This is a genomic window from Neisseria viridiae, assembly GCF_962747995.1.
GTDB classification, from domain to species: domain Bacteria; phylum Pseudomonadota; class Gammaproteobacteria; order Burkholderiales; family Neisseriaceae; genus Neisseria; species Neisseria viridiae.
Map to the genome: position 1 here is coordinate 113,365 of NZ_CAUJAJ010000004.1, position 50,819 is coordinate 164,183.

General features: G+C 53.6%; 51 protein-coding genes and 2 pseudogenes (1 of these 53 running past the window's edge). 13 read left to right on the forward strand and 40 right to left on the reverse strand.

Annotation, left to right across the window (positions count from 1 at the left end; all coding sequences use genetic code 11):
• The 3 genes from gpM to Q9J79_RS04165 all read right to left on the reverse strand — a co-directional run.
• Positions 1-326 carry the 5' portion of a phage terminase small subunit gene (gene gpM, locus Q9J79_RS04155; RefSeq protein WP_301911859.1) on the reverse strand. The gene continues 334 nt to the left of window position 1, outside the view, so 326 of the gene's 660 nt are visible here — the first part of the coding sequence; its start codon is at positions 324-326; its stop codon lies beyond the left edge, outside the window.
• Between the two features lie 67 nt (positions 327-393).
• Complete coding sequence (locus tag Q9J79_RS04160) at positions 394-1,401, reverse strand: phage major capsid protein, P2 family (protein WP_301911858.1); 1,008 nt, start codon at positions 1,399-1,401, stop codon at positions 394-396.
• A gap of 19 nt (positions 1,402-1,420) precedes the next feature.
• The gene (locus Q9J79_RS04165; RefSeq protein WP_301911857.1) at positions 1,421-2,239 is read right to left on the reverse strand and encodes a GPO family capsid scaffolding protein; all 819 of its coding nucleotides are present in this window, start codon (positions 2,237-2,239) and stop codon (positions 1,421-1,423) included.
• A gap of 143 nt (positions 2,240-2,382) precedes the next feature.
• On the opposite strand from Q9J79_RS04165, the gene Q9J79_RS04170 reads away from it, so the two are divergent.
• Together Q9J79_RS04170 and Q9J79_RS04175 are read left to right on the forward strand one after the other, a co-directional pair.
• Positions 2,383-4,215, forward strand: a complete 1,833-nt coding sequence (locus Q9J79_RS04170; protein ID WP_304717628.1) for a terminase large subunit domain-containing protein — start codon at positions 2,383-2,385, stop codon at positions 4,213-4,215.
• Between the two features lie 30 nt (positions 4,216-4,245).
• Positions 4,246-5,253, forward strand: a complete 1,008-nt coding sequence (locus Q9J79_RS04175) for a phage portal protein (protein WP_304717629.1) — start codon at positions 4,246-4,248, stop codon at positions 5,251-5,253.
• Between the two features lie 72 nt (positions 5,254-5,325).
• Here the strand turns inward: Q9J79_RS04175 and Q9J79_RS04180 are convergent, their stop codons facing one another.
• From Q9J79_RS04180 to Q9J79_RS04230, 11 genes are all read right to left on the reverse strand, one after another.
• Positions 5,326-5,592 (reverse strand): hypothetical protein, encoded by a 267-nt coding sequence (locus Q9J79_RS04180; RefSeq protein WP_301911854.1) that lies wholly within the window; start codon positions 5,590-5,592, stop codon positions 5,326-5,328.
• A gap of 21 nt (positions 5,593-5,613) precedes the next feature.
• The gene (locus Q9J79_RS04185) at positions 5,614-5,763 is read right to left on the reverse strand and encodes a hypothetical protein (protein ID WP_301911853.1); all 150 of its coding nucleotides are present in this window, start codon (positions 5,761-5,763) and stop codon (positions 5,614-5,616) included.
• A gap of 4 nt (positions 5,764-5,767) precedes the next feature.
• Positions 5,768-6,196: a DUF3310 domain-containing protein gene (locus tag Q9J79_RS04190; protein ID WP_301911852.1), complete on the reverse strand. Its 429-nt coding sequence runs from the start codon at positions 6,194-6,196 to the stop codon at positions 5,768-5,770.
• Between the two features lie 19 nt (positions 6,197-6,215).
• Positions 6,216-6,425, reverse strand: a complete 210-nt coding sequence (locus Q9J79_RS04195; RefSeq protein ID WP_061371026.1) for a helix-turn-helix transcriptional regulator — start codon at positions 6,423-6,425, stop codon at positions 6,216-6,218.
• On the reverse strand, positions 6,422-6,994 hold the full coding sequence (locus Q9J79_RS04200) for a hypothetical protein (protein WP_301911851.1): 573 nt from the start codon (positions 6,992-6,994) through the stop codon (positions 6,422-6,424). Before Q9J79_RS04200 ends, Q9J79_RS04195 begins: the two co-directional genes overlap by 4 nt.
• A 60-nt stretch (positions 6,995-7,054) precedes the next feature.
• Positions 7,055-9,418 carry a replication endonuclease gene (locus tag Q9J79_RS04205; RefSeq protein WP_301911850.1) on the reverse strand — a complete coding sequence of 788 codons (2,364 nt, stop codon included), beginning with the start codon at positions 9,416-9,418 and terminating at the stop codon, positions 7,055-7,057.
• 18 nt (positions 9,419-9,436) lie between these two features.
• Entirely contained in the window at positions 9,437-9,661 is a 225-nt protein-coding gene (locus tag Q9J79_RS04210) for a hypothetical protein (RefSeq protein WP_301911849.1), read from the reverse strand.
• A gap of 42 nt (positions 9,662-9,703) precedes the next feature.
• Positions 9,704-10,123: a hypothetical protein gene (locus Q9J79_RS04215; protein WP_101133113.1), complete on the reverse strand. Its 420-nt coding sequence runs from the start codon at positions 10,121-10,123 to the stop codon at positions 9,704-9,706.
• Between the two features lie 25 nt (positions 10,124-10,148).
• Complete coding sequence (locus Q9J79_RS04220) at positions 10,149-10,451, reverse strand: ogr/Delta-like zinc finger family protein (protein ID WP_301911848.1); 303 nt, start codon at positions 10,449-10,451, stop codon at positions 10,149-10,151.
• The gene (locus Q9J79_RS04225; protein WP_301911847.1) at positions 10,448-10,639 is read right to left on the reverse strand and encodes a hypothetical protein; all 192 of its coding nucleotides are present in this window, start codon (positions 10,637-10,639) and stop codon (positions 10,448-10,450) included. Before Q9J79_RS04225 ends, Q9J79_RS04220 begins: the two co-directional genes overlap by 4 nt.
• Positions 10,640-10,765: 126 nt before the next feature.
• Positions 10,766-11,191 carry a hypothetical protein gene (locus Q9J79_RS04230; RefSeq protein ID WP_301911846.1) on the reverse strand — a complete coding sequence of 142 codons (426 nt, stop codon included), beginning with the start codon at positions 11,189-11,191 and terminating at the stop codon, positions 10,766-10,768.
• 86 nt (positions 11,192-11,277) lie between these two features.
• Between Q9J79_RS04230 and Q9J79_RS04235 the strand changes: the two genes are divergently transcribed.
• Together Q9J79_RS04235 and Q9J79_RS04240 are read left to right on the forward strand one after the other, a co-directional pair.
• Positions 11,278-11,520, forward strand: a complete 243-nt coding sequence (locus Q9J79_RS04235; RefSeq protein WP_061376024.1) for a hypothetical protein — start codon at positions 11,278-11,280, stop codon at positions 11,518-11,520.
• A gap of 205 nt (positions 11,521-11,725) precedes the next feature.
• Positions 11,726-12,052: a hypothetical protein gene (locus Q9J79_RS04240; RefSeq protein ID WP_301911845.1), complete on the forward strand. Its 327-nt coding sequence runs from the start codon at positions 11,726-11,728 to the stop codon at positions 12,050-12,052.
• Positions 12,053-12,173: 121 nt separating this feature from the next.
• On the opposite strand, the gene Q9J79_RS04245 is transcribed toward Q9J79_RS04240, so the two are convergent.
• Positions 12,174-12,365: a Cro/CI family transcriptional regulator gene (locus Q9J79_RS04245; RefSeq protein ID WP_301911844.1), complete on the reverse strand. Its 192-nt coding sequence runs from the start codon at positions 12,363-12,365 to the stop codon at positions 12,174-12,176.
• Between the two features lie 133 nt (positions 12,366-12,498).
• Between Q9J79_RS04245 and Q9J79_RS04250 the strand changes: the two genes are divergently transcribed.
• The 6 genes from Q9J79_RS04250 to Q9J79_RS04275 all read left to right on the forward strand — a co-directional run bounded on the left by Q9J79_RS04250 (position 12,499) and on the right by Q9J79_RS04275 (position 15,699).
• On the forward strand, positions 12,499-13,176 hold the full coding sequence (locus Q9J79_RS04250; RefSeq protein WP_041266413.1) for a LexA family transcriptional regulator: 678 nt from the start codon (positions 12,499-12,501) through the stop codon (positions 13,174-13,176).
• 59 nt (positions 13,177-13,235) lie between these two features.
• Entirely contained in the window at positions 13,236-14,033 is a 798-nt protein-coding gene (locus tag Q9J79_RS04255) for a hypothetical protein (RefSeq protein WP_301911843.1), read from the forward strand.
• A gap of 189 nt (positions 14,034-14,222) precedes the next feature.
• A complete protein-coding gene (gene acrIIC3 / locus Q9J79_RS04260; RefSeq protein WP_301911842.1) occupies positions 14,223-14,573 on the forward strand; it encodes an anti-CRISPR protein AcrIIC3 in 351 nt (116 codons plus the stop codon).
• Positions 14,574-14,618: 45 nt separating this feature from the next.
• Positions 14,619-14,990: an anti-CRISPR protein AcrIIC2 gene (acrIIC2, locus tag Q9J79_RS04265; protein ID WP_301911841.1), complete on the forward strand. Its 372-nt coding sequence runs from the start codon at positions 14,619-14,621 to the stop codon at positions 14,988-14,990.
• On the forward strand, positions 14,983-15,192 hold the full coding sequence (locus Q9J79_RS04270; protein ID WP_301911840.1) for a helix-turn-helix domain-containing protein: 210 nt from the start codon (positions 14,983-14,985) through the stop codon (positions 15,190-15,192). Before acrIIC2 ends, Q9J79_RS04270 begins: the two co-directional genes overlap by 8 nt.
• Before the next feature lie 336 nt (positions 15,193-15,528).
• Positions 15,529-15,699, forward strand: a complete 171-nt coding sequence (locus Q9J79_RS04275) for a hypothetical protein (RefSeq protein ID WP_021439734.1) — start codon at positions 15,529-15,531, stop codon at positions 15,697-15,699.
• A 111-nt stretch (positions 15,700-15,810) separates the two neighbouring features.
• On the opposite strand, the gene Q9J79_RS04280 is transcribed toward Q9J79_RS04275, so the two are convergent.
• The 21 genes and pseudogenes from Q9J79_RS04280 to Q9J79_RS04375 all read right to left on the reverse strand — a co-directional run bounded on the left by Q9J79_RS04280 (position 15,811) and on the right by Q9J79_RS04375 (position 32,324).
• Positions 15,811-17,106 carry a contractile injection system protein, VgrG/Pvc8 family gene (locus Q9J79_RS04280; protein WP_304717631.1) on the reverse strand — a complete coding sequence of 432 codons (1,296 nt, stop codon included), beginning with the start codon at positions 17,104-17,106 and terminating at the stop codon, positions 15,811-15,813.
• Positions 17,066-17,512 (reverse strand): phage tail protein, encoded by a 447-nt coding sequence (locus tag Q9J79_RS04285; RefSeq protein ID WP_301911838.1) that lies wholly within the window; start codon positions 17,510-17,512, stop codon positions 17,066-17,068. Before Q9J79_RS04285 ends, Q9J79_RS04280 begins: the two co-directional genes overlap by 41 nt.
• A 39-nt stretch (positions 17,513-17,551) precedes the next feature.
• Positions 17,552-20,281 carry a phage tail tape measure protein gene (locus tag Q9J79_RS04290; protein WP_304717632.1) on the reverse strand — a complete coding sequence of 910 codons (2,730 nt, stop codon included), beginning with the start codon at positions 20,279-20,281 and terminating at the stop codon, positions 17,552-17,554.
• Positions 20,282-20,547: 266 nt separating this feature from the next.
• Positions 20,548-20,907 (reverse strand): hypothetical protein, encoded by a 360-nt coding sequence (locus Q9J79_RS04295; RefSeq protein ID WP_061371010.1) that lies wholly within the window; start codon positions 20,905-20,907, stop codon positions 20,548-20,550.
• 47 nt (positions 20,908-20,954) lie between these two features.
• Complete coding sequence (locus Q9J79_RS04300) at positions 20,955-21,461, reverse strand: phage major tail tube protein (RefSeq protein WP_101133129.1); 507 nt, start codon at positions 21,459-21,461, stop codon at positions 20,955-20,957.
• Between the two features lie 42 nt (positions 21,462-21,503).
• Complete coding sequence (locus Q9J79_RS04305; protein ID WP_301911836.1) at positions 21,504-22,673, reverse strand: phage tail sheath subtilisin-like domain-containing protein; 1,170 nt, start codon at positions 22,671-22,673, stop codon at positions 21,504-21,506.
• Between the two features lie 62 nt (positions 22,674-22,735).
• Positions 22,736-22,903 (reverse strand): hypothetical protein, encoded by a 168-nt coding sequence (locus tag Q9J79_RS04310; RefSeq protein WP_301911835.1) that lies wholly within the window; start codon positions 22,901-22,903, stop codon positions 22,736-22,738.
• Positions 22,900-23,196 carry a DNA helicase UvrD gene (locus Q9J79_RS04315; protein ID WP_301911834.1) on the reverse strand — a complete coding sequence of 99 codons (297 nt, stop codon included), beginning with the start codon at positions 23,194-23,196 and terminating at the stop codon, positions 22,900-22,902. The genes Q9J79_RS04310 and Q9J79_RS04315 overlap by 4 nt, the downstream gene beginning before the upstream one ends.
• Entirely contained in the window at positions 23,175-23,774 is a 600-nt protein-coding gene (locus Q9J79_RS04320; RefSeq protein ID WP_304717633.1) for an HI_1402-related protein, read from the reverse strand. The genes Q9J79_RS04315 and Q9J79_RS04320 overlap by 22 nt, the downstream gene beginning before the upstream one ends.
• A gap of 35 nt (positions 23,775-23,809) precedes the next feature.
• A pseudogene (locus Q9J79_RS04325) lies at positions 23,810-25,447 on the reverse strand (pyocin knob domain-containing protein); the annotation flags it as partial.
• An 84-nt stretch (positions 25,448-25,531) separates the two neighbouring features.
• Positions 25,532-25,933, reverse strand: a pseudogene (locus tag Q9J79_RS10435) (tail fiber protein); the annotation flags it as partial.
• A gap of 40 nt (positions 25,934-25,973) precedes the next feature.
• The gene (locus Q9J79_RS04330; protein ID WP_304704075.1) at positions 25,974-26,552 is read right to left on the reverse strand and encodes a phage tail protein I; all 579 of its coding nucleotides are present in this window, start codon (positions 26,550-26,552) and stop codon (positions 25,974-25,976) included.
• Positions 26,552-27,439, reverse strand: coding sequence for a baseplate assembly protein (locus Q9J79_RS04335; RefSeq protein ID WP_301911830.1), 888 nt, complete (start codon positions 27,437-27,439; stop codon positions 26,552-26,554). The genes Q9J79_RS04330 and Q9J79_RS04335 overlap by 1 nt, the downstream gene beginning before the upstream one ends.
• A 20-nt stretch (positions 27,440-27,459) precedes the next feature.
• The gene (locus Q9J79_RS04340; protein WP_107863601.1) at positions 27,460-27,786 is read right to left on the reverse strand and encodes a GPW/gp25 family protein; all 327 of its coding nucleotides are present in this window, start codon (positions 27,784-27,786) and stop codon (positions 27,460-27,462) included.
• Entirely contained in the window at positions 27,783-28,391 is a 609-nt protein-coding gene (locus Q9J79_RS04345; protein ID WP_301911999.1) for a phage baseplate assembly protein V, read from the reverse strand. The genes Q9J79_RS04340 and Q9J79_RS04345 overlap by 4 nt, the downstream gene beginning before the upstream one ends.
• Positions 28,392-28,574: 183 nt before the next feature.
• Positions 28,575-28,787, reverse strand: a complete 213-nt coding sequence (locus Q9J79_RS04350; RefSeq protein WP_002243493.1) for a helix-turn-helix domain-containing protein — start codon at positions 28,785-28,787, stop codon at positions 28,575-28,577.
• 11 nt (positions 28,788-28,798) lie between these two features.
• A complete protein-coding gene (locus Q9J79_RS04355; RefSeq protein WP_101133144.1) occupies positions 28,799-29,080 on the reverse strand; it encodes a hypothetical protein in 282 nt (93 codons plus the stop codon).
• A 37-nt stretch (positions 29,081-29,117) separates the two neighbouring features.
• The gene (locus Q9J79_RS04360) at positions 29,118-29,321 is read right to left on the reverse strand and encodes a hypothetical protein (protein ID WP_021438033.1); all 204 of its coding nucleotides are present in this window, start codon (positions 29,319-29,321) and stop codon (positions 29,118-29,120) included.
• A 127-nt stretch (positions 29,322-29,448) separates the two neighbouring features.
• A complete protein-coding gene (locus Q9J79_RS04365) occupies positions 29,449-30,735 on the reverse strand; it encodes a tyrosine-type recombinase/integrase (protein WP_301911827.1) in 1,287 nt (428 codons plus the stop codon).
• A gap of 220 nt (positions 30,736-30,955) precedes the next feature.
• The gene (locus Q9J79_RS04370) at positions 30,956-31,735 is read right to left on the reverse strand and encodes a ferredoxin--NADP reductase (protein ID WP_301911826.1); all 780 of its coding nucleotides are present in this window, start codon (positions 31,733-31,735) and stop codon (positions 30,956-30,958) included.
• Positions 31,736-31,907: 172 nt separating this feature from the next.
• Complete coding sequence (locus Q9J79_RS04375) at positions 31,908-32,324, reverse strand: hypothetical protein (protein WP_301911825.1); 417 nt, start codon at positions 32,322-32,324, stop codon at positions 31,908-31,910.
• Positions 32,325-32,636: 312 nt separating this feature from the next.
• Between Q9J79_RS04375 and dinB the strand changes: the two genes are divergently transcribed.
• Positions 32,637-33,695 (forward strand): DNA polymerase IV, encoded by a 1,059-nt coding sequence (dinB, locus tag Q9J79_RS04380; protein ID WP_301911824.1) that lies wholly within the window; start codon positions 32,637-32,639, stop codon positions 33,693-33,695.
• A 68-nt stretch (positions 33,696-33,763) separates the two neighbouring features.
• Here the strand turns inward: dinB and rep are convergent, their stop codons facing one another.
• Together rep and aroD are read right to left on the reverse strand one after the other, a co-directional pair.
• Positions 33,764-35,779, reverse strand: coding sequence for a DNA helicase Rep (rep, locus tag Q9J79_RS04385; RefSeq protein ID WP_301911823.1), 2,016 nt, complete (start codon positions 35,777-35,779; stop codon positions 33,764-33,766).
• A 19-nt stretch (positions 35,780-35,798) separates the two neighbouring features.
• Positions 35,799-36,563 carry a type I 3-dehydroquinate dehydratase gene (gene aroD, locus Q9J79_RS04390; protein WP_301911822.1) on the reverse strand — a complete coding sequence of 255 codons (765 nt, stop codon included), beginning with the start codon at positions 36,561-36,563 and terminating at the stop codon, positions 35,799-35,801.
• 262 nt (positions 36,564-36,825) lie between these two features.
• Here aroD and Q9J79_RS04395 point away from each other — a divergent pair, with 262 nt between their 5' ends.
• Positions 36,826-38,736, forward strand: coding sequence for an alpha-amylase family protein (locus tag Q9J79_RS04395; RefSeq protein ID WP_301911821.1), 1,911 nt, complete (start codon positions 36,826-36,828; stop codon positions 38,734-38,736).
• A 165-nt stretch (positions 38,737-38,901) separates the two neighbouring features.
• Entirely contained in the window at positions 38,902-39,948 is a 1,047-nt protein-coding gene (gene recA, locus Q9J79_RS04400; protein WP_002213013.1) for a recombinase RecA, read from the forward strand.
• Positions 39,949-40,217: 269 nt separating this feature from the next.
• On the opposite strand, the gene Q9J79_RS04405 is transcribed toward recA, so the two are convergent.
• Together Q9J79_RS04405 and Q9J79_RS04410 are read right to left on the reverse strand one after the other, a co-directional pair.
• Positions 40,218-50,144: a Hia/Hsf adhesin N-terminal domain-containing protein gene (locus Q9J79_RS04405; RefSeq protein ID WP_304685247.1), complete on the reverse strand. Its 9,927-nt coding sequence runs from the start codon at positions 50,142-50,144 to the stop codon at positions 40,218-40,220.
• Between the two features lie 173 nt (positions 50,145-50,317).
• Positions 50,318-50,668, reverse strand: coding sequence for a hypothetical protein (locus Q9J79_RS04410; protein ID WP_301911817.1), 351 nt, complete (start codon positions 50,666-50,668; stop codon positions 50,318-50,320).
• Between the last annotated feature and the right edge of the window lie 151 nt (positions 50,669-50,819).

A 50,819-nucleotide genomic window follows, 5' to 3' on the forward strand; every position in this document is an offset into this window, starting at 1 on the left:
TGGCGGATGGCAAACAGCGCGTAGGGGACGGCGGTATCCAGTTCGCCGATGTCGATCAGCCACAGGACGGCGGTCGAAAAAACCGGGTCATAGGCTTGCGGCCTGCCCGACTTCGCCACGTCTTCGAGCCAAGGCAGGTACTTTTGCACCATCCCTTTCTTGGCTTGCACCTTGTCGGCGAACGACTTGATTTGTTCCAAGACGCGGCGGTCGTCGGCAAGGGCGGCGGCAAGGCGACGGTAAGGCTCGGCGGCCTGCACGTCTTCGCCGCTTTCCGCAGCGTGTTGCGCCAATATCCGTTGTTTGTGTGCTTGTGCGGGGGTCATATGCTGTCCTTTTATGATGCCGTCTGAAACGGCGGGCTGTCCCGCGCTGTTTCAGACGGCATTTGCCTTACTTGGCGATTTTGATGTTTTCAACCAAAGCCGCCGCGCCGTACTCTTCCACGACGTAGCAGATGTTTTCGCTTTGGTAGTCGGCGATACGGTCGAATTCCGGCTCGTCCGCCAGCTTGCGGCGGTGTCCGCCTTTGTGGAAATAGATGGACAGGTTTTTAAGCGGCGTTACCAAAATGGTGTTTTTCGGGAAATACGGCGCGGTTACCACGGGCAGGCCGCCCAAGCGTTTCTCCGACATGATGATGTCGGCTGGGCGCAGCTCGCTCGCCTTGCTGCCCGCTTCTTTGATGACGGCAAAATATTTCTCGGACAACAGCGATTGGTGGCAGATAACCGCCATACCCGGCAGGTCGTGGAACTCTTCGTCAATGAGGCTTTCGGCAACGTCTGTTACCAAGTGGTCCAAAGAGGTGTAGGTCTTGCCCTCGCCAACTTCCACGGCGGCGGATGCGCTGCCCATGACGTTGGCGGCGGCGTTTTCGCGCAGGTGTTGCAGCCAGCCCTTTTGCACGTCCTGCAAAAGCGGATTGGCGGAAATGTCGGAATTGGCGGCGGCGGACGTACCGTTGAAGCCGATGGCAATCAGGCTTAAGGCTTTAGACTTAACCAACTGATTATTAATCAATTTGATATAGTCAGGATGAGCCGACCAGCTATCCATGTCGTCATAGCCCACCATGGTGTCGAAATTGACTTTTTGGCAAAGGTACTGGCGGCCGGTGAGGCTGTGGTAGGGTTTCGGGTTGCGGCGTACCGTGCCGTCGCCCTTTTTGGTGTCGGTGCGCGAAGCGTTCAGGCCGGTAGCCAGCCCGATAATCGCGCCGGCGATTTCCTGCTTGCTGACGATGTTGATTTTTTGAAGGAATGTAGATTCAAGGCGGACGGCTTCGCGCATTTTTTGCGAAACGGCGGGCGTTACGTTGAAATGGGCCGCCAAGCCTTGGGCTGTCGTGCCGTTGGCTTGGGCAACGGCGTTGATGTATTGCTGAATGTGCGGGTGCATATGCTTGCCTTCTCGTTAATCAAAAATCGGAAACGGCGGCGGTATTCGCGCCGGTGTGCGGTGCGGCGGCATTGACGGGCGCGGATTCCACGGCGCGCTTGAACGCGTCGAACTCTTGGCGCAATGCCGCGTAGTCGTCGGCCAGCTTGGCGGCAACCTTGGCCGCGTTTTCAATTTCGCCTTCCGCCGCGTCCAGCCGGGCGGCGTAGCCTTCGGTTTCGGGCGCGGTTGCGGGCGCGCCTTCTTCTTCTTTTTTGGCGGTCATTTTTTCAAACAGTGCCGCAAAAAAGCCTTTTTTCTCGTTTTCCGGCGCGGTTTGTGCGGTTTTGTCGGTTTGCATAGCGTTTTCCGTCTCCATGGCTTGGTATTTCGAGGTGTAGTTCGGGTCGTCGGGGTGCAGCTGTCGGAATTTGAGCATCGTCGTTCCCAAAGACGCGGGCGAGTCGGTCATCGCCAAGCCGACAAGGTAGGCTTTGCCCGTGCCGGCAAACGGCTTCATCAGTTCCATCGATGTGTAAACCTTTTCGCGGTCTTTGATGTATTGCGCCATTTTTTCGGTCGGGTCGATGCGGGCAAACAGGCGCGTGATGCCGCCTTTTGTTTCCGCCTTCAGCTCCAACACGTCGCCCAGCCCCGAATAATCGTTTTTCGGGGAATAGGGGCGATAGTGCTCGAGGTTGATGCGCGCGCCGTAGATTTTGGGGTCGTAGCTTTCGGCGGCGGCAATCAGGTCTTCCGCATTGATGTTGCGGCCGTCGGCGGTCGGACCCGATGTGCCGATGCAAAACCATCGGCCGCTGAAGTTTTGGGATGCGTTTTTGTCCATTTTTTTAGCCATTTGGTGTTTTGTCGGCTTATTTTTGCACTTTGCCCCGATACGGCAAGCGCGGGCGGCTTTGGCTGTTGTTTTTAAGTCGGTAAAAGGGGACGGCGCGGCGGATTTGCCCGAAAATCGGGTAATCGCCTTTTGATTTTTGAGATATGAACGCCCGCCAAGATGTAGAAATTGCCCAGAATATCGATCCGCGCCTTTCGGCGCGCGCGCTTTACTGGCAAGGTTGGAAAATTACCGCAATCGCCCGCCATTTGGGCATCAAGCCCGCCACTGTCCATTCGTGGAAGCAGCGGGGGAATTGGGACGGCGGCTCGCCGATGCAGCGCGTCGCCGCGTCGGTTGAGGCACGGCTTATCCAGTTGGTCAACCTGCCCGCCAAGTCGGACGGCGTTTACAAAGAAATGCGGCAGCTCTCCGCGCTGATTGCGGCAACGGACAAAATGCCGTCTGAAGCCGCGCGCGCACCGAAACCCGACAACCGTTTTGCAGGCGCGGACAAGCCGCCGTTTGACAGTGTGCCGACGATAGACAGCCCGTCGCGCGAACGCAAAGGACGGACGGAGCGCACCGGACGCGCCCGCGCCGTCGAAAAGCCGCCCAAGAACTACATCGCGCCCGAGCAGCAGCAGCGGATGATTGAGATTTTCAACGAGCAGAGCTTTGATTATCAAAAGTATTGGGGCGAGGCTTACCGACAGCAGCGTTTCCGCAATATTTTAAAAAGCCGGCAAATCGGGGCGACTTTTTATTTTGCGCGGGAAGCGTTTTTAAACAGCCTGAAAACCGGCATCAATTCGATATTCTTATCCGCCTCCCGCGCCCAGGCGTACCAGTTCCGCCAATACATCCTCAACCTTTGCCGTATGGTCGATGTAGAGTTAAAAGGCGGCGATGTGATCAGTTTGCACAACGGCGCGGAATTGCATTTTTTGGGGACAAATTCGCGTACGGCGCAAGGCCGCAACGGCAATTTGTATGTGGATGAGTATTTTTGGATTCCCGATTTTGAACGCTTGCAGGCTTTGGCCGAACCGATGGCGAGCCAGAAGCATTTGAAAACCACCTATTTTTCCACGCCCTCGAGTGAAGGGCATCCCGCTTACGGCTTTTGGTCGGGCGCGATGTTCAACGAAGGGCGGCCGCCGAAAGAACACATTACGCTTGATTTGAGCCACGCCGCGCTGAAAAGGGGGCGTTTGGACGCAGACGCGCAATGGCGGCAAATCGTAACGATACACGACGCGCAGGCGGCGGGTTGCGATTTGTTCGACATTGACTATTTGCGGCAGCGCAATTCGCCCGACAAATTCGCCCAGCTATTTGAGTGCCAGTTTATGCCGGACGGCGAAGGCGTGTTCGGCTTTGCGGAATTGCAGGCGTGCGGCGAAGAGTCGTGGGATTGGGCTTGGTACAAGCCGGAACGGGCGCGGCCGGCGGGCAATCTGCCCGTTTGGGTCGGATACGACCCGAGCTACACGGCGGACGCGTCGGGCCTGGTGGTCGCCGTGCCGCCGCAAAACAACGGCGAGCCGTTTTATATTTTGGAAACCGCGCTGATTCCGGGGACGGATTTTGAATCGCAAGCCGCCAATATCCGGAAAATCACGGAACGCTACAATGTTTCTAAAATCGTGATTGACGCAAACGGCATCGGCGCGGCGGTTTTTGATTTGGTGCGGAAATTCTACCCGCCCGTTATCGGGATGACGTACACGCCCGACATTAAGGGGATGATGGTTTTGAAAACGCAAAACCTGCTGAAAAACAAGCGCATCAAATGGGACGCGGGCAATATTGATTTGCAAATGGCGTTTTTGTCGGTGCGCCGTTCGGTAACGGCCAGCGGCCGCAATATCACTTATGAATCCGTGCGGTCGAAAACGGCCAGCCACGGCGATTTGGCGTGGGCGGCAATGATGTTGTTTTACCAAGAACCTTTGGACAACATCGTCGGCGGGCAGTTTGAAATTGATTCCTAAATATATTTTTGTTTTTAAAGGATTTTTACAATGAAGCGGAAAAATGCAGCCAATTCCGGCGCGACGGATGTGGAAGTTTTCGGATGGGGCGGCGACGAGCCGCTGACTTGGTTGGGGACGGCGTGGGAATGCGCCGACAACGGCCGCTATTACGAGCCGCCCGTGAATCAGGAAGATTTAATCGGGCTGTTGCGCGTGGGTATCCACCACGCCTCGGCATTGCATTGCAAACTCAATGTCTTGAGTTCCACGTTCGAGCCTACCGCGCTGCTTTCGCGGGCGGAATTTAAAAAACTGGCGTTTAATTACCTGGTAACGGGCAACGGCTACCTTGCCGCCGAGCGCAACCGCCTGGGCGGGATTACCGCGTTTAAAAACCGCCTTGCCGCCTATATGCGCCGCGCGTCGCCGGGGGCGGGCAAAGACGGTTATTTTTACCTTCGTTCGCGCGTTTTTGAAACCGCCGACTTTATCCCCGCCGCCGATGTCGTCCATTTGATGCAGCCCGATTTGGTGCAGGAAGTGTACGGCATTCCCGACTATTTGGCGGGTTTGGGCAGCGCGCAACTCAACCGGTCGGCAACGACGTTCCGGCGGCGTTATTACGACAACGGCTCCCACGCGGGATTTATCATTTACGCAACGGACAACAACATCAACCAGCCCGATTGGGACAACCTCAAAAGCCAGTTTAAAAAGGCGCAGCGAGAGGGCAATTTTAAAAATGTTTTCTTGCGCTCCCCCAACGGCGACAAGGACGGCATCAAGTTAATCCCGATTTCAGAAGTCGCCGCCAAAGACGAGTTTTTGAACATTAAAAACGTTACCGCCCAAGATATGCTGACGGTGCACCGCGTACCGCCCTCCCTAATGGGGGTTGTACCCACGGCGGCGGGCGGTTTGGGCGATGCGCGGACGGCGGCGGAAGTATTCGCCGCAAACGAAATAGGCCCGATACAGGCGGCGTTTTTGGAAGCCAACGACGCGGCGGGCGCGGAAGTGTTCAGGTTCAAACCCTATGCCTTGGCGGCGGTGTAAACGCCTGAAAAAATGCCGCCTGAAGGCTTCACACTCTGAAGCCTTCAGACGGCATTTTTAACGCGGCGGCGGTTATGCCGATTGCGTCCACAAGCCCGTGCCCAATATCGGGCAGGCGGCGTGTGCGGAGCGGATGTTCGCCGATCGGGACGCACGTTCGATGATTTCCGCCGCCGCGCGTTTTTCCATACGCTTTTGTTTGACTTCCCTGTTGCGGCAGGTTTTGCACAAGCTGTAATAATAGGTTTTCACGCCCTTGTTCCGGACGGCGTTAAACCCCTCCAACGGCTTGGTTTCGCCGCAGGTTTTGCAGATACGCGTTTCGATTTTTTCCGCCATTTTAGTCTGCCTTTCGTTTTTTCAAATGCCGAATCCCAAGTCGCCGTCGTCGTCTTTGCCGTCGCGCTTGCGGCGCAAAACCGCATCGGCAGCTTCTACCAACAGCCATATCGCCAAAGTCGCCGCACCTCCGAACGACAGCGCGATGATGATGCTTAACAGGGTATCCATTGTTTTATTTCCTTTCGGGGTTTGGGGTGTTTTCAGACGGCATCGGGTTTTCAGACGGCATTTTGTTCAGCAAGGTTTTGACGCGGGTGATTACCCCCGCGAAATAGTCTTCACTGTCGCGGTTATTGCCGTACAATCCGATAAATAAAACGCCTACCAGCGCGACCCGTATCTCGTTGTCAAACTCGCAATCATACAAATCATCAATTATTTTGAGATAGCGGCGGTATCTGATTTTCTTGAACTTCGGCGCATCATCGCGCTGCCGCTCCAAGTACCAAACCGCCTTTTCCAAGTCTTCGCGGCCGCCTTTTTCCTTGTGCCGCCAGATGTATTTGAAGGCGTTGCCGAGGTTGAAATTGAGGTACTGCGTAAATTCGATGCACTCGAAGGCGCGGTTTTTGTAATGTTTCGGGTTGATGTTTTCGGTCATTTTTTTATTTCCTTTCGGTTTAAAGCCTGACGCGGCTTTTTTCTAATATCCACGTGTCGATTTCCGACTCCAGCCACGCCGTGGCGTTGCCGCTTAATTTAAACGGCCGGGGGAATGTCGGGTCGTGGCGGACGTTGCCCCGGTCGGTTTTTGCCCACACGAAGTTCTCGCTCACGCCCAATTTTTCGGCTACCTCTTTAACCCTTAACGCGCGTTCCGTGTAACTCATGCCGCCTCCTTTTGTTTTGCGTAAAAAATACGGTTTTGCTTATGTATTTCGGCATTTAAAACCGGCTCGGTCTCTTTAAAGGCTTGGATGTAGTGCTGCCAGCTCGCAATGCCCAACACGGCGCGGAAATTCTCCAAAGTGTCGTCCAAGTGTTTCAGCTCGTCGCCCGTCGCTACCCAGCGGCCGCGCGATTCGGCGCGCATCTTCATGCCGCCCAAAATGTCGGGCGTTTTGCCGGCGGCTATTTCGTACAAAATATCAAACTCCAACCTAGCCTTGAGTTCGGTTTCCGCATCTGCCTTAATCGGTGTTTTCTTCAGCACGGCCAGCAATCCGGCGTAAAGGTAATGCGCCGCGCATGAGGAATAAAAATCCGTATGCTCCGCCTCCCCAGCTTTGAGTTTGACGATAAAGCGCACTATCGGCCGCGTGATTGCCGCAATATCGGCCGCGCCCAGCGGTTCGTTGCTCGCCGCCTTGGCCGCGAACTCGACCGCCCTGTCCCCGTAGCCGGACAGTAAAAGCCGACGCGGGCGGTATTTTTTCCGGGGTTTTTTGTTTGTTGCCATTTTCGCTCCTTGGAATTTGCTTCTTTTGGGTAAACTGTTAATAACTTGTGTATAACTTGCTTACGATTGGGCAGCATACAGCCGCGCCATCTGTTTTGCGGCTTCCCGACGCGCCCGGCGCGCGCTTTTCAGCAGGCTCTCGGCGGTGTCGTATTGCGGCGGGGTGTAGCGTACGGTCAGCGAGCGGCGGACGGCTTCGTCGCGCGCCCTGATTGCCTTCGCGTCAAATTTCGGCGCGGGCGGGGTCAGGGCGGAACGCAAACCGATGCGCATCGCGTCCAGTTTTGATAAATATTCGCGGGTTTTGCGGTCTTTCTGCCGTTTTTCTTCTTCGATCCGCGCGGTTTTTGCCGCCGCCGCTTCAAATTTCCGCCGCGTTTCGTCCGACATATAGGCCAACTCTTCGATGGTTCGGATGTCGGCCATATCCTTCTCGTACTCCTGCCGCATTTCCGCGCTGATGCCGTCTAAAACCGCATAGACCGCCGATTGCACGCGCACGCCGATGCCGCGTTTCCACATCAACCATTCAGAAACTTCAGCTTTTTCAATGTCTTGTACTGTTTTAGCAGGGGGTTGACTGCCTAAAAATTGAGCAGGCTTGGCGGGAAATTCCGATTTTCTACAGTTATTGACACAAGTCCGAGCGGCGGCGTTGCCGCCGTTTTTCAGTTTGAGCGTCCACGAATGCACGCGTGAAATACCGACGCGGCCGGTTTCTTTTTCGTAAACGCCCATAATGTGCGGCTGCTTCGTCTCACCGTACCGGTTGGGCAGTGCGCCTTCTTCTTTGTACAAGCCTAGGCGGCAGTCTTCGCGCGAAGCGGCTTCCCCGCCCAAAAGGATGGTAAAGCGCGCCCAGTCGCCCATGTCGGCGGCGTGTTGCGCCAGCATTAAAAGGTCGTCGGACGCATCCGGCGCGATGCGGCGCAATTCCCGCCACAAGGTTACGGGTACGCCGCCGATTTGTTGGAACTGGCGGATGCCGTGGTGCGATGCCCACGCGTCCACGCGCTCCGAGGTTTCGGTCATGCCCATCAATGCGTCCGATTCATAGTCCGCGCCCAGGCTTTGCCCGAATTGGTCGCGGCCGTCGATGTTTTTTGCGATATATTTCGCGATGTAGCCCGCCGCCGTGCCGCGCGCCCAGTTGATGGCTTCAAAGTCCACACGGGCGCGGGCGGGCGATTGCCGCCAAAATTTAAAATGCTTGTTTTCCCAAAACCGCGCCTCGGTTTTCAGGGTTGCGGCGATGGCCGCCAGCGTCTGGGCTTTGCCCTTTTCCGCGCGGATTCGCGCCTGTACGCGCCTGGCTTCGCCCATTGCCTCTTTTTTTGTAGCAAAATATTTAAGCCCCAATTCTTCGCGGTCTTCGCGGCAGGCGTGTTTGGCAACGGTGCGGCGGAATGCCAGCCGGTGCCGCTCTTCCATAAACAGCAGCCCGTGCCAGTGCGGCGTGCCGTCGTGGTGCGGCTCGGCGACGCGGAATCCGTAAACTCGGATGCCCGCCTTTTTCAATTCGGCGCGGATGCGCGCCCATACCTTATTCATATACGCCTGCGCTTCAGACGGCGTTTCGCCGCTAAATTTTTCGTTCGGCTTGCCGTAATGGTGCATTTTGTGCATACGCGACGGGCAGGTCATCGTGAAAAACTCGCCGCCGTGTCCTTTCAGCCGCGCGATTTCTTCAAAACCGCGTATCCGCACCATCAATTCGGCGCGTTTCAGCGCGGGGTTTGACACGCTCTTCGCGCCCAATTCTTCCAGTGTGAACTCTTGCCCCAATTCGTTTATTGCCGTCATGGTTTGCAGCATTGCCGCGTTGCGCCGTTTTTGACGGCGGCGGCGTTTTACCGCGTCGTCGGATGCGTAAAGCCCCGATTGGCGGGACACGAAGCCCGCCTCGCGGCGGTAGCGTTCGGCGGCGCGGGCGAATATGCGGCGAAGCTGTCCGCGCCAAAATTTTTCATCTTTCAGGCGGTATCCGATGCCTTCTTCTTCGATGCCTTTAAATATTTTTTCGGCATTGATGCCGTATTCTTCCGCCGCATACCCCGCTAAAGATTCCACGTTCCAGCCGATGCGGTTTTTAAAGCGCATCTCTTCGGCGGCGGCGGCCGCAAGGGCGCGGATGTCCTCTTCCGTCGCATTGATGCCCGTGTCGCGGACGGCGGCGGGCAGGCTTTGCAATACGCCGAGCAAAACCGACAGGTTCGCCTCGGCGGCTTCGCGGGCTTTGGCGGCGGCGCGGCGGGCGCAATAACGCACCACGTCGCCCTCGAACATCGCGCGGGCGTGCGCCATTGCGCTGCCGCCCAATCCGGCGGCTTTGGCTTGCAAGTCGAGCGGAACGAGCAGCCACGCGCCCGCCGCGTATTCGCGCGCCGTTGCCGTGTCTGTCAGGTTTGATGCCGTTGCCGCCATTTCACGCCGCCTTGTCCGTTATCTCAAAGATTCGCAAACGGAAACATCGGGGATTTCCGCGTCGCCGCGCGTGTAGTCGAAGCCCGGCTCGCCCCATTTGGCGTCCACTTCGTTGACGATTTCGGTCAGCGTCTGCGGCTCGCGGTTTTGCGCCTGCGCCTGCGCCTCCGTCGCGTCGGTCATCAACCAATGCGCGGCGAGTACGAGTGCGACGAGAATGAAATAACGAAGTCGGATATACATTTTTTAAACCTCTGTCGGTTGGTTTTTTGTCGGTTGGTTTGCTTAGATTGACGGGTTGATTTTTTCAATAACCGGCGTTGTGCCGTTTCGGCGGGCGGCGGATTGCGCGGCGCGGATGAGGTCGTCGATGCGCGCCACCTGCGCGTCTGCCTCGTAAAGCAAAACGGGCGGCAACCCAAGATCGAACACCACGTTTTGCCGGTTTAATTCCGTTTTGATTTTGCGGATTTCAGCCAGCAAAGCCTGCCGTTTTAAAAGCGCGTCGGCTTGGTGCGCGTCCAACAGGCGCGGCGCGGCTGCGGCTTCTTCAGAATCGGGCGCGGCGGCAAGCGGCTTTTTGCGCCGTTTCGCATCCATCGCGCGGGCAAGGCTTTTGCCTATGCCCCACATCGCCTTCGCCTGCGCCTTGGTCTTGTAAAACCTGACGGTCTGCGGACAAACCTTCCAGCTTGGTATATTCATCGCCATTCCTTCAGAAAAAATCTTTTTAAATCAGTTCTTTTTGCTCCGACCCGCCTTCGTGGGCGGTGATTTCCTCCGCCGACATGGCCGGCGGAATCAGCGCGGGGTCTTGATACATCGGCGATGGCGGCGACACGGTGCGGATGACTTCCGTTGCCGCTATGCCCGTCCAGCCACACGCCGAATTGAGACACTGGACGGAACTGTGTCGGCTGCGGTCGGTCATTCTGCGGCTTGCCGTAACCTTGCATCTGCTGCCGCAACAGGGGCAGTTGATTTGCACGCGCATATTGCCGCGCTCCGCCTTGGTGATACTCCTGCGGTTCATCGATTCCCCTTTAGTGCCGTGCGGCTGGCGTAAATACTCATCCCGCCGTCTTGGCGGCGGTAGGTCGCCGTTACCTTGATGTCGGCATACCGCCTCAAGGGGCGGCCGCTGCGGAATGCCTCGGCTTCGCCGTCGGTCAGGCGGACGCGCTCGCCCGTTTTTTCGATAATCAATTCATTCACAACCATTTTTATTGCTCCTTGCTTTTGTGTTTGCCGTCTGTCCGGCGGGTCAAGCGTCTTTCCGCTTTGCCATTGCCGATGCCGTAAAGCGCGGACTTGAAGCGCGGCAACAAAAAGGTAAATTTGAAATTTCTAGCGATTAATTGTTTTCGATACGACGGCATAACCCGCCCTGGTTGCCACTTCGCCGGCGATGGTGCGAAGGTTTTTGCCGTATTTGAGGCGGTTGATATAGCGCAACTGCCTTTCCAATGCCTGAACGCGGACGGCGATTTCTTCAACGGGGCGGTCGGGCATTTTTGCCAATTCGGCGGCAAGGTCTTTCAGCTCTTGGAGGTCGTCATTGAACAGGCAGCCGTATTTGCGGTCTTTCTTGGTGCGGACATAGGCGCGGCGCGCGGCTTTTTCCAAGTCCCGGGCGGCTTTTTCCACGTCCGTGTCGGGCTTCGCCCCCGCCGCCGCAAGCTCTTCAATAGTCAGCGGTTCGGCGGTTTCGGCAAACGCCTTTAACGCCTTTTCCATCTGCCCGCTTCGTGCGGTTTTTTTCATTTCTTTCATTTTTCTGCTCCTTATTTAGGATTAGTTGGTTTAAATTTTCCCCGTTATAATTTGATTTGCATTAATCACTTAACGAAAGGAAAAATATGGAAGAGGTTAAACAAACTATTCGGCTACCCGTTGATTCGCCGCTGAATGTCCGTTATGACGAGGAGTCAAAAACAATATCTTTAACCTGCTATCAATTTGTTGCGGGCGGTGGGGGCTTGGCGATGGAGATTCAACTTTCTCAGCAGGCGACACAACAAATGCTTCGGGCTGTTGAGCATCTGCAAAGTAAGTTCGGTGTAAGATCAGAAGCAGCCGATATGCCGCCCAATTTGCAATAGCCGTTTTCCATTTTTTCAACCGTCCGCCTTGTGCGGGCGGTTTTTTATTGACTGCTGTCATCTTTTGCTCCTTGTTCGGGTTTAACGGCGGATGCCGTCTGAAATTTGTCTTATGCCGACTGTCCGGCGGGTCAAGCGTCTATCCGCTTTGTCGGAGTTCCGTTAAAATAAAAGTTCCTACACAACTATTTAACGGAAAGCCAATATGGAAACTTCGTTATTAAAAAACATTCAAACCGACCGTCTTCCCGAATGGGACGAAACCGTTTTAAAAATCATTGCCCTTATCCAAAGCCCGTTCGGTGGCGGCGGCAACATCATGACGGCGGCGGTGCTGCACAACGGCGAGCCCTACCGCGTTATCCGCTGCGAAGGTTTGCGCGAATACATGAGCCTGATTTCCGACATGGTGGAAGCCGGTTTCGAAGAACTTATCGGCGACGGACAACCCCGCGACGGCTACGACCTGATGTTTCAGGCAGGCGCGGCAGGGATTGCCCCCATTCCCGAATCTCCTGAAGAAGAGTGTTAAATCGCGCGCCCCGTTTGGTTGCGGCGGCAACATATTTCGCGACATAAACAAACTCTTTCACACTGACGGCGACGACTTCGCCGTCTTTTTTCATTGCTGTCATTGTCCTGCTCCGTTTGGTTTAACGGCGGATGCCGTCTGAAATTTGTTTATATTGATTAGGAAACTTGACTTTTAAAAAGTTCATTTGCGCTTTAGGTATCCCGTTTTTTTGCCATTGGGAAACCGCCCCACGCGTTATTCCACATACATCTGCCACGGCAGAAACTCCGCCTAGCAATTGGATAAATTTTATTTGCTCTTCCTTTTTCATCTGTCTCTCTTTTCCAAAGTTTAGAATACTATACCGATTTAGTTTAGTATCTGTCAAGTAAACTATACTATTTTTAGTTTAGAATCTTAAACAGACACTGTTTTTATTAAATATTTTTATTTGGAATATAAAAATGGCGTTAAAAGAGAGGCTTCAGGCGTTGATGTCTGAATACAACTTGAGCACCCAACAAGAACTGGCAGACTTCGCCGGTGTCTCTAAAGGGTTGGTCGGGCAGTGGTTTAACGGTCAAACCGGACTAGGACGGAAACCCCTTGTTGCATTTGAAAAAAAAACGAATTTTTCCCCTCGTTGGTTGGCTGACGGGTACGGTGAAAAATACAAAAATCAAACCGTACTTGATAGGCTTTCAGACGGCATTGCCGACGGTATCGCGTTCGAGCTTTTAAACGTCCAAGCGGCGGCGGGCGTGGGTTACTTTAACGACGACTTCCCCGAGCCGCTTTCCCGCCTTGTGTTTTCCGAACACTGGGTGCGCGAGCATTTGGGCGGCACGGGCAAGGCGGTCAAGCTGATTTCGGTAAAGGGCGATTCGATGTCGCCCACGTTCAACCACGGCGATTTTTTATTTGTCGATACCGCCGCCGACTTCTACAACGGCGAGGGTGTGTACGTCTTCGCCGCCGCCGGGGAGCTGCGCGTGAAGCGGCTGCAATCGTCGGTGCGCGGCGGCATGAACGTGATCAGCGACAACCGCAATTACAACGCGGAATACCTGCCGCCCGACGATTGGGCGGCGGTCAAGGTGTGCGGCAGGGTCGTGTACCGTTTGGCGGGCGAGAGGGTGTGAGATTGGAACTTATGGCCGCCGCCCGGCGGCGTGATTCAGATTAATTAACAGGATTTAATATGGTTATGCTTTTTGCCGGTGTTTTGGTTTTGTTAGGCTGTTTGGCATCATTCGGCGGATTTTTCGGCGTTATCTCGCCAAAATTGATGCGCGATAGGAAAACCGGAAAAATCAAAACGCGCCGCCACTTCGCGGCAGCAATGGTTGTCGGGATGTTTTTATTTATGTTGGGCGTCGGAATAATCGCCGCCGACAATCCCGGAAGCGGACAGGCTGAAACTGTTTCAGCCAAGCCCGAGTCGGCGGCTTCCCAACCTGAAAACGTTCAGGCGGCGGCGAAGGCGAAAACGGCTCAAGACGAAACCCGTAAAGACATGCCCATCAGCTTTGAAGAACTGCGTCAGCGGATCAACCGGCAGATGGCACTATTGGACAAACCTGAAACCAAGCCTATCCCTAAAACCGCCAAGCCTTGGGGAGATAAGGACTCCGTTAATTTCACTTACCAATTTGACGCTTCTAAAAATATCAGCATTCTGATTTCGGCGAATCCTGAAAACAACAACCCGCGCGGAATAATTGTGCTTGCCACGCCTGCCGAAGGCAGCGAAGCCATCGATTTGCTGGCATTGTTTGCCAAATCTATCGCCATTCAGACGGCACCTATTGCCGACGGCAGCAGGGAAAGTAAGGAAACCGGCGCGAAGATTTTAAAAATGGCCACAAAATTGGTAGAAGAATTTTCGAAGAACCCTGAAGAACAAGCCAAAGATTCTTTTGTGAAAGACGGCTTCGAGTATGGTGTTGCCCTCACGCCGGGAATGCCTTTTATGTTTACCGTTGACGTGAAAGAATAGATTTAATCCTATTAAATAAACGGTAAATTAATTACCTTTGGTTTCAAATGGTTATTAAATTTGCCGTTTTTTTTGTTTGAAAAAGTGTTTGCATTACATCATTTGTTGATGTAATATACACACATCGGCAGACAACAAGCCTGCCACCGATACCTTGACGGATTCAGGGATAAACGAAAGGATTTCAAAATGTTCAAACGCGCCATCATCTTCACTTCTTTCAACGGCTTGGAAACAGTTTCTCAAACTGAAAAATGCCGATTAGCCAAAATTATTAATTCTGAAGTTTCTATCATCAACGAACACTTGAAAGCCAAAGCCACCAACGCATCGCTTGACGGCCAATACCGCGCTTTCTTGTTCAACGACGAATCGCCCGCGATGGCTGAATTTCTGGAAAAACTGAAAGCCTTTGCCGAAAGCTGCGCCGGAATCAGCATCGACGCATGGGAAATTGAAGAAAGCGAATACAACAGCCTGCCCCTGAAACAAAAAGACTTCTTGGCAGCAGCAAACGGCAAAGAGATTTTTAAAATTTAAGACACAAGCCGCCTGAAATATGGCGGCTTTTTTGAAAGGTTTAAAATGAGCAAAAACAATATCTTCAAAAAGTACCCACCAATTATTCACGGCGAAGCGCGGGGCGAGAATGACGAATTTGTGGTGCATACACGCTACCCCCGATTCTTGGCGCGTAAGTCGTTTGACGACAATTTCACAGGCGAAATGCCTGCAAAACCTGTTAACGGGGAATTGGGACAAATCGGTGAACCGCGCCGCCTTGCCTATGATTCGCGCATAGGGTTGTGGCTGTCTGACTTTATCATGTTGGACAAGAACAAACCTGAAAACATGGAGGAATGGCTTGAGCAGTTGAAAGCCGCCTGCGATCGAATCGCGGCAGATGATTTGATGCTGAACGAAGATGCGGCGGATTTGGGGGATTTTGATGATTGACAGGCCCGAATTGGGATACACGCCCGCCAATTTGAAGGCGGTGCGGCAAAAGTACGGGCTGACGCAAAAGCAGGTTGCCAGTATTACGGGCGCAACCTTGTCGACAGCCCAAAAATGGGAGGCGGCGATGAGTTTGAAAACTCATTCCGATATGCCTCATACGCGCTGGCTGATTTTGCTGGAATATGTGAGGAAGCTATAAACAATGCCGTCTGAAAGGTTCAGACGGCATTTTTCTTTGATTTTATTGGAGGAAAGGCTTGACTTTTTCGTAACAACGAAATATAATACAACCATTCAGAAAGCACTTAGCCCCGAAAGGCGGCAACCAATCGGGGCAAGTTAAGTCTGAATGGAAAGGAGCAGCAAAATGAATTGGAAATTGTTTATATTGCTGATTATTCTTCTAATTGCAACTGCTCAAGAATGTAATTAGAAAATAGCTTTTAAACAAAGGGGTGGCAGAACACCGCGCCCCTTCCGATTCAAACCTGCTGCTATTTTAACGCAATCCGATAAAAAATCAAGGAGCATACCCATGGAAGAAGACAAAATAGCCGAATCAAAAAAGAGATACGAAAAGGAAAAGCGGGCGCATCGCGGCGTTTCATTTAACCGCGATACCGAACAAGAGTTATTGGATTTTGTAGATAAAGTTAACTTTTCCCAATGGGTTAAGGAGAAAATCCGCGAAGAGATGCAAAAATAGCCCGACCGCCGCCAAGCCGCAAACTTGGCGGCTTTTTTTGCGGCTGCTGTTGCAAAAAATGCAACAACTGAAAACCGGCGCGCCGATGCCTGCCCGCAGGGTACGGCATTTTTACCGTCCGGCGGTTTGGGCTCGGACTTCGCCCTCGTACTGCGCGGCTTCGATTTCGATTTTGCTTTTCAGCTTGACGGCGGTGGTGTAGCCGCCGCTGTCCAGGGTGTGGGCGGCTTCCGCGCCTACCCATTTTTCCGCGTCGATTTCGGCTTTGAAGCCTTTCAAAATAACGGGGCTTTCGGGGGCGATGTCGGGGCGGCCGGCGGCGAGTGTGATTTCAAACTCGAGCGCGCCGCGCTTGAGTTTTTTAAAGGCGGCGCGCGCGCCTGTGGCGGCGGTTTTGGGGCTTTGGTAGGTGTGGCGCAAGGTTTTGATTTTTTTGCCGCTTATGTCGGCTTTTTTGGTTTCTTTGATTTCTTTTACCGTGGTTTTGTGGGTTTTGCCGTCTTTGCGCTTGGTTTTGTATCTGTATGTTTTGGTTACGGTTTTTCTGATTGGGTCGTAATTGTCTTCGGTTATGACGATTTCGTGTTTTTTGTTGGTTTTGCGGTCGATGTAGTAGGCGCGAACGCCGTTGTAGCTTTCGGTGTCGGTCTGCTTGAAGCTGTAGCTGTCGCCGCTTTGGCGGACGATGCGGACGACGGGAAGCGGCTTGCCGTCGGCGGTGGCGGCTTCGCCTGCGGAGACGAACAAAAGGCGGCCGTTTTTCACGGTGGCGATTGCGTCGTAACGTTCTGCCAAGCGGCTTAAAAAGGCGGCGTTGGATTCGTTGCTTTGGTCGGCGTGGTCGATTTTTTCGTTTTGCCAGGCTTTGCCGACGATGGGGATGTAGCCGTGTTCGGCGGCGATGGTTTCGATGATTTTTTTTAAATCGGTTTTGTGCCAGCTTCGTTCGCGCGCTTCGCTGAATTTGTCGGACACGTCGGCCGCGAGCGCGGTAAGGGTCAGGGTGTCGGGCGCGCCCGCCCACGACAGCTCGGTTATTTTGTAGCTGCCTTTGTCAACGAGCCCGGTCTCTTTGTAGCCGAGGAATAGGCGGATTTCGGCGGATATGGGCGGAAAGGCGAGGCGGCCGTCGTGGTCGGACAGGGTAACGGTCAGCTCGTCGGCTTCAAAGCCGCTTTTGTCGGTCAGGTTGATGGAGATGATACGGCTTTGCGCGTCCGTGCCGAACGGCTTTCCGTCTATGGTCAGGCGGGCGGCGGGGGTCAGGCTGCCGCCGGCGGCGATGGCGGAGAGGCGGTTGTAAATCCCTGCCGCGCCGTCTTTGATGGTTTCGGCTGTTTTTAAAATGTCCACTTCCGCCCCCTTGTCAGATGCCGGAGAGGCGGCGGACGAGTCCGGCGGCGGCAAACAGGGCTTTGCCTTTCAAGCCCATCGGTTGGTCGGCGGCTTTTTGCAAGTCCATCGTGAAATTGATGGCGCGGGCTTTGCCGTCGTGCATCAACTGGGATTTTTCGGTTTTGATGGATGTAATGACATACGCGCCCATTACTTCGCCCGTCCCCCATATGAGGTTGTGAGGCTTGCCCGTTTCCGCCATTGCGTACAAGTCGGCCAAAGACGCGTCGCCGCCTGTGATTTCGGGGCGGAGTTCGGCGGAAATGGTCAGGGTGTCGGCTTCCGGGCCGGTGTATTGCGCGGGCGGGATGCCGCCGACGGCGTTGTGGGTCGGATGCCGCCAGCCGCTTTGGCGGCTGACGCTTTGGAAGGGGACGGTTTTTGTGATAAACGGGAAAAATCCCAATATGGCGAGCATTTGTTTTCCTTGCACTCGTTCCGCCTGAAGCGGCGGCGGTTATCTGTCTTTAAACGCGCTGCGGGCGCGGCGGGCGGCTTGGTCGGCGGTTTGTTTGAGTTGGCGCGCGATTTCGCGGGCGATTTCGGCGGGGCTGCCGCTGCCGCCGTTGACGGTAATGTTGACGGTCATTCCGGCGGCGGGCGCGGATGCCGTCTGAAGCCTTGCTGGCGCGGTTCGCGGCGTTGCGGGCGCGGCGGCGGGGGCGATGCCGGATTTGCGGATTTTTTCCACTGCCTGCCAGCCGCCGAAACGCGCCACGTCGCGCTGGCTGAAGACGACTTCGCCCTTGTGGACGATGCCCGCCGCTTCGTGTACGCCGCCCGCGCCGGTGTAGCCGCCGGAGGAGAAGCCTTTGCCGCTTGCAATATCGCCGACAATGTTGATGCCCCGCCCGATGTAGCTGCCGAGTGCGCCTATTTTTTCGCGCAAATAGGCCAATTTCGAGGTAAAGCCGTCGATGAGGCTTTGAATCAGGTTTTTGCCCGCTTCCAAGAAGCGTGCGCCCAACCCTTGAAGAAAATTCAAAACCGCGCCGAATTTGCCCGAAAACCATTGCACCAGCGGCAGGGCGCGGATGTAGCCGCCGATGACGGCCAACCCTGCCGAAAAGCGCGCGCCGATGCGCGTGATAACGCCGCCGACATAGTCCGCGCCCGCGTTCCATACCGCCTTTATATCGTCCCAAAGCCCGGAGAAGAATCCGGCGATTGTTCCCCAGTTGTTCGCAATCAGGCGCGCCAAGCCGATAAAGGGGATGACGATGTTTAAAATCGGGTTTTCCTCAAAGGTTTTTTGTATCCATTCCCAGCCGGAAATTAAGGCGGATTTTACCGTGTCCCAATTGCGCCAAAGCATCACGAGCGCGCCGACGGCGAGGATGGCCCAGCCGAATGGGTTGGTAGCCAAAAAAACCAAGGCTTTCGCGCCGAACGCCGCCAACGAGCCGCCCAGCTTCAGCAGCGTTCCCGCCAAGCCCAACACGCCGCCTGCGGCTTTGCCCATTCCTCCGAACAGGCTGAAAAAGGCGAATTTCGACAAGGCGATGGGGACGAGGACGGCGGACAAGGCCGCGCCGATGCCGACGACGGCGGTCAGAAACACGCCCGCAACGGCGACGGTTTTCATGATGGCGGCGGCGGTTTGGGGGTTTTTGGCGGCCCAATCGCTTAGTTTTTCGTTGATGCCGCCTATCCATTTGGTCAGTTCTTTCAGTTGGGGGGCGACGGATTCGCCCATTTTAGCCAAAAAGTTGGTAAACGTGCCGCTTGCCGCGTCCCAAAGGTTGGCGAGCGTGCCCAGTTGGTCGTTGACGCGTTGGTTGAGGCTGGCTTGGGCCTGCATTTTTTTGGCGTATTCTTCGTAACCCTTTTTTCCTTTGCGAATCATGGTGGTCAATGCGCCTATGGTTTCGGAATCGTCGCCCCATACCTTGCCCAATACCTGTTTGAGCTGCACATCGGTCAGGTTTTTCAGCTTCGCCAGTTCGTCAAAGGCTTTGTCCAGCCCGGCAAAATTGCCTTTGCCGTCTGTAAAGTCCAGCGATATGCCCGTCCGCTTTTTGAGTTTCTCGAATTTGTCCACGCTCAACGAGCGGTCGAAGACTTTACGCAGGGCGTTACCCGCCTTTTCGCCCGTCATGCCCGACTGGTCGAGCATGGCAATCAGCGGCCCCATGGTCTTCATGGCTTCTTCGCCGCTGACTTTCATCAAATCCAGCGCGGGGGCGACGGTGGAAAACGCGCCTAAAATGTTGCCGTCGTCCACGCCAAGATAGTAAAGCCGCTGCACTTGGTCCATGATGGCAACCATCTCTTTTTCCGTCCCGCGCGTCGCATCTTGCAGCTTGGCGGCCATTTCGGCGGCTTCTTCCGGCGTTTTCTTGAGCTGTACCGCCAACAGCGCGGCGGCTTCGCCCGTACCGCCCAAAACCGCCTTGGCGGATATGCCCTGCCGCATGAGCATGGTCATGAGGTTTTTAAAATCGGCGGTCGTGCCGGGGAGCTTGTCGCCCAGCCTTGTGGCAAGTTCGTCGATTCTTTGGTAATCCGCCCCGACTTTGCCCGAGCTGTCCATCATCGCGGCGCGGAGGTCGGTGGAGGCGGTTTCGCTTTGGGCATAGGCGGCAACGGGGGCGGACAACACGTTGCGCGTAGTGTCGGCGATGCCCCGGGCGGTGTACATCATCGTTGCCGAGCGTGTCGCCGCGTCGCCCATTTTGGCTTTTTCGGCGGCCGCCCTGTTGCGGGCGGCTAGGATTTTCTTTTGTTTCTCTAAAATGCCGTTGACTTTTTCCAGCTTGGTTTTTAAATCTTTTTGGCTGTCGCCCAGCTTAACGGTGGACGTTCCTGCGGCTTTCATTTCTTTCGCCAGCCGGGCGGCAGTCTTGGTTTGCCGCGCCTGCGTTTTCTCTAGGTTTTTCGCTTCGCGGGCGAGCTTGTTCATTTCCTGCGTCTGCTGCTTGGTCGCGCCGCCGCCCTTTTTCATTTCCGCCAACAGTTCTTTTTGGCGGGCGCGGTTTTCCGCCAGCTTTTGGGCGGTGGCGGCAAGGTTGTTCCGGTAGCCTTGCAGCCGCTTGGTGTCGTTGATGGCTTTGTTGAGGCGGGTTTGTTCTTTTTCCGCTTTGGCGATGTCGCCGCCCAACACGGAGGCGGCTTTGCCGATACGCTGAAATTCTGCGCTGGCTTTGTCGGCGGCTTTTAATATGATGCTGATGGTTTTGGATGTCATCGGTTTTTTCCGTGCGGTGCGGCTTGGCGGCAAAAATGCCGCCTGAAGGTTTCAGACGGCATTGTTTCAGGTGGCGGCGGCTTCCTGCCGGGCGCGGCTGATTTCGGCCGCCTTTTCCGTCCAGCGGTTGAGGTCGTACAGGTTTAATCCGGCAAACCAGCCGATGCCGCCTTTAAATGTGAGGGCGCATAAGGCGAGCGCGTCGTCTATGGGGTAGGCAGGCAGGGGGTCGCCGTCTGCCGCCGTCCAGATGTCGGGGGCTTCGTTTAAGAGGCGGGCGAAGGTGTCGGCGGCGTATCGGCATTTTCGGTATAGCCCAAAGCCTCGAAGGCTTCCTGAATCTCGGTTCTCGCCGAAGGCGGCGCGGAAAAAAAATCAATGGCGGCATTCAGTGCCTGCGTGTCGGCCATATTCAACACTCCGTATTGCGCCATCCCGATTTTTGGGGTGCTGATTTTGGCCAAGATTTTTTGCACGGTCTCGGTGTGTTTGATTTTAATCAAATCCTGCCCCAGCCCCGCCATATCTTTGGCCAGCGGCTCGCGTAAAACGTATGCCGTGCCGTCTGAAAGGGTTACGGTCAGGGTGTCGTCGGCGTTGATTTTGATTTGCGGTTCTTGCTTCATTTGTTTCTTTCTGTCCTAAAAATTCGGCGGCGCGATGCCGCCTTTGTTTACAAACCCAATGCGGCGCGGAGTCCGGCGCGGATGTCTTTGCCGCCGATGATGAGGCGGTTGGCCATGAAGTCGGCTTCGATGATGGTTTTGCCGTCTAAGGTTTCTTTCCAATAGGTCAGGGCGAATTTGAAGGTTTGCTCGCCGCCTTCGCCTGCTTTGTCTTCGTTGCGGGTGGTTTCGATGATGCGGCCGCGCGCCTCGCCCGTGAGGGTTTGGTAGGCTTCTTCGTCTTCTTTGTGCAGCGCGCCTTGGTAGCGGAGGAGGTTGCCGTTGATTTTATGGCTGATTCCGGCGAAGAGTTCCGCGTCGAATCCCTTGCTTGTCAATTCAAGCTCTAATTTTTCCAAGCCGTGAATAACGGTAAATTCGCCCATACTGCCGCCGGGCGTGTAGTCTTCCGTTTTGAATTTGATGTCGGGGCGTTTGACACTCATCAACACGCCGTCTTTATTCAGGCCGTCGGCGAAGACGTTGAAGCCTTTTAAAATGCGGGGTAATTGCATTTGTTCATCCTTTCGATGCCGGGCGTGTTGCCCGGCGTTTCTTTAAACGGTGGTCGGTTTGAGGTTGCTTGCGAACTCGATCACGCGGTCGGTCAGGTTCACAATGAAGCGGTCGGAAACGTACTGGTTCAGTTCGATGTTTTCCAACGGCGGCGCGACGGTAAATTCATAGTCAAAGGCAAAGATGCCGTTGCCGACGCGCGATTTTTCCACTTTGCGCGGGTCGATGAATACCTGCGCCCCGAGCAGCCAGCCTTGATAGACTTTTTCCGCCAGCTTGGCATTGATACCGTTGATGATGTCGATCATCAAGGACGGGTGCATGGGCTTGTCCATCGCCCATAAGAAACTTTGCGCGATGGTTTCTTTGATGATGGAGGCGACGCGGACGGTCGGCTCGAACGCCCAGACGGGGTCGGCGGAACAGGTGCGGTTGCCCCATACGCGGAAACCGTTCTCGCGGATGAGGGTGGTAATGTCGGCGTTGTTGATGGTGTTCGCTTCGCTGTTGATGTCGAGCAAACCGAAGCTGCGCGGGTATTTCAGCGCGGACACGCCTTGGATTTCGGCGTTTGAAATGGATTTGTGCGGTCCGGCGGCGGCATCCAGCATCGCGCGCGCGCCCAGGATGCGGCCGATGGTGGAGGCGGTTTGCGCCGTGCCTTTTTGGTAGGCGGTAAATTCGTTGTCAACCAGCATCAAATTTTTCTGCCCGAAACCGGCGCGGTACTGCTTCAGGGTCGTAATGTCTTCCGCGCCGCCTGCCGAGGCGTACACGAAGCCGTCCAAGGCGTTGGCGGCAACGGCAAGGGCGGCGGTAACGTCCGCGTCGTCCAATTCGGGCGCGCCCAGGATTTTGGGCTTGAAGCCCGTGTGCGCCTGCGCTTTGGCAAGGGTTTTGCAGGCTTCGATCACGGCGGTTTTCTGTTCCGCTTCCTTGGTGTTGCTTTCGGCGCGGACGACGACGATTTGCGCGTCCCCTTGGTCTGTAATGGCGGTTAAGGTTTTGGCGAGCGTGCCTTTCGTGCCGGCTTTTTCCAAGAGGGAAGCGGCGGAATTGCTGTAAACCGGCTTTCCGGTCGGGAACGTTGCCGCGTCCGCGTCCTCGGCGGTGGCGACGATGCCGATGATGTTGGCGGCGATGTCGGAAATGGGGCGCGCGCCGCGTGTGAATTCTTTGGCGGTTACGCCGTGCATACGTTGTGCGGTCATTGGGGTTTTCCTTTGCTGTTTGGGGTTATTGTCAAAAGGCGGGGGTGGACGGGCAAGGGCTTTTATTTCTGATTGGGGTTTTCAGGCGCGTACCGCTTTTGCATTTCGCGGTAGTTGGCGATTTCCCGCCCTGCCAGTTCAAACTGGACGAGGTCGGCGGTTTCTGACGCACGGCGACGGACGCGTTCCCATTCTTCGATTTGGTTTTGGTAGAACTGATAAGGGTTCATTGCGTATCCCTTTCATTGGCGGCGCGGCTTTGGTTGAACCGCGCGTCGTGCTGCCTGCCTTTCAGTTCGCTGATATACGCCTGTCGGCAGTGGTGGCGGTCGAAAAATACGCCGTTGATCAGGGTATATAAAACCTTCCAGCGGGTTTTGGGCTTTTGGGCGAGCCGCGCGCCGCGATAGGTGCGGCTTGACAGGGTTTCGTCCGCCGCGCCGCCGGTTAGGGCGTTGAACAGTTGGTCGATGGCTACCAACAGGTGGTAACCGTATTTTTTCAGCCGATGTTTAGTGTCCATTCTTCGATTTCCTTTTCCAGCGCGTCCAATCCGGGCGCGGTTTTGATGGTGTTCAATTTGTCTTCGAGCTGCTGCCGCTTTCCGATAACCGCGCCGACGGCAACGGCCAGGCGGGCAGATTTTTCGACAACCTTTTCAATCAAAACGTCCAATTCCACGCCCCTTGCGGCGGCGATTTGCGCCAGCATCGGGGTCGGGGCGTTGTTGTCCGCCTGCCGGGCGAGGGCTTCTTTTTCCTGCCTGTAAAAGCTGTCGATTTCCACTTGGGGATAGCCCGCCAAGAGACTGTTTTTGAGTTCGTCCGCCTTTGCCGCGAGACGGAATGCCAAGGCGTTTTTTTGTTTGCCGAAACGGGCGGCGGCGGCGTCTTTGCTGATTTTCCATTTTTTTCCGTCCCATTCGTGGTAATCGGACGGGCGCGGCGGGGAAACGGTCAGATCGTCGGACACGATGCAGCCGGAATTGAGGGCGGCGAGCAGCTCGGCGTGTTGTTCGGGCGTAATGGGGCGCGCGCCCTCGGGGGCTTGGTCGGGGGTGTCGCAGTCGTAAAAGGCTTGGTCTTTAAAATAAATCGTCATGTTTGTTCTTTCTGTCGGTTGGTCGGCGGTCAGGCGGCTTTGCCTACGGCAAACCATAAGATGCAGGTGTCGCGCCCGCCGTTTCCTTCGTAGCACGAGCTGACTTGGGCGGCGAATTTATTCTTGGCGTAGGAGCGAATCACAACGCTGCCCGCCATGTTGCCCCAGTAGTTGGCATTGGGGAAATAGGCGGAACTTGCGATTGAATAAATTTCCCGAAAGGCGATGGGGAAGTGGATGTCTTTTTGGCGGTGCACGCCTTCGATCGCCGCCTTGCCCCATTGGATGAGGATGCCGCCGGGCAGTTTGAGCCAGCCGTTTTCGTCGGCGTTGCCGGTTAATATGCCGTTCACGGCTTGGGCGACGGCGGTGTCGAAGCCCGGGATTTGGGCGGGGGTGTGGGTGTGGGCGCGGTCGGCTTTGTCTTGGAGGTTTTGCGCCAGCGTGCCTGCGTCCAGCGCGCCTGCGTTGATGGTTTCGCCGTGGGACTTTATCCAGAACACGGCTTCGCCCAAGGTGTCGGCGGCTTTGATGCACAGTTTTAAAACCAAGGCTTTGGGGCGGTTTTCGTCGGCGGTAGGGACGACGTTGGATGCGTCGAATGTGAGGGCGGACGGTAGATTATCGCCTCCGCCGCTACCATCGGCTGTCCACTGTTTCCATGATTTTTCCACGCCAAACGCGCCCGTCGGCTCGATGTGGTCGAACAATTGCAGTGCGCCGTTTTTGCCACTGTCGATTTTGCCGGTAATGTTGCGGATTGCGTCTTCCTGCACCTGTCCGACTGCCAGGCCGTTGCCCGCGTTGCGGATAAAGCGGTCGGCGGCTTTGGGGACGTTGGCAATGCTGCCGTATTTTTCGGCCAGCAGGCGGTAAAGTTCGGGATACGCCGATTCGGTTACACGGTCGGCGATTTCGTCGAACGCCAGCCAGCCGGTCGGGATTTGTTCGGACGGAAACCACGCGGTCATGCCGATGTCGGTACGGCTTAAATCGGGCAGGCGGTTGCTGTTGCCCAGGGCGCGGTAAAGGTCGGGGAAGGTGTTTTGCGCAAAGGTCGTGCCGTTGGCTTTGAGATAGCCTGCGGGGTTTTGGACGGCTTTGGGAAAGGATACGATCGCGCCGACGGGGATGCCATCCGAATTGAGTTTTTTCCACGCGCTCCAGTCGTCGTTCGCGCTGCTTACCTGGTGGCGTTCGTACACGTCGGACGTGTAGGCGGGATAGCCCAACTGCCTGCACCAGCCGGGTTGCGTTCCGGCGATGACTTGGATATGGCAGGAGGTGTTTTCAACGGGCAGGTTGGAGCTGCCGACCGCCGTCGGCAGGGAATAGACGCCGTCTGTTTTGAGGGTGTTCAAATCGCCCCGGAAGGTTTCTACTTTGAAATTGCCGATGCCGTATCCGGACAGCGTGTTCGGTTTGCCTTCGATGTCTTCGGCAAAACGCGGTTTGTTGGCGGCGTGGAAGATGTCGTGGTTGTTGTAGGAAATGCGGTTGTTTGCGCCGTGCATGCGCAGGGTGTTGTCGCCGAAGACGATGTGGGCGTTGTCGGCATCCGCGCCGATGTAGGCTTTGTAGCCGCCGTTCCAGTGCGTCTGGTTGGCGGACAAATGGATGCCGTTTTGGAATTGGGTTGCGGCGGTAAAGGTTTTTTGTCCGTTGACGGTTTGGTCGCCGGAGAGGGAGACTTTGAGGTTGGCGGTCGCGGTGCCTGCTACGGCTTTGTCGTAGGCCACTTTGACGGCTTTGGGGGTGGCGGCGGTGTCTTCCGCGTCGCTTATGGTATTGTCGAGCTGAACGATGCCGGGGCGGTCGGTGCGGGCGGTGTCGATGGCGTGGGTGTGGCTGTTTTCTTGGACGGCGTTTTGGCTTGTCGCGGTGATTTGCCCGGGCGTGCCCAGTGCGATGGTGCTGCTTTGGGCAAGGCTGCCGCCGCCTGTCAGTCCGTCGCCTGCGTTGACGGCGGTGTCTGCTGCTGCTTTGCCTTCTGTTGCCGTCTGAAGGGCTTCGGTTCGTTTTTTGAGCCAGATGGTGCGGTTGGCGAGGGCTTGGAGCGGCTGGTTGATGGGCGCGGCCACGCCGCCGACAACTTTGTCGCCTGGCTCAAGTAAGCGCACTTCTTGGTCGAATTGGTTTTGCTCTACGGCATTTGCCATTTTGGTGGTTCCTTTGCTTGGGTCTTAAGGGGGCGGCGCGTCAGGCGGCGCCGAAACTGTATTCGCCATCAAAGCTGATTTTGCCGTTCCATAGGAGCGGGTTGGCGCGGTAGTCGAGGCTCAGCAGCTCGCAGCGCAGCGGGGCGATGTCTTCAAGCAGGGCGCGGATTTGCGCGGCCTGCCTGTTACTGACGGGTCGGCTCAGGACGATGCTGTATTTCGCCCAGTCGTCCTCCCTGCCGCCGAATGTGCGGCTGCCGTCGAACAGGACCTCGCCGTTCCATGTGAACTCGTTGGCGCGTTCGATGATTTGGACTTCGCCCAACTGGAGCAGGCGGAACAGTTGGCGGATGGCGTGAGGCGTGCCTTTGTGGGCGTGGATTTCGTCAAACGCGGCAATGAGGCGGCGGCGCGCTTCGTCGGTCTGCGCCACATCCCAGCCTTCGGACGTTTCGATGCTGCGCTGCCAAGCGAGGAAGGGCAGGAAGGCGGGGTCGCATCGGGCGGGGTCGAGCTGCCGGTTGATGGCGGCGGTATCGAGCGCGGCGGTTTCGCCGTCGGTCAGACGGGCGAGCGCGTGCTGCAGGGGGCTGTTGTTGGACGGGATGGTGCTGTTCATTATTCGTGCTCGGTGATTTCGGTGATGCGGATATATTCGCCTTCGCCGCAAACGATGTCGGCGGCGGGGCTGTGCAGTGTGATTTTTTTCACGCCGGGGGTGTCTAACGCACCGATGATTTTAGACAGGGCCACGGATGCGCCGATGCGGGCGTTTTGCCGCCATAGGTTGTCCAAGGCTTCGCGGGCGGCTTGCCGTTCGGCTTGAATATCGGCGGCGGGGTGGTATTCGGCGGAATACGCTACTGCCGCGTCTTTCGGCAGGGCGGCGGTTACTTGCACGTTGTCGCAAAGGGGGCGGCGTGTTTCGGCGGACAGGTATTCGCGCGCGGCGGTCAAAATGGTTTCGTCGGGCGTGCCGCCCTGTGTCTTGATGAATACTTCCACGCTGCCCGCTTCGCGGCGGATGGCGCGGGCGTGTGTGATTTGGGGGTGTGCGTCGATGGCGTGGGCTTCGTAGGCGGCGCGTGGCCCGGCGGCGGCGTATTTTTCGGGATGGGCTTGGACGCGGGCGCGGAGTGCGTCGTCGGTTTCGTATTCGGCGGCAACCGGCGGGTTCGCGTCGGGGTCGGCGGTGCGGATGGTTTTGCGGATCAGTCCGTATTGGGCGGCGATGTGGTCGAGGTCGCTGCCTTGTGCGTATGCCAAGAGGTTGGCTTTGACGGCTTCGTTGATGCGGTTGCGGACGAGCAGCTCTTGATAGGCTTGCTGTTGCAGGTCGATGGTTAGGGGTTCTGATTCTAATTCGAGGGTTTGGGCGACGGTTTCGCGGATGCTTTCGGGGCATAGGGCGACGAGGGCGGCTTTTTTGCGCGCGAAGATGCTTTCAAAGTCGGTTTCTTCGATGGCGGCGGGCGCGGGGAGTTGGCTTAATCGGTTGTTTTCCATTGCTTATCCTGTTGTTTTTATTATTCGATGCGGTAGGTTCGTTCATTGCCGTCGGCGAGGGTTACGTCTAGGGTTAATTTGATTTTGCCGGCGGCGATGGCGGCGGTGTCTGCCTGTATGCGGCGGACGGTTATGCGCGGTTCCCATCTTGCGAGGGCGGTAACGGCGGCTTGGTGGATGAGGGCGATGGCGGCGGGGCCTGCGGGCATATCGATCAAGTCGGGAATAAAGCTGCCGTATTCTTCGCGCATGAGCCGCGTTCCTATCCTTGTGAACAGGATGTTGCGGATGGATTGGGCGATGTGGGCGGCGGTGTCTTGCCCGCGTCCGTTTTCTGCGTCGGTCATTGGGGTTTTCCTGTCGTGCCGCCGGAGTCGCCGGGGTGGGTGTGTTCGGACAGGCTGATGCCGTTGCTGACAACCGCCCCTGTGTTGGTCAGTGTGCCGTTGTGGTTGATGTCGCCGTCAATGTTCGTGCCGCCGCCGCTGCCGCCTTGGCCGTTCATGCCGTTTTGGTAGGTCAGCAGCCCTTGGGCGGTGGTGGTTTGGTTGACGGTCAGGTGGCCGGTTATGGTGGTTTGGGGGGTGTCGATGGTCAGGCTTGTTGCGGCTTTGAGTTCCATCTCGCCGGTTTGGTGGTTGTAGCGGATGTGCGCGCCGTCGGGGAATCGGACGACGGTTTCGGCGGGGTCGGCGGACGGGGCGGGGTATCGGTCGGAGGCTTGGCCGCATAAAACTACGCCGTTCTCGGGTTCGCCAGCGGGGGATAAGATGGTGCAGGCTTCGCCGACACTGGGGATGCGCCATACTGACACGCCGCCGGCAAAGGGGACGATATAGGGCAGCCAGTCGGTGGTCATGCCGCCGTGTTGTGCGCGGACGCGGTTGGACGCGGGGTCGGTGTCGGCGATGGTGGCGGGTTTGATGAGGTTGTCTATTTGGCGGTCGGTCATTTCTGCCTCGTCTTGATGTGGGAAGCCGCCCCGTAATGGCGGAACGGGGCGGCTTTTGCCGTTTCCGGCGGGCTTCCAACAGAGCGAGGTTATTTTGGGGCGGCGGCGGGTCGGGGGCAAGCGGTGTGGGGCTTGGTTGTGGTTTTTAGGTTTTTTGGGGGGTAAAAATGCCGTCTGAAGGTTTCAGACGGCGTTTGTTTTTTCTATCCAATCGAGGAACTGTCGCCATTTTTCCAGCGGCATATCGGCCCGACGGGTTTCGGTATCGGGTTCGGCTTCCCAGCGGCCTACCTGTATGTAGTGCTTCACTCCGACGATTTGCGCCAACTCGGCCTGCGTCAGTTTGCAGCGGTTGCGTAGGGTGCGGAGGTTGTAAGGCGTGTAGCCGAGTTCCAGGTCGTTGCGGTTTATTTTGTTTCGCATATTTTTTTGACTGCCCGGCGGCAGGTTTCGGTAAGGACGGCGGCAAATCGGGCTTCGTCTGCCGGTTTGCCGTCGAAAAAAATAAAATCGTAAAGGGTAATGCCGTTTTCGGAATGGCGGTAATGCCCGCCCGGGCATTCGCCGTCTGTCTTCCTGTGGATTTTGGCAATCAGGCGGGGATAGCGGCAATGGGTAATGAAACGGCTTGCGCCGTCTTGCCCGATAATCCATTCGGGGTAGCGGTTGAATAGTGCGGCTCTGTTCATTTTGTTCGTGGGATAAAGCCCCTTGCGGGGCTTGTGGTCAGGCAAATTTGAATATCAGTGCCAACACGGCGGCGATGGCGGTAACCAGACCGGTGGCCGCCATCATGGGATACCAGCGGGACTCTTGGGCTATTTTTACGGATTCGGCGTTGATTTTGTGCGCGTCGGCAATGATTTTGGCGATTTCGGCATCTATTTTTCTTAACTCGGCGCGTTTCGTTTCTTGTTCGATTATGTTCATTGGATTTCCTTTCGTTTTTGGCGGTTGCCGCCGCTTGTCGGATGGCAGGATGTCTGCCATGTGTGTATATTAATACCTTTTAGGTCTTATTGCAAGTGTTTTGGGCAGGATGCCGTCTGAATTTTTTTCAGGCGGTTTTTTTGTTTTGCGGGGTTTGGGCGGCGGCTTCCCAGGCGGCGCGGTGGTGGCGGCTGTACCATTCGGCGAGTTCGCGCCGCTCTTGGAGGCGGTAGCTGTCGGCGGTCAGGTAGTGGTGCAGGCTGGAAAATCCGGCGCGTTGGAGGGCGGCGCGGCTGATGTGGCCGAGGGCGAGGTCTGTTGTGAGTGTGTCTTTTCCGGCGGTCAGACAGATGTTGGCAAGCAGGTGGCGGAAGCCGTGCATGGTGTGGTTGGATTTGCCGGGGGTTTTGCCGTCGTAGCCCAGGCGTTTGATGGCGTTGAGGGCGAATTTGATGCCGACGTGCGGCGGGCGCGGGTCGTTTTTGCGGCGCGGCCGGATGCAGGGGAAAAGGTGTGGGGTGTGTCCTGTTTGTGTGTACAGCTCTTGGAGGATTTCGACCGCCCAGTCTGACAGGGGCTGGGTAAAGTTGTTTTTTGTTTTCATGGCGGCGGCGGGGATGTGCCATAACCGGGCGGACAGGTCTATGTCTTGCCAGCGGGCGGACAGCAGGGTATTTGGTCGGGGGGCGGTCAGGGCGGCAAGCAGCAGCAGGGGGCGGGCGTACGGGTGCAGGTCGTGGGCGGTTTGGAGGGCGCGGTAAAAGTCTGTCAGTTCGTCGGGGCGGATGTGGGGCTGGGGTTTGGGTTTGCTTGTGTTCAGCAGTGGGCGGGCGGTGGTGGCGGGGTTGCGCCGCTCGTCGGTAATGATGCCGCGCCGGACGGCATAGTCCCATATTTGGGCGAGGATTTGGACGGTGCGCTTGGCGCGGGCGGGGATGTTGCGGCGGTTGAGGTGTTCGATAAATTTTGATACGCCGGCGGTGGTGATGTCGTTGATGTCGGTGTTGTTTTTGTAGTATTCGGTCAGGTAGGCGAGTGAAAAGCGGTCGCCTTCCAGTGTGTTGCGGGCGCGTTGCCCTATCCGGCTTTTTTGCCATTCGCGCGCCAATTCGGGCAGGCTGCGCCCGCTGCCGGGACGGGTGCGGCGGCGTTCGGCCACGGGGTCGATGCCGGCGGCGGTCTGCGCCCGGGCGGCGCGGGCAAGTTCGCGGGCCTGCTTGAGGCTGACGGCGGGATATACGCCCAAGGCTAGGGTTTTCTCGCGCCCGCCGTGCCGGTAGCGCATCCGCCAGTATTTGCTGCCGTTGGGGTGCAGCAGCAGATATAAGCCGCCGCCGTCGGCCAGCTTGCTTTGTTTGCCGTCTGCCTTGGCTGCTTCTATTTGTTTTTGGGTCAGTTTGTTGTGTGCCGCCATTTTGTTTGCCTTTTCCTTTTCCTTTGCCTTTGGGTTTGGTTGGGGTGCTTCTGTGTTCGGGCTTGTGTTTTGTACCCTGATTTGTACCCGCTTTTTTGTGTTGCTTGCTGTGAGTGGCAGTATAGGCGTGGGGGCTGTCTTTGCAAAGGGGTTTTTGTATATCGCTGTTTTTTATTTTGTTTTGTGTGGGTGTGTGGGTCGGGGTTGGGGGTATTCGTTTTTAGAAGCCGTTTTCCATCATGATTTGACCGGGAATGCGGTTGCGGTGCATGGCGTAACCCATGTCAAGCAGCGTTTGGAAAGTGTCTTTGACCATTTCCGGGTTGCCGCAAATCATAAACCGTGTGGATTCCGGGGTGAACTTGGTATGCAGCGCCTGTTCGATGCTGTTGTTTTTTAAGAGTTCCGGAATGCGTTTTCCACCTAAGCCCGAGGGGTTGGCGGCACGGGTGGTAACAGGGACGAAACGGAACGAGTGTCCGTATTCGCCTACCAGGGGATGTTCGGTCAATGCGGCGAGCCGGTCGTTGAAAATCAATTCTTCGGGAAAAGATACGGAATGTATCAGGTTGACGGTATCGAAACGCTGCCGGATTTCGGGTTGTTCGAGAATGGAAAGGAAGGGGGCGATGCCGGAGCCGGTGCAGAGCATCACCAAATCCTTGCCGTCGGGGAAGCGTTCGGGCAGGAGGAAGCCGGTGGCATTTTTATCGAGCAGGATGGTGTCGCCCTGTTGCATTTTGGCGAAACGGGCCGACATGGGGCCGTCTTGGATGAGTACGGCAAAATATTCGAGCGTGTCTGCATATTCTGCGGAAACGATGGAGTAGGCACGCCAAATAAAGCCTTCACCTTCGTAGAAACCGAGTCGGGAGAACTGTCCGGCTTTAAAACGGTAGGATTCGGGACGGCTGATGGCGAAAGTGATGAGTTTCGGCGTGTGGTGTTTGACCCACAAAATCTTTTCTTCAGTGAATTTTGCTTCGGGTGAGGCTGCCATGTTGTTGTCCTTGAGTGTGTTTGTCGGGATTATAGCCAATTTGGGTGTTTTTTTCTTCCTTACTCTGCTGGATTTTATGAAAAAATTAGGCTTGACCGTTTTTATCATCATACTTTTTCAAATACTACTAAAAAATGCATTACCGACTAGGCAGTAATGACGACGGATAGTTTTACAAAAGTTTCGGTCTACAGTTTATAGGTTTATAATAATAAAAATATCTATCAAAAGAATGTAATTTTTCTTTTTTTAAAAGTTGCATCTTGCCATTCTTGTAATCACATTCGTAATATTCAACATTTTTCAAATCCGAATCAAATAGATATTGAGGTAAAACATTCCCTTCTCTGTCTAGTTCTATTAATTCCTCAAAAACTATCTTACCTTTATAATAAAAAACAATTTTTTGGAAATCTGAATTGATTATATACAGTTTTACATAATCCCAATTAAAATTAGTTATATCACTAATTAAGAATTCTTTTTTATTATAATTAAAACTTATTTTGCTTATTACATTCTTTTCAAATATAAAAAAAATAACAATAGTGATTAATAAAGAAAATATATAAAGTATATTTTTATTCATCTTTTATCTTCTCCATTGTCTGGCTGAAATTTGTGCTCTGATTTGTTTTCTCCTCTGCTGAATTTTAAATCCAGCACCAGTATTATCTAATTGAATCAATGTATTGCTTGTATTTTGGTAATATTTTTCCAGATAATCTTTTTCTTACGATATCATAATTTCCATTACTGTTTCTTTCTGCTTGATAAAAACCATTATTTTTATAAGTTTCCAAAATTAATCCAGCCAACTCTTTTGTATTTAACCTGTTAGTATATTTGGAATTTGCCCGATGCCGGCAGTAGAATATCCCTTTTATCCTCAGCAGAGCCGATGTCTTCACGCAAAATCATCCACATCGACATGGACGCGTTCTACGCATCGGTAGAACTGCGCGAGCAGCCGCATTTGAAAGGGCGGCCGGTGGTCGTGGCGTGGGAGGGTGCGCGTTCGGTGATTTGCGCCGCATCGTATGAGGCACGGCAGTTTGGGCTGCATTCCGCGATGTCGGTGGCAACGGCGAAAAGGCTGTGTCCGCAAGCGGTGTATGTGCCGCCGCATTTCGATTTGTACCGTCAGGTTTCCGCGCAGATTCACGCCGTATTCAGGCGTTATACCGATTTAATCGAACCCCTGTCGCTGGACGAAGCCTATCTTGACGTTACCCATAATTTCAAAAACATCCCTTACGCCAGCGAAGTTGCCAAAGAAATCCGTGCCGCCATTTTTGCGGAAACGGGTTTGACCGCATCCGCAGGCATCGCGCCGAACAAATTTCTGGCGAAAATCGCGTCGGACTGGCGCAAGCCGAACGGGCAGTTTGTGTTGCCGCCGCACAAAGTCATGGCATTTTTGGAAACTCTGCCTTTGGGCAAAATCCCCGGAGTGGGCAAGGTAACGCTGAAAAAAATGCAGTCGCTGGGTATGCAGACGGCGGGCGACTTGCGCCGTTTCGAGCGCGGCGAGCTCTTAAACCATTTCGGACGCTACGGCTACCGCCTCTATGATTTGGCGCGCGGTACGGACGAACGCCCCGTCAAAGCCGAACGCGAACGCCTCCAAATCTCCACAGAAATCACCCTGCCCGAAGACTTGCCGCTGGAGCAGGCTGCCGGACACCTGTCCCATCTTGCCGAAGACCTGTGGCGGCAAATCACGCGCAAAAACGTCGAAGCCCAAAGCGTAACGCTCAAGCTGAAGACCTACGATTTCCGCATCATCACGCGCATGCTGACTTATTCCTCCGTATTGCCCGACTGCGCCTCCCTGCTTCAGGCGGCGCAAATGTTGACGGCGCGCGTCCCGCCGCAGACGGAAGACGCGTTCCGCCTTATCGGTATCGGCGTGGGACATCTTGTGCCGAAAAACCAGCAGCAGGGCTTGTGGGCGTAAACCGCTTGCCGCGCGCCGTTCAAAAATATGCCGTCTGAACGGCTTTCAGACGGCATCGCGGCATCGGTTTAATCCGCCGGACCGCCTTTTTTCATGCTGTCGAGCCTTCCGATTATGTCGGCAAGGTTGCGCCTGCCTTCTTCCTTGCTCACAATCGGTTCGCCGCCTTTGCGTCCCAATATTTTCAAATCTTCCTGCGGCATTTCTCCTATAAACCGGCTGGGTTCGGGGAATTGCCAAACCCCTTGTTTTTTGCGTTTGACGCAGTGGGTCAGTGTAAGTTGGCGTTTGGCGCGGGTAATGCCGACGTACATCAGGCGGCGTTCTTCTTCGACGTTGCCTTCTTCGATGCTGTCGTTGTGCGGCAGGATGCCCTCTTCGCAACCGACAAGGAAAACATACGGATACTCCAAACCTTTGGCGGCGTGTAGCGTGGACAGAGAGACGGCATCGGCTTCCTCCTCGTCTTTTCTCTCCAAAAGTCTCATCAAGGCGACGGTTTGGGCGAGTTCGATGATGTTTTTGCCGTCCCCTTCTTCTTTTCGTGCAAACCACGATACCAACTCGCCGACGTTGCGCCATTTGATTTCGCCGGCTTTGCCTTCCTCGTTTTGCATCAAATGGTTTTCGTAGCCGATTTCTTCGAGCAGGCTGTTGATGAGTTCGCCTGCCTCGGCGGTTTCGGCTTTGGCGCGGTAGTTGCCGAACATATCCATAAAGGCTTGCAGGTGTTGGCGGTTGGTATTGTTCAGTGTGGCAAGGGCCTCTTCGTTTTGTGCGGCTTCATACAGGCTGCATTCGTGTTCGTACGCGTAGGCGTTGAGTTTGCCCAGCGTTACGTCGCCGATGCCGCGTTTGGGCGTGGTAATGGCACGTAGAAAGGCGGGATCGTCATTGGGGTTGGCAAGCAGCCGCACATAAGACAACACGTCTTTGATTTCGGCTTTGTCGAAAAAGCTTTGTCCGCCGGAGAGCCGGTAGGGGATGCGCGCGCTGCGTAAGGCTTCCTCAAAAATCCGTGCCTGATGCTTGCCGCGGTATAACACGGCGAAATCGGCATATTGGGTTTTGTCGCCGCCGATGAGTTTTTGTTTGACGATTTGGCTGACGACCCAGTCGGCTTCGTGTTGCTCGTTTTGGCAGGCAACGACTTTGACGGGCTCACCTTCGCCCAATTGCGACCAAAGTTTTTTGGTAAACAGCTTGGGGTTGTTTTCGATGACTTTGTTGGCGATTTTGAGAATGCGCGCGGTGGAGCGGTAATTTTGCTCCAGCTTGATGACTTTCATCTGCGGATAGTTTTCCTGCATTTTGCGCAGGTTTTCCATGTTTGCACCGCGCCATGCGTAGATGGACTGGTCGTCGTCGCCGACGGCGGTAAACATGCCTTCCGCACCGGTCAGAAGTTTCATCAACGTAAATTGGCAGGTATTCGTATCTTGGCATTCATCAACCAGCAGATAACGCAACCGCCGCTGCCATTTGTTGCGCACTTCGCTGTTTTGCTGCAACAGTACGGAGGGCAGGCGGATTAAGTCGTCGAAGTCCACAGCCTGATAGCTTTGCAGGGTTTCCTGATAGCTCGAATACACGCGCGCGATCTGTTGTTCCCACACATTAGAGGCCGTCTGAACGACATCTTCAGGCGTTTTTAAATCGTTTTTCCACAGGGAAATCTGCTGCTGTGCTTTGAATAAAGCTTCTTTGCCCGTTCCGCCCAAAAGTTCATCGATGATTTCCGCGCAGTCTCCTGCATCGAGAATGGAGAAGTTTTTTTTGTAACCGATATGGTTCGCCTCTTCGCGCAAAATCTTTATGCCTAAAGCATGGAAAGTGCAGATTATTATTCGTTTAGCTTGACCTTTTGATAGCATTAAACTGATACGTTCCCTCATTTCTTTTGCGGCTTTATTAGTAAAAGTAATAGCTGCAATTTCATGGGATTGGTAACGTGATGATACAATCAAATGCTTGATTTTTTGAGTAATCACACCGGTTTTTCCGCTGCCTGCGCCGGCAAGGACGAGCAGGGGGCCGCCGAGGTAACGGACGGCTTCGAGCTGTTGGGGATTGAGTTTCATCATGTTTTGATGCCGTCTGAAATCAGTCTGCGCCGCTTTCGAGGCAGTCGAGTGCCGCACGGAGGGCGGATACGCCGATTTGCCCCGGCGCGGAGTTTTGCGTTCCCGAACCGAACGTGATGCTTGAGCCGAACGTTTGTCCGGCAAGCCGGCTGACCGCACCCGTCTGCCCCATCGACATCGTAACAATTGGTTTGGAGGCAAGCTCTTTCGCTTTGAGTGTGGCAGAAAGCAAAGTCAGCACATCTTCCGCGCTTTGCGGCATCACTGCAATTTTGCAGATGTCCGCGCCGTAGTCCTCCATCTGTTTCAGACGGCATACGATTTCTTCTTGCGGCGGCGTGTGGTGAAACTCATGATTGCAGAGCAGGGCGGCGATGCCGTTTTTTTGAGCATTTGCCACGGCGCGCCGGACGGCGGTTTCGCCGGAAAACAGCTCGATATCGATAATGTCGGGCAGGCGGCTTTCGATCAGCGCGTCGAGCAGTTCAAAATAATAATCGTCCGAACACGGGAACGAGCCGCCTTCGCCATGCCGTCTGAACGTAAACAGCAGCGGTTTGTCGGGCAGCGCGTCGCGGACGGTCTGCGTGTGGCGCAATACTTCGCCGATGCTGCCCGCGCATTCCAAAAAGTCGGCGCGGAACTCGACGATGTCGAAGGGCAGGTTTTGGATTCGGGACAGCACGGAGGACAAATCGGCGGCATCTCGGGCGATAAGCGGCACGGCGATTTTGGTGCGCCCGCTTCCGATAACGGTATTTTTGACGGTCAGGCTGGTGTGCATGGCGGTTGTTGCGGCTGAAGGGAACGGTAAAGACGCAATTATAGCAAAGGCACAGGCAATGTTTCAGACGGCATTTCTGTGCAGCCGGCTTGATATGAATCAAGCAGCATCCGCATATCGGAATGCAGACTTGGCACAAGCCCCGTCTTTTCTAGTCAGTTCGCAGTTCTTACAGTATGATTGCACAACACGCCCTAACACGGCGCGTGCAGGATACGGCGGCGGACCGCCGGTCGGAAATTTCAGAATCGGAGCAGGCATTATGTTGACCCCCACGCAGCAAGTCGGTTTGATTTTACAGCACCTCAAAACACGCATCTTGGACATCTACACGCCCGAACAGCGTGCCGGTATCGAAAAATCGGAAGACTGGCGGCAGTTTTCGCGCCGTATGGATACCCATTTCCCCAAACTGATGAACGAACTCGACAGCGTGTACGGCAACAACGAAGCCCTGCTGCCTATGCTGGAAATGCTGCTGGCGCAGGCGTGGCAGAGCTATTCCCAACGCAGCGCGTCCCTGAAAAACATTGACATCGAACGCGAAAACAACCCCGATTGGATTTTGTCCAACAAACAGGTCGGCGGCGTGTGCTATGTCGATCTGTTCGCAGGCGATTTGAAGGGCTTGAAAGCCAAAATCCCTTATTTTCAAGAGCTTGGTTTGACTTATCTGCACCTGATGCCGCTGTTCAAATGTCCCGAAGGCAAAAGCGACGGCGGCTATGCCGTCAGCAGCTACCGCGATGTCAATCCGGCACTGGGCACGATAGGCGACTTGCGCGAAGTCATTGCCGCGCTGCACGAAGCCGGCATTTCCGCCGTCGTCGATTTCATCTTCAACCACACCTCCAACGAACACGAATGGGCGCAACGCTGCGCCGACGGCGACCCGCTGTTCGACAATTTCTACTATATTTTCCCCGACCGCCGTATGCCCGACCAATACGACCGCACCTTGCGTGAAATCTTCCCCGACCAGCACCCGGGCGGCTTCTCGCAACTGGAAGACGGACGCTGGGTGTGGACGACCTTCAACTCCTTCCAATGGGATCTGAATTACAGCAATCCTTGGGTATTCCGAGCAATGGCGGGCGAAATGCTGTTCCTTGCCAACTTGGGCGTTGACATCCTGCGTATGGATGCCGTTGCCTTTATTTGGAAACAAATGGGTACAAGCTGCGAAAACCTGCCGCAGGCGCACGCCCTCATCCGCGCGTTCAATGCCGTTATGCGTATCGCCGCGCCCGCCGTGTTCTTCAAATCCGAAGCCATCGTCCACCCCGACCAAGTCGTCCAATACATCGGGCAGGACGAATGCCAAATCGGTTACAACCCCCTGCAAATGGCATTGTTGTGGAACACCCTTGCCACGCGCGAAGTCAACCTGCTCCATCAAGCACTGACCTACCGCCACAACCTGCCCGACCACACTGCATGGGTCAACTACGTCCGCAGCCACGACGACATCGGCTGGACGTTTGCCGACGAAGATGCGGCATATCTGGGCATAAGCGGCTACGACCACCGCCAATTTCTCAACCGCTTCTTCGTCAACCGCTTCGACGGCAGCTTCGCGCGCGGCGTACCCTTCCAATACAATCCCAACACGGGCGACTGCCGCGTCAGCGGTACGTCCGCCGCATTGGCAGGCTTGGCTCAAAATGACCCCCACGCCGTCAGCCGCATCAAACTTTTGTACAGCATCGCATTGAGTACCGGCGGTCTGCCCCTGATTTACCTCGGCGACGAAGTCGGCACGCCCAACGACGACGGCTGGGCGCAAGACAGCAACAAAAGCGACGACAGCCGTTGGGCGCACCGTCCGCGCTACAACGAAGCCCTGTACGCGCAACGCAACGATCCGTCGACCGCAGCCGGGCAAATCTATCAGGGCTTGCGCCATATGATTGCCGTCCGCCAAAACAATCCGCGCTTCGACGGCGGCAGGCTGGTTACCTTCAACACCAACAACAAGCACATCATCGGCTACATCCGCAACAACGCGCTTTTGGCATTCGGCAACTTCAGCGAATATCCGCAAACCGTTACCGCGCATACCCTGCAAGCCATGCCCTTCAAGGCGCACGACCTCATCGGCGGCAAAACTGTCAGCCTGAATCAGGATTTGACGCTTCAGCCCTATCAGGTCATGTGGCTCGAAATCGCCTGACGCACGCTTCCCGAATGCCGTCTGAACCGTTTCAGACGGCATTTGTGCCGAAGCGGACGGTAGTCCCCAAAAGGGAAACATGCGATAATAGCCGCCCATCACATTCCGCGCCGCAGCCCGACTGTGCCGCACATTACATACCGCATTTGTTCCGGAGTAACCCCAATGTCAGACGACAAAAGCAAAGCCCTTGCCGCCGCCTTGGCGCAAATCGAAAAAAGTTTCGGCAAAGGCGCCATCATGAAAATGGACGGCAGCCAGCAGGAAGAAAACCTCGAAGTCATTTCCACCGGATCGCTCGGATTAGACCTCGCCCTCGGAGTCGGCGGCCTGCCGCGCGGGCGCATCGTCGAAATCTTCGGACCCGAATCCTCCGGCAAAACCACACTCTGCCTCGAAGCCGTCGCCCAATGCCAGAAAAACGGCGGCGTGTGCGCCTTTGTCGATGCCGAACACGCCTTCGATCCCGTTTACGCCCGCAAACTCGGCGTAAAAGTCGAAGAGCTTTACCTGTCCCAGCCTGATACCGGCGAACAGGCATTGGAAATCTGCGACACACTCGTCCGTTCGGGCGGCATAGATATGGTAGTCGTCGATTCCGTAGCCGCACTCGTCCCCAAAGCCGAAATCGAAGGCGATATGGGGGACAGCCACGTCGGACTGCAGGCGCGCCTGATGAGCCAGGCTTTGCGCAAACTGACCGGGCACATCAAAAAAACCAACACGCTGGTTGTATTCATCAACCAAATCCGGATGAAGATCGGCGTAATGTTCGGCAGCCCCGAAACCACCACCGGCGGCAACGCCCTCAAATTCTACTCCTCCGTCCGCCTCGACATCCGCCGTACCGGATCCATCAAAAAAGGCGAAGAAGTATTGGGCAACGAAACCCGCGTCAAAGTCATCAAAAACAAAGTCGCCCCCCCGTTCCGTCAGGCAGAGTTTGACATCCTCTACGGAGAAGGCATCAGTTGGGAAGGCGAATTGATCGACATCGGCGTGAAAAACGACATCATCAACAAATCCGGCGCGTGGTACAGCTACAACGGTGCGAAAATCGGTCAGGGCAAAGACAACGTCCGCGTCTGGTTGAAGGAAAACCCCGAAGTCGCCAATGAAATCGACGCAAAAATCCGCGCCCTCAACGGCGTAGAAATGCACATCACCGAAGGGACGCAGGACGAAACCGACGGCGAACGCCCCGAAGAATAAAACCTGAAATCCCGATAAACGGTACTTCTGCTGCGAAGTACCGTTTTTTTTGAGCCGCCTCCGAACGGCTTGATTTGAGTTTTGGTATTTTTGCCCAATGGGGTGAAAAATACAGTTGCTACGCCTTACCCTACACACTTGTCCCGCGCCCTCTGAAATACACATCCGCCCGTTATGCGATACGGTTTTCCCGTTGCAAACCATCGGGCGGGGCAATAAAAATGCCGTCTGAAGTCTTTCAGACGGCATTTTTCAACGCTTCGGGGTTGTTACCAGATATAGCCCACGCCGACACCGCCGCCGGCTTTGCTTCGGGTATTGACGTTGAGCTGGCCTTTGACCACCCATTTGCCGTTGTCGCTGATGCTGGAGTAGCCGACGGCGAGTGCGCCTGTCGAACCGTATGCGCCCGTCGCGGCGGAAATCATCGATTTTCCGGGCAGGTACGATTGCGGCAAGGCGGCTGCGGCATTCGCACCGGCGGCAACGCCTTCCAATTCGCGTTTCAACGCCCTGACCATACCGACGGCCTGATCGGCGATGCCTTTGGTTGCCGCATACAGCTGGCTGCCGTTAATCGCATCGGTGGAAGTGGCAGAGATTTCGCCTGCCGCGACGTTTTGGATACGTCTTTCTTCGCCGCTCGCGCCGACAGAAACCGCACCGTGCGCCGTTGCGCCGGCAAAGCCGTTTACCGTACCTGTCGCGCCGGCGGTTGTGGTATTACCCGCCGTGCCGTCGGATTTCAGGTTGCTGCCCGGTTTTTCTGTCGCGGTTGAAGCATTACCGAGATAAACGGAATTTTCTACGGTTTTACCTAAGGCTTGCGGTACTTTTTCCGTTGTCTTATTGCCGTCCTTTCCAATAATTTCTTTTTCTTCAGTCAGCACATTGCCATTTGCATCGCGTTTCGCATTAACACTATTACCCAACACAAAAGTGTTTTTAGAAGTAATACGGTTATCGTTACCGAAAGCGTAGCTGCCGCCGGCTTTATCTTCGATGTAGTTCGGATCGCCGAATGCGCCGGATTTTTCCGCATTCACAACGTTGCCCGTACCAATCGCCACCGTGTTATCGCGCAAGGCTTTTGAGCCGTAGCCGAAAGCAATGGCATTTTCGCCTGCCGCATCGGCTTTCGCGCCGATTGCCGTTGCAAATTTGCCGCTTGCGCTGGAATCGATTTCATTGCTTCGTTCGATTCTGCTAGTCGCTTTGCCGTCGTTGGAGTGGAAGAACTTAATCCCCTGTTCATTCATATTGTAGATGGCTTCAACCACCGAATTGGTGATAACTTCTTTTCTGCCTTCCACATTATAAGTGGTCAATAACGGGGTTTTACCGTCTTCGCCCACCACGACGTTGTGATACGTTTTGTTGGTATCGTTCGCGTTTCCGGCTGTGCCGACGTTTACCGTTTTACCATCCTTATCTACCGTGATACTCGTGATATTCGGTGTTTTGTTGCCGGTCAATGCGAAAATCTGGCTGCCGTTTACCGCCTGTTTGCTATTTGGAGAAATATCGCCATTAGCCACATTGTCAATGACCACGCCCTTACCGTTCGATTGATTGTTCGGATCAAGGCTGACAACGTGTTTTTCATCGGTGGAAACTTTTGAATCATCAACCGCTTGTGTTGATATATCCGCAGTACCGTCAGCTTTGGCGTGATACCATTTATCGTTGTCTTTCACAACTTTCTTGCCGTCTGAATCCACGTTACCGAGGGTAACTTCTTTGTCCATATCAGTCGAACCGTCATCTTTCAGTTCATACCATTTAGTTTGACCCTTTGCGACAACTTTAGTGATTTTCTTACCGTTTGCATCGGTATTGTAGATTTGCGTTAAAGGCAATTCCACATCGGTTTTCACAAAGGTTGTGGTTACTTTTTCGCCGTTTGCATCGATGCTTTCCACCGTTGCCGCGCTCACTTTGGTATGTTTGCCATCGGCAAAACGGACTTTATCGTTGGCATTTACAGTTTCCGCTTTAGTATCAGACAAGGCTTTTGTCTTATCATCAAACGCTGCTTTCGCATCAGCTTCATTTGCCAAACCAAGCTCAAAGCCTGATTTCGCAATCGCATCTGCCACTTGGTTACCTGTTACATAACCAGAACCTTTGTTGGTTAGGGTAACTTCGGTTTTGTTTCCGTCAGCAGAAACGACTTTGCCGTTTTCAACCTTATATTTTTCAGTTTTACCTGTCATCGGTTTACCGGTTGTCGGGTCAATATCCTCTTTGCTGTAATACTTATCATCAACTTTAACCAGGCTCGTTTCCTTGCCATTGGTTTCTTTGACGGTAAATTCATTCGATTTAACCACTTCGCCTTTAGCCAATTCAAAGGTAATTTCACGCGTACCGTTATCCAATGTTTTACCGGACACATTGATACCGTTGCCGCTCTTGAATTTCACTTCGTTCGCATTCCGCACCTGAGCGTGATATTCCTTTGAGCCGCCTGTGGTTTTGTCCGCAGAAATGACCCAGCCCAAGCCGCGCAAATCGCCCACGGTTGCGGCGGTATTGTCGGCAACAGTCGGATTATTATTCGCGTCTTTTTCATCCAAATTGGTCAAGCCTTTATAGGCATTGTCGGCATTTTTAGTGATGTTATCTAAATCTTTACCGACAATCGGATTCTCAGGATCAAATTTCTTCAGTCCGCTCACAACGTTTTTAACCGCTTTATTACCCGCGCTGATGCCGTCTGAACCGATTTTAACTTTATCGGCATCAGTCGCATTACCGCCATTCGCGCCGGTTGCCGGCGTAAAGGTCAAGCCGTCTTTGGTAATCTTCGTGCTTGCACTGTTCGTACTGCCGTTTGCGTCTTTAAACTCCACGCTGGTCAGGTCTTTCAGGTCTTTTTTCAGTGAGTAAGTAAAGTCTTTTCCAGACTGTTTCACTTTCAAGTTATCGCCTGCTTTAAAGGTTACCTTGTCGCCCGCTTTAACTTCTTGCTCTGTTAAAGTTGTAGGCTCAACCTCGCCAGTGCCATCTTTACCAGCAGTTGCAGTCCAGCTTAAGCTGTTTAAGGCAGTTACCAAATCGCCTGCTTTAACCAGTTTATTTTTGCTATCATCAGCAACATCAGCCACTTTACCTTTCGGTTTGTCAGCTTCATTACCACTATTCACAGTAAGTGCGGTCGTATCTGCAACGATTTTTTTGCTAGTGTCATCAATCTTCCAGCCGTCGCCAACATTTACATCGTACTTAACAGTAATAGCTCCACTTTGTGCATTTTTACTTACGGTCGCTTTTGTTACATTACCATCAGCAAAGGTTACATTTGTGCCTGATGTAACGGTTTCAAAATTATCTCCGGCTTGACCAGCCTGACCATTGGCAGCGGTTGTTTTAATTCTCCAACCAGCTTTGTTCACTGCATTGATAACAGTCTCCGCAGTCACTAAGCCTTTACCCTCGTCCATATCTTCAGTTGCATTTGCTGGCGCGCCAGTATTTGCATCTTTCAACTGTTTACCAGTAAGCAACTTACCGTCTTTTTCTTTGATAACGGAAGTCTTCGCACCGATTTTAATTTCGGTTCTAGCTCCGCCGTCTTTGCTATCTACGGTAACAGTTGTTGTATTTGTATCTGCACTCAAAAATTCTACGGTGTCATAAGTGCGGACGAAATCAACATTTTCCGATTTTCCAGTTGTCGAATCGGTTTTAACGCCCTTAATGTTCCAACCGCTATTTAAAACATCTTTAACTGTTGCCGCTCGTCCATAATGGGCTGTATGGTCGCCACGCGTAACACTACTTGTGGCAGCACCATCAAGCGTATTTGTCAAGGTTGAATCTAAGCCGTTTAAATGAACATTTCCGTTACCTGCTTTCACCAAGTTCAAACCGTTTGCATCACTGGTAATATCAACTTTATTCGTGCCTTTACCAATCGATAACTTCTCACTTAAAGTTGCGCTTTCTGTCTCAATGCTTTTTGCCAAAGCAAAGGTAACGGATTTGTCATCCTTATCCAGCTTGGCTTTTAAGTTTTTGCCTGCTTTAAAGGTTAACGTGTCGCCTGCTTTGAGAGCTTGGTCTGCATTATCAGCTTGTTGATTGTCCTCAATTTCATCTTCTGTGCTTTCCACTTTCACAAAGGTTGCCGCACTGTTGATAGCCTCCGCAACGTCGCCGACAGTCGCCACTTTATTCTTGTCAGCGTCGCTTGGTTGCCCGCCATTTGCAGCAGCATCTGAAGCCTTAACAACCACTTTACCGCGATTTGTGTCAGCAGTTGTACCAGCGTTAGGCGCATCAGTTTTAACAGTTTCAAAGCTACCTTTGGTAACAGACGCACCATTAGCATCTACAGTCAATAAGTTGTCAGCATCATCTTTAGCTTTCACTTTAATCTTGCCGTCGGTATCTTTCTCAAGACCATCGCCATCTTTGGTTTCTGCCACATCAATGGTAATGGTGTGTTTGCCGTTTGCAGAAGTAGAAGTAACTTTCGCACCGCCTTTGCCTTCAAACAACACTTCATCCGCCTGTTTGACTTGTTGGCTTTTCTCATTTGTTGTGCCGTTTTTGCTAGACAATACCCAACCCAATTTACGCAAATCGCCTACGGTTGCGGCGGTGCTGTCAGCCACCAACGGCTGTTTATGCTCATCTTTTTCATTTAGATTCAATAAACCGGTATAAGCACCAGTAGCATCAAGCTGTCTCTCCAAATCGGTTGCAGAATTAGCGGTAGTATTGAAATTCGGATTATTCGTATCGCCATAAGCATTCAAACCGCTTGTAACATTCTTAACGGTTTTACCGCCGACGCTAATGCCATCTTTGGTTACGCTGATGGTGTTTCCGTTAGACGCACCTGTGCCTGCCGCAGCACCATTAGCTACCGGAGTGATGGTTAAGCCGTTTTGGTCAATCTTGGTGCTTGCACCGTTGTTACCGCCATTCGCTGCACCTTTAAGCTCAATGCTGGTCAGGTCTTTCAGCTCTTTTTTCAGCGAGTAGGTGAAGTCTTTGCCGCTTTGTTTGATTTTCAGGTTGTCGCCCGCTTTAAAGGTTACTTTGTCGCCAGCTTTGACTTCTTGTTCGGTTGCGTTACCCTCTTTTTCGCCACCGTCTTCTGTATCAGCAGTCGCCGTCCAGCTTAAGCTGTTTAAGGCTGTTACCAAATCGCCTGCTTTAACAAGTTTTTTCTTGTCGTCTTCAGAAGTAATCTCTTTGACTTTACCTTTCGGAGTTGTGTTATCAACAGCACCATTTGCAGCCGCTCCATTCACAGTAAGCGTGGTCGTATCTGCAACGATTCCTTTAGTCGCATCCACTTTTAAGCCATCAGCAGCTTTTACATCGTACTTAACAGTAATACCATTGCCGTTAGCATCTTTAGTTACAGTCGCAGTTGTACCATTGCCATCATCAAAGGTTACATTTGTGCCTGATGCAACGGTTTCAAAATTATCTCCGGCTTGACCAGCCTGACCATTAGCGGTTGTTTTAATTCTCCAACCCGCCTTGTTTACTGCGTCAATCACAGTTTCCGCAGTTACTAAGCCTTTGCCTTCGTCTGCATCTTCTGCTGTGTTAGTTGCTGTACCAGTATTTGCTTCTTTTAACTGCTTACCTGTGAGCAACTTACCATTATGCTCTTTGATAACGGAAGTCTTCGCACCGATTTTAACTTTAGTGGTTTTTCCATTATCTTCACTATCTACTGTAACCGTTGTGGTTTCCTCACTTCCGCTCAAAAACTCAACTGTGTCGTAAGTACGGACAAAATCAACATTTTCTGACTGTTTAGTTGCTGAGTTAGATTTAACACCCTTGATATTCCAACCTACATTTAAGACATCTCTAACACTTGCCGCACGTTTTTTCTCGTCGTCAGTAACATTACCGTTTAAATTAGTTGTCACTCCAGTATTAGACAACGTATCGTGCAAAGTAGAACCGATACCGTTCAGATGAACCGTAGTGTCGCCGTTTGTCCCCGCCGTTTCTTTCGCGAAATTCAAGCCTTTGGTGTCGCTTGTGATATTGACTTTATTGCCGTTCTCGCCAATCGATAATGTTTTGCTCAAAGTCGCGCTATCTGTCTCAATGCTTTTTGCCAAAGCAAAGGTAACGGATTTGCCGGTCTTATCCAACTTGGCTTTTAAGTTTTTGCCTGCTTTAAAGGTTAACGTATCGCCTGCTTTAAGGGCTTCTTCGGCATTATCTGCCCCATTGGCTGCTGCATCTTCAATGTCGTCAGTAGTGTTTTCTACTTTTACGAAAGTTTCTGCTTTGTTAATAGCGTCGGCAACATCCTTCACTGTTGCCACGTCCTTATCGGTAGCATCAGTTCCATTTGCACTTTTCGCTTTTACCTGACCTTTCTTGTCGCCATTGGCTGTGGTGCTTACAACTTCAAGCTTGCCTTTGGCAACAGACGCACCTTTCGTTGCATCAACAGTTAAAACATTGTTTCCATCTGTGTTGTCCACTTTCAGCTTAATCTTGCCGTCAGTGGTTTTCTCGATGCCGTCTGAAGCCTCGATTTTGGTTTCTGCAACATCAATCGTTACGGTATGTTTGCCGTTTTCGGTTTTTGCGGACACGGTGGCTTTGCCCGTGCCTTTGAACTCGACTTCTTCGGCGTTTTTAACGGCGGCGTGGAATGCCGTATCGGTTGTGCCTGTGCCGTTTGTGGTTTTATCAGCCGAAAGCACCCAGCCGAGTTTACGCAAATCGCCTACGGTTGCGGCTGTGGTGTCGGCTACGGACGTGCCTGTGCCCCCGCCATTTGCAGGTGTTGTAGCAGTATCTAAATTAATCAAGCCATTTTTAGCCGTATTGGTGTTGGCTGCGGGTTGTCCGTTTTGGGTATCCCCGTAGGTTTTCAAACCGCTTGCAACGTTGGTAATGGCTTTATTACCTGCACTAATGCCGTCTTTAGTTACGCTGATTTTGTTTGCATCAGTCGCACCCGCACCATTCGCCAGCGTGATGGTTAAGCCGTCTTTGTCAATTTTAGTGCTTGCACCGTTCGCGCCAGTTCCGCCATTTGCTGTATTACCCAAAGTAACGCTTGTCAAACCCGTAAGTTCGTCTTTCAGCGAATAAGTAAAGTCTTTTCCAGACTGTTTCACTTTCAAGTTTTTGCCTGCTTTGAAGGTTACAGTTTCGCCTGCTTTGACTTCTTGTTCGGTTGCTGTTGTTGGGTCAACTTCGCCATCGGTATCCTTGTCAGCTTTCGCTTTCCAGCTTAATTTGTTTAACGCATCAGCCAAACTGCCTGCATCAACAAGTTTCTTCGTATCGCCGTTAGTGCCATTAGGGGCGGTAACTTTACCGTCTGTTACGGTAAGCTTGGTCGTGTCTGCAACGATTTTTTGGTTATCCAGCTTCAAACCGTCGCCAACACTTGCAACAACTTTTCCGCCCTCAACTTTCAAGCCGTCGCCGGTGGTTACATCGTATTTGACGTTGATTTTAGTCTCGCCATTTTCGGTTACTTTGCTTACGGTTGCTGTGGTCGCATTGCCGTTTTTGAAGTTCACGCTCGTGCCGGATGTAACGGTTTCAGCAGTGCCCGCATTCACGGCGGTTGCACCGGTTTCGGCAGTCGTACCCTCGCCGCTTACCCTCCAACCGCTCTTGTTCACGGCATCAATTACGGCTTTTGCAGTAACCAAGCCGGTGCCGGTGTCATTATCATCAGTAGCAGGGGTGGTATTTGTACCGCCGTTTGTTTGATTGTCCTTACCGGTAAGCAACTTACCGTCTTTTGCAGCGATAACGGAAGTTTTCGCACCGATTTTAACTTTAGTGGTTTTTCCACTATTTTCACTATCCACAGTTACGGTTGTTGTATCTTTATTTTCACTCAAGAACTCAACTGTGTCGTAAGTATGAACAAAATCGACACTTTCTGATTGACCAGTTGTTGAACCGGGTTTAACACCCTTAATATTCCAACCCGCATTCAATACATCTTTAATACTTGCTGCACGAGTGTAATGTGTACTTTGGTTGCCCGCATCAACGTGAGTAGCAGGAGAACCCGCAAGCGTATCGTGTAAAGTTGAACCAATACCATTCAAGTAAACCGTAGTATCGCCATTAGTACCCGTAGCGTCTTTCGCAAAGTTCAAGCCGTTTGCCGTGCTAGTGATATTTACTTTTGGCGTTGCAGTACCACCTGCAACTTTATTACCGCCAATCGTTAAGGTATCACTCACTTTCGCAGTTTTAACATCAAGGTCTTTCGCTAAAGCAAATGTTACATCTTTACCATCACGTTTAACCTTTAAGTTTTTACCCGCTTTTAAGGTTAAGGTGTCGCCTGCTTTAAGGGCTTGGTCTTTAGTTGCATCTTGGGTTGTAGCACCATTTTCAATATCTTCATCTGTGCTTTCCACTTTCACAAAGGTTGCCGCACTGTTGATAGCCTCCGCAACGTCGCCGACAGTCGCCACTTTTTTCTTATCATCCGCAGTTGCTTGACCGACATTTGCAGAAGCCTTAACGGTTACTTTGCCACGGTCGTTAGCATTTCCACCTTGACCTGTAGTCGTTGTTGTCTCTACTGTATTAAACTCGCCTTTGGTAACGGACACGCCGTCATCACCTACGGTTAATAAGTTTTCTTCTCCCGCTTTGGATTTGACTTTGAGCTTAATCGTGTTACTGGTAGTAGTAGTATCTTTCTCAAGACCGTTGCCGGCTTCTACTGTTGCCACATCAACGGTTACGGTGTGTTTGCCGTTTGTGGTTTTTGCGGACACGGTTGCGCCGTTTTTGCCGACAAATTCAACTTCCGTTGCGTTTTTAACGGCAGCGTGGAACTCTTTATCTTGTGTTTCATCTGTAGTTTTCTTAGATGAAAGCACCCAGCCTAAGCCTGCCAAGTCACCTACGGTTGCGGCTTTGTTGGCTAAACCATTATTTGTTGTTGTACCGCCAGTTGCGGTGTTTGTCAGGCTGCTTAAATCAACCAAGTCTTTCTTAGCGTCATTATTATTGCCATTGTATTTAGTCAAACCACTCTTAACATTGGTAATTTCTTTGTTACCTGCACTAATACCTGACGTGGTTACGCTGATTGTGTTTGCGTCAGGCGTAGTTGTGCCTGCCGCAGCACCATTCGCCGGCGTGATGGTTAAGCCGTCTTTGTCAATTTTGGTGCTTGCGCTGCCTGTTCCGCCGTTTGCGTCTTTAAACTCTACGCTGGTCAGGTCTTTCAGCTCTTTTTTCAGGGAGTAGGTGAAGTCTTTGCCGCTTTGTTTGATTTTCAGGTTGTCGCCTGCTTTGAGGGTAACTTTGTCGCCTGTATTGACTTCTTGTTCGGTAGGTGCAGTGTTTGCAGGGTCAAGTTCGCCACCGTCTTCTTTACCGGCGGTGATTTTCCAAGAGCCGCCTGTGTTTGCGCCTTGGGTTTGGGCGGCTTTGATGGTAACGGTGTGTTTTGTTCCCTGGCTTGTGGTGGTTACTTCAACGCCTTCGCCTTTAAATTCTACTTCGTCGCCGCTTTTGACGGTCGAGGTCGTGCCGTTGCCGGCTGCGGCAGTACCGTTGGTGGTTTTAAGCTGCCAGCCTAATTTGTTTAACGCGGTCGTTAAACCGTCGGCGTTGACGAGTTTTTTCTTGTCATTTTCTGATGTAGGGGCGGTTACTTTGCCGTTGTTAACGGTAAGGGTAACGGTATCGGCAACGAGTTTGTCGGTGGTGGTGTCAATCTTCAAGCCGTCGCCTGCTTTTACTTTGAACTTGGCGGAACGCCCTTCTTGGTCGATTCCAATCCCGCCGTTTTCGCGGAGGTAGAGGTAGCTGCTTTTCAGTTTTGGGCGAGCTTCTGAAGACTCAGCAGCTTCTACTGAAATAGCACGCTTTCCCTGTTCGTCATCATTAGCAGTTGCAAACTCCGTATCTTTTAGCTTTCCATCTTTATCAACGACAAGCAAGCCAAACTTGTAATTAGGGTTCTGATTTTCATCCTCTGTCTCATACTTATCTGTAAAACTTGGGTTGTTAGGGTCAAATTCGGTATCCGGTACGTCCCCCCCCGAAGCGTTGGTGCTCGCCTGTGCCGTTGCGGACAAGAGGGTCGCCAATACGGCAACCGCCGCCGTCGCGGAGGCGCGTTTGGTGTGGTTGCGTGTGAGTTCGGATACGACTACCCAGGCATTGAGGGCCGAATTCCAAATGATGCGGTATATTTTGTTCATTTTGTTTTCTCTTTCGGTTTGTTTGAATGGTTAAATCAGGGTTTGGGGGCGGATGGTGCGGCATCTGCCCGGTGTTTTTTGGGGGTTGGGGTTTCTGATAAATTCCCCCAACTTAAAATCCCGTCATTCCCGCCTGCACGGGAATCTAGGACGTGGAATCTAAGGAAACTGTTTTATCCGGTAAGTTTCCGTGCCGACGGGTCTGGGTTCCCGCGTTCGCGGGAATGACGCGGTGGGGGTTTCTGTTTTTTTCCGATAAAATCCTGTGGTTTTTCGGTTACTGGATTCCCGCTTTTGCGGGAATGACGCGTTGGGGGTTTCTGTTTTTTCCGATGGATTCCTGTGGTTTTTCCTATGGATTCAATCATTCCTGATAAATTCCCATAATCTAAAATCTCGTCATTCCCGCGCAGGCGGGAATCTAGTCCGTTCGGGTTGGGGTTTTTCCGATAAATTCCTGTTGCGTTGTGTTTCTGGATTCCCGCCTGCGCGGGAATGACGGTGTATGGGTTCTTTTTTTCCAATAAATTCCTGTGGTTTTTCGGTTATTGGATTCCCGCCTGCGTGGGAATGACGGTGTGGCGGTGCTTGTCGGTGCGGTGCGTATGACGGGGCTTTGAGGGTTTTCCGCTTGGAATATATCATTTTTTTCGCGGGGGGGGGGGGTTTTACATT

Coding starts and splice junctions, on each gene's coding strand:
- Q9J79_RS04310 (WP_301911835.1), bottom strand. CDS start 22,903: ATGAACCCTTATCAGTTCTACCAAAACCAAATCGAAGAATGGGAACGC.
- Q9J79_RS04165 (WP_301911857.1), bottom strand. CDS start 2,239: ATGGCTAAAAAAATGGACAAAAACGCATCCCAAAACTTCAGCGGCCGA.
- Q9J79_RS04285 (WP_301911838.1), bottom strand. CDS start 17,512: ATGCTCGCCATATTGGGATTTTTCCCGTTTATCACAAAAACCGTCCCC.
- dinB (WP_301911824.1), top strand. CDS start 32,637: ATGTCTTCACGCAAAATCATCCACATCGACATGGACGCGTTCTACGCA.
- Q9J79_RS04290 (WP_304717632.1), bottom strand. CDS start 20,281: ATGACATCCAAAACCATCAGCATCATATTAAAAGCCGCCGACAAAGCC.
- Q9J79_RS04375 (WP_301911825.1), bottom strand. CDS start 32,324: ATGAATAAAAATATACTTTATATATTTTCTTTATTAATCACTATTGTT.
- Q9J79_RS04200 (WP_301911851.1), bottom strand. CDS start 6,994: ATGGCAACAAACAAAAAACCCCGGAAAAAATACCGCCCGCGTCGGCTT.
- Q9J79_RS04365 (WP_301911827.1), bottom strand. CDS start 30,735: ATGGCGGCACACAACAAACTGACCCAAAAACAAATAGAAGCAGCCAAG.
- Q9J79_RS04180 (WP_301911854.1), bottom strand. CDS start 5,592: ATGGCGGAAAAAATCGAAACGCGTATCTGCAAAACCTGCGGCGAAACC.
- recA (WP_002213013.1), top strand. CDS start 38,902: ATGTCAGACGACAAAAGCAAAGCCCTTGCCGCCGCCTTGGCGCAAATC.
- Q9J79_RS04405 (WP_304685247.1), bottom strand. CDS start 50,144: ATGAACAAAATATACCGCATCATTTGGAATTCGGCCCTCAATGCCTGG.
- Q9J79_RS04215 (WP_101133113.1), bottom strand. CDS start 10,123: ATGAATATACCAAGCTGGAAGGTTTGTCCGCAGACCGTCAGGTTTTAC.
- Q9J79_RS04235 (WP_061376024.1), top strand. CDS start 11,278: ATGGAAGAGGTTAAACAAACTATTCGGCTACCCGTTGATTCGCCGCTG.
- Q9J79_RS04250 (WP_041266413.1), top strand. CDS start 12,499: ATGGCGTTAAAAGAGAGGCTTCAGGCGTTGATGTCTGAATACAACTTG.
- Q9J79_RS04355 (WP_101133144.1), bottom strand. CDS start 29,080: ATGAACAGAGCCGCACTATTCAACCGCTACCCCGAATGGATTATCGGG.
- Q9J79_RS04320 (WP_304717633.1), bottom strand. CDS start 23,774: ATGACGATTTATTTTAAAGACCAAGCCTTTTACGACTGCGACACCCCC.
- Q9J79_RS04245 (WP_301911844.1), bottom strand. CDS start 12,365: ATGAAAAAGGAAGAGCAAATAAAATTTATCCAATTGCTAGGCGGAGTT.
- acrIIC2 (WP_301911841.1), top strand. CDS start 14,619: ATGAGCAAAAACAATATCTTCAAAAAGTACCCACCAATTATTCACGGC.
- Q9J79_RS04370 (WP_301911826.1), bottom strand. CDS start 31,735: ATGGCAGCCTCACCCGAAGCAAAATTCACTGAAGAAAAGATTTTGTGG.
- Q9J79_RS04205 (WP_301911850.1), bottom strand. CDS start 9,418: ATGGCGGCAACGGCATCAAACCTGACAGACACGGCAACGGCGCGCGAA.
- Q9J79_RS04240 (WP_301911845.1), top strand. CDS start 11,726: ATGGAAACTTCGTTATTAAAAAACATTCAAACCGACCGTCTTCCCGAA.
- Q9J79_RS04275 (WP_021439734.1), top strand. CDS start 15,529: ATGGAAGAAGACAAAATAGCCGAATCAAAAAAGAGATACGAAAAGGAA.
- aroD (WP_301911822.1), bottom strand. CDS start 36,563: ATGCACACCAGCCTGACCGTCAAAAATACCGTTATCGGAAGCGGGCGC.
- Q9J79_RS04315 (WP_301911834.1), bottom strand. CDS start 23,196: ATGGACACTAAACATCGGCTGAAAAAATACGGTTACCACCTGTTGGTA.
- Q9J79_RS04175 (WP_304717629.1), top strand. CDS start 4,246: ATGAAGCGGAAAAATGCAGCCAATTCCGGCGCGACGGATGTGGAAGTT.
- Q9J79_RS04190 (WP_301911852.1), bottom strand. CDS start 6,196: ATGACCGAAAACATCAACCCGAAACATTACAAAAACCGCGCCTTCGAG.
- Q9J79_RS04185 (WP_301911853.1), bottom strand. CDS start 5,763: ATGGATACCCTGTTAAGCATCATCATCGCGCTGTCGTTCGGAGGTGCG.
- Q9J79_RS04345 (WP_301911999.1), bottom strand. CDS start 28,391: ATGACCGACCGCCAAATAGACAACCTCATCAAACCCGCCACCATCGCC.
- Q9J79_RS04270 (WP_301911840.1), top strand. CDS start 14,983: ATGATTGACAGGCCCGAATTGGGATACACGCCCGCCAATTTGAAGGCG.
- Q9J79_RS04230 (WP_301911846.1), bottom strand. CDS start 11,191: ATGAAAGAAATGAAAAAAACCGCACGAAGCGGGCAGATGGAAAAGGCG.
- Q9J79_RS04160 (WP_301911858.1), bottom strand. CDS start 1,401: ATGCACCCGCACATTCAGCAATACATCAACGCCGTTGCCCAAGCCAAC.
- Q9J79_RS04210 (WP_301911849.1), bottom strand. CDS start 9,661: ATGTATATCCGACTTCGTTATTTCATTCTCGTCGCACTCGTACTCGCC.
- Q9J79_RS04335 (WP_301911830.1), bottom strand. CDS start 27,439: ATGGAAAACAACCGATTAAGCCAACTCCCCGCGCCCGCCGCCATCGAA.
- Q9J79_RS04330 (WP_304704075.1), bottom strand. CDS start 26,552: ATGAACAGCACCATCCCGTCCAACAACAGCCCCCTGCAGCACGCGCTC.
- Q9J79_RS04255 (WP_301911843.1), top strand. CDS start 13,236: ATGGTTATGCTTTTTGCCGGTGTTTTGGTTTTGTTAGGCTGTTTGGCA.
- Q9J79_RS04305 (WP_301911836.1), bottom strand. CDS start 22,673: ATGACCGCACAACGTATGCACGGCGTAACCGCCAAAGAATTCACACGC.
- Q9J79_RS04220 (WP_301911848.1), bottom strand. CDS start 10,451: ATGAACCGCAGGAGTATCACCAAGGCGGAGCGCGGCAATATGCGCGTG.
- Q9J79_RS04300 (WP_101133129.1), bottom strand. CDS start 21,461: ATGCAATTACCCCGCATTTTAAAAGGCTTCAACGTCTTCGCCGACGGC.
- acrIIC3 (WP_301911842.1), top strand. CDS start 14,223: ATGTTCAAACGCGCCATCATCTTCACTTCTTTCAACGGCTTGGAAACA.
- Q9J79_RS04360 (WP_021438033.1), bottom strand. CDS start 29,321: ATGAACATAATCGAACAAGAAACGAAACGCGCCGAGTTAAGAAAAATA.
- Q9J79_RS04170 (WP_304717628.1), top strand. CDS start 2,383: ATGAACGCCCGCCAAGATGTAGAAATTGCCCAGAATATCGATCCGCGC.
- rep (WP_301911823.1), bottom strand. CDS start 35,779: ATGATGAAACTCAATCCCCAACAGCTCGAAGCCGTCCGTTACCTCGGC.
- Q9J79_RS04195 (WP_061371026.1), bottom strand. CDS start 6,425: ATGAGTTACACGGAACGCGCGTTAAGGGTTAAAGAGGTAGCCGAAAAA.
- Q9J79_RS04225 (WP_301911847.1), bottom strand. CDS start 10,639: ATGGTTGTGAATGAATTGATTATCGAAAAAACGGGCGAGCGCGTCCGC.
- Q9J79_RS04295 (WP_061371010.1), bottom strand. CDS start 20,907: ATGAAGCAAGAACCGCAAATCAAAATCAACGCCGACGACACCCTGACC.
- Q9J79_RS04395 (WP_301911821.1), top strand. CDS start 36,826: ATGTTGACCCCCACGCAGCAAGTCGGTTTGATTTTACAGCACCTCAAA.
- Q9J79_RS04340 (WP_107863601.1), bottom strand. CDS start 27,786: ATGACCGACGCAGAAAACGGACGCGGGCAAGACACCGCCGCCCACATC.